The sequence below is a fragment of the Pseudomonas benzopyrenica genome (assembly GCF_036884265.1).
GTDB lineage: Bacteria > Pseudomonadota > Gammaproteobacteria > Pseudomonadales > Pseudomonadaceae > Chryseomonas > Chryseomonas benzopyrenica.
The window spans coordinates 4,519,384-4,575,666 of the sequence record NZ_CP145723.1; the positions used below are offsets into that span (position 1 = coordinate 4,519,384).

Annotated in this window: 53 protein-coding genes and 1 riboswitch (2 of these 54 cut by a window edge); of the genes, 30 read left to right on the forward strand and 23 right to left on the reverse strand. The window is 67.3% G+C overall.

From position 1 onward, the window contains the following. Positions 1–103: the start of a flagellar motor stator protein MotA gene (gene motA, locus V6W80_RS21370; RefSeq protein WP_017642892.1), read on the reverse strand. It extends 749 nt beyond the left edge of the window; only the first 103 of its 852 coding nucleotides appear in the window; the start codon lies at positions 101–103; its stop codon lies off the left edge, out of view. Positions 104–220: 117 nt separating this feature from the next. Between motA and V6W80_RS21375 the strand changes: the two genes are divergently transcribed. The 5 genes from V6W80_RS21375 to V6W80_RS21395 are packed head-to-tail and all read left to right on the forward strand — an operon-like array spanning position 221 to position 7,474. Further along, positions 221–1,738 carry an HDOD domain-containing protein gene (locus V6W80_RS21375; protein WP_160921949.1) on the forward strand — a complete coding sequence of 506 codons (1,518 nt, stop codon included), beginning with the start codon at positions 221–223 and terminating at the stop codon, positions 1,736–1,738. A gap of 57 nt (positions 1,739–1,795) precedes the next feature. After that, entirely contained in the window at positions 1,796–2,605 is an 810-nt protein-coding gene (locus V6W80_RS21380) for a rhodanese-like domain-containing protein (RefSeq protein ID WP_184290008.1), read from the forward strand. Positions 2,606–2,621: 16 nt separating this feature from the next. Further along, complete coding sequence (gene asd / locus V6W80_RS21385; RefSeq protein ID WP_160921951.1) at positions 2,622–3,530, forward strand: archaetidylserine decarboxylase; 909 nt, start codon at positions 2,622–2,624, stop codon at positions 3,528–3,530. 43 nt (positions 3,531–3,573) lie between these two features. Next, positions 3,574–5,358, forward strand: a complete 1,785-nt coding sequence (locus V6W80_RS21390) for a molecular chaperone (protein WP_419866264.1) — start codon at positions 3,574–3,576, stop codon at positions 5,356–5,358. A 40-nt stretch (positions 5,359–5,398) separates the two neighbouring features. Further along, the gene (locus V6W80_RS21395) at positions 5,399–7,474 is read left to right on the forward strand and encodes an EAL domain-containing protein (protein WP_338545344.1); all 2,076 of its coding nucleotides are present in this window, start codon (positions 5,399–5,401) and stop codon (positions 7,472–7,474) included. Positions 7,475–7,629: 155 nt separating this feature from the next. Here the strand turns inward: V6W80_RS21395 and serB are convergent, their stop codons facing one another. Beyond that, on the reverse strand, positions 7,630–8,784 hold the full coding sequence (gene serB, locus V6W80_RS21400; protein WP_338545345.1) for a phosphoserine phosphatase SerB: 1,155 nt from the start codon (positions 8,782–8,784) through the stop codon (positions 7,630–7,632). A 189-nt stretch (positions 8,785–8,973) separates the two neighbouring features. On the opposite strand from serB, the gene V6W80_RS21405 reads away from it, so the two are divergent. The 3 genes from V6W80_RS21405 (at position 8,974) to V6W80_RS21415 (ending at position 12,760) form a co-directional block, all read left to right on the forward strand. Beyond that, positions 8,974–10,470: an AhpA/YtjB family protein gene (locus V6W80_RS21405; RefSeq protein WP_160921954.1), complete on the forward strand. Its 1,497-nt coding sequence runs from the start codon at positions 8,974–8,976 to the stop codon at positions 10,468–10,470. 21 nt (positions 10,471–10,491) lie between these two features. Continuing rightward, positions 10,492–12,030: a C13 family peptidase gene (locus tag V6W80_RS21410; protein ID WP_017642884.1), complete on the forward strand. Its 1,539-nt coding sequence runs from the start codon at positions 10,492–10,494 to the stop codon at positions 12,028–12,030. An 88-nt stretch (positions 12,031–12,118) separates the two neighbouring features. Continuing rightward, on the forward strand, positions 12,119–12,760 hold the full coding sequence (locus V6W80_RS21415; protein ID WP_184290004.1) for an oxidoreductase: 642 nt from the start codon (positions 12,119–12,121) through the stop codon (positions 12,758–12,760). 223 nt (positions 12,761–12,983) lie between these two features. Here V6W80_RS21415 and V6W80_RS21420 read toward each other — a convergent pair whose 3' ends face one another. Further along, positions 12,984–13,919, reverse strand: coding sequence for a LysR substrate-binding domain-containing protein (locus tag V6W80_RS21420; RefSeq protein WP_017642882.1), 936 nt, complete (start codon positions 13,917–13,919; stop codon positions 12,984–12,986). A gap of 126 nt (positions 13,920–14,045) precedes the next feature. Between V6W80_RS21420 and V6W80_RS21425 the strand changes: the two genes are divergently transcribed. After that, positions 14,046–15,422: an L-serine ammonia-lyase gene (locus V6W80_RS21425; RefSeq protein ID WP_257705101.1), complete on the forward strand. Its 1,377-nt coding sequence runs from the start codon at positions 14,046–14,048 to the stop codon at positions 15,420–15,422. A gap of 63 nt (positions 15,423–15,485) precedes the next feature. Further along, the gene (locus tag V6W80_RS21430) at positions 15,486–15,962 is read left to right on the forward strand and encodes a YbaK/EbsC family protein (protein WP_017642880.1); all 477 of its coding nucleotides are present in this window, start codon (positions 15,486–15,488) and stop codon (positions 15,960–15,962) included. Here the strand turns inward: V6W80_RS21430 and V6W80_RS21435 are convergent. Further along, the gene (locus tag V6W80_RS21435) at positions 15,950–16,078 is read right to left on the reverse strand and encodes a hypothetical protein (protein WP_017642879.1); all 129 of its coding nucleotides are present in this window, start codon (positions 16,076–16,078) and stop codon (positions 15,950–15,952) included. The two genes, V6W80_RS21430 and V6W80_RS21435, sit on opposite strands and share 13 nt — an antisense overlap. 145 nt (positions 16,079–16,223) lie before the next feature. On the opposite strand from V6W80_RS21435, the gene V6W80_RS21440 reads away from it, so the two are divergent. After that, entirely contained in the window at positions 16,224–17,627 is a 1,404-nt protein-coding gene (locus tag V6W80_RS21440; RefSeq protein ID WP_338545346.1) for a PLP-dependent aminotransferase family protein, read from the forward strand. On the opposite strand, the gene V6W80_RS21445 is transcribed toward V6W80_RS21440, so the two are convergent. The 3 genes from V6W80_RS21445 to mpl are packed head-to-tail and all read right to left on the reverse strand — an operon-like array spanning position 17,624 to position 19,900. Further along, entirely contained in the window at positions 17,624–17,920 is a 297-nt protein-coding gene (locus tag V6W80_RS21445) for a YceK/YidQ family lipoprotein (RefSeq protein ID WP_338545347.1), read from the reverse strand. The two genes, V6W80_RS21440 and V6W80_RS21445, sit on opposite strands and share 4 nt — an antisense overlap. Beyond that, the gene (ubiX, locus tag V6W80_RS21450; RefSeq protein ID WP_026084064.1) at positions 17,913–18,545 is read right to left on the reverse strand and encodes a flavin prenyltransferase UbiX; all 633 of its coding nucleotides are present in this window, start codon (positions 18,543–18,545) and stop codon (positions 17,913–17,915) included. The genes V6W80_RS21445 and ubiX overlap by 8 nt, the downstream gene beginning before the upstream one ends. Next, positions 18,545–19,900 carry a UDP-N-acetylmuramate:L-alanyl-gamma-D-glutamyl-meso-diaminopimelate ligase gene (mpl, locus tag V6W80_RS21455; protein WP_338545348.1) on the reverse strand — a complete coding sequence of 452 codons (1,356 nt, stop codon included), beginning with the start codon at positions 19,898–19,900 and terminating at the stop codon, positions 18,545–18,547. The genes ubiX and mpl overlap by 1 nt, the downstream gene beginning before the upstream one ends. A gap of 287 nt (positions 19,901–20,187) precedes the next feature. Here mpl and V6W80_RS21460 point away from each other — a divergent pair, with 287 nt between their 5' ends. Beyond that, positions 20,188–21,354 carry a C4-dicarboxylate ABC transporter gene (locus tag V6W80_RS21460; protein WP_338545349.1) on the forward strand — a complete coding sequence of 389 codons (1,167 nt, stop codon included), beginning with the start codon at positions 20,188–20,190 and terminating at the stop codon, positions 21,352–21,354. Here V6W80_RS21460 and V6W80_RS21465 read toward each other — a convergent pair. Continuing rightward, the gene (locus tag V6W80_RS21465) at positions 21,351–23,243 is read right to left on the reverse strand and encodes a sigma-54-dependent Fis family transcriptional regulator (RefSeq protein WP_338545350.1); all 1,893 of its coding nucleotides are present in this window, start codon (positions 23,241–23,243) and stop codon (positions 21,351–21,353) included. The two genes, V6W80_RS21460 and V6W80_RS21465, sit on opposite strands and share 4 nt — an antisense overlap. 247 nt (positions 23,244–23,490) lie before the next feature. On the opposite strand from V6W80_RS21465, the gene exaC reads away from it, so the two are divergent. From exaC to V6W80_RS21500, 7 genes are all read left to right on the forward strand, one after another. After that, complete coding sequence (exaC, locus tag V6W80_RS21470) at positions 23,491–25,011, forward strand: acetaldehyde dehydrogenase ExaC (RefSeq protein WP_338545351.1); 1,521 nt, start codon at positions 23,491–23,493, stop codon at positions 25,009–25,011. A gap of 322 nt (positions 25,012–25,333) precedes the next feature. Beyond that, positions 25,334–26,365 (forward strand): alcohol dehydrogenase AdhP, encoded by a 1,032-nt coding sequence (adhP, locus tag V6W80_RS21475; RefSeq protein ID WP_026084062.1) that lies wholly within the window; start codon positions 25,334–25,336, stop codon positions 26,363–26,365. A gap of 175 nt (positions 26,366–26,540) precedes the next feature. Beyond that, entirely contained in the window at positions 26,541–27,188 is a 648-nt protein-coding gene (locus V6W80_RS21480) for a DedA family protein (protein ID WP_017642870.1), read from the forward strand. A gap of 4 nt (positions 27,189–27,192) precedes the next feature. Next, complete coding sequence (locus V6W80_RS21485) at positions 27,193–28,029, forward strand: zinc-dependent peptidase (protein ID WP_338545352.1); 837 nt, start codon at positions 27,193–27,195, stop codon at positions 28,027–28,029. A 51-nt stretch (positions 28,030–28,080) separates the two neighbouring features. After that, entirely contained in the window at positions 28,081–28,608 is a 528-nt protein-coding gene (ppa, locus tag V6W80_RS21490) for an inorganic diphosphatase (RefSeq protein WP_007161198.1), read from the forward strand. 244 nt (positions 28,609–28,852) lie between these two features. Beyond that, positions 28,853–31,042 carry a TonB-dependent receptor gene (locus V6W80_RS21495; protein ID WP_338545353.1) on the forward strand — a complete coding sequence of 730 codons (2,190 nt, stop codon included), beginning with the start codon at positions 28,853–28,855 and terminating at the stop codon, positions 31,040–31,042. Positions 31,043–31,376: 334 nt separating this feature from the next. Next, positions 31,377–32,438, forward strand: coding sequence for a DUF748 domain-containing protein (locus V6W80_RS21500; RefSeq protein WP_338545354.1), 1,062 nt, complete (start codon positions 31,377–31,379; stop codon positions 32,436–32,438). 287 nt (positions 32,439–32,725) lie between these two features. Here V6W80_RS21500 and ilvA read toward each other — a convergent pair whose 3' ends face one another. Beyond that, positions 32,726–34,267 carry a threonine ammonia-lyase, biosynthetic gene (ilvA, locus tag V6W80_RS21505; protein ID WP_338545355.1) on the reverse strand — a complete coding sequence of 514 codons (1,542 nt, stop codon included), beginning with the start codon at positions 34,265–34,267 and terminating at the stop codon, positions 32,726–32,728. A 263-nt stretch (positions 34,268–34,530) separates the two neighbouring features. Between ilvA and V6W80_RS21510 the strand changes: the two genes are divergently transcribed. The 3 genes from V6W80_RS21510 (at position 34,531) to dxs (ending at position 37,730) form a co-directional block, all read left to right on the forward strand. Further along, positions 34,531–34,773: an exodeoxyribonuclease VII small subunit gene (locus V6W80_RS21510; RefSeq protein ID WP_017639518.1), complete on the forward strand. Its 243-nt coding sequence runs from the start codon at positions 34,531–34,533 to the stop codon at positions 34,771–34,773. Continuing rightward, on the forward strand, positions 34,770–35,648 hold the full coding sequence (locus V6W80_RS21515; RefSeq protein ID WP_064308489.1) for a polyprenyl synthetase family protein: 879 nt from the start codon (positions 34,770–34,772) through the stop codon (positions 35,646–35,648). The genes V6W80_RS21510 and V6W80_RS21515 overlap by 4 nt, the downstream gene beginning before the upstream one ends. Before the next feature lie 150 nt (positions 35,649–35,798). Continuing rightward, complete coding sequence (gene dxs / locus V6W80_RS21520) at positions 35,799–37,730, forward strand: 1-deoxy-D-xylulose-5-phosphate synthase (RefSeq protein WP_093257709.1); 1,932 nt, start codon at positions 35,799–35,801, stop codon at positions 37,728–37,730. Positions 37,731–37,763: 33 nt separating this feature from the next. On the opposite strand, the gene ribA is transcribed toward dxs, so the two are convergent. The 10 genes from ribA to nrdR form a co-directional block, all read right to left on the reverse strand. Beyond that, the gene (ribA, locus tag V6W80_RS21525; protein ID WP_017639515.1) at positions 37,764–38,387 is read right to left on the reverse strand and encodes a GTP cyclohydrolase II; all 624 of its coding nucleotides are present in this window, start codon (positions 38,385–38,387) and stop codon (positions 37,764–37,766) included. A gap of 238 nt (positions 38,388–38,625) precedes the next feature. Further along, positions 38,626–39,258 carry a retropepsin-like aspartic protease family protein gene (locus tag V6W80_RS21530; RefSeq protein ID WP_017639514.1) on the reverse strand — a complete coding sequence of 211 codons (633 nt, stop codon included), beginning with the start codon at positions 39,256–39,258 and terminating at the stop codon, positions 38,626–38,628. A 27-nt stretch (positions 39,259–39,285) separates the two neighbouring features. Continuing rightward, positions 39,286–39,795, reverse strand: coding sequence for a phosphatidylglycerophosphatase A family protein (locus tag V6W80_RS21535; RefSeq protein ID WP_017639513.1), 510 nt, complete (start codon positions 39,793–39,795; stop codon positions 39,286–39,288). Positions 39,796–39,818: 23 nt separating this feature from the next. Beyond that, a complete protein-coding gene (thiL, locus tag V6W80_RS21540; protein ID WP_173147267.1) occupies positions 39,819–40,775 on the reverse strand; it encodes a thiamine-phosphate kinase in 957 nt (318 codons plus the stop codon). 14 nt (positions 40,776–40,789) lie between these two features. After that, positions 40,790–41,269: a transcription antitermination factor NusB gene (gene nusB, locus V6W80_RS21545; RefSeq protein ID WP_026083666.1), complete on the reverse strand. Its 480-nt coding sequence runs from the start codon at positions 41,267–41,269 to the stop codon at positions 40,790–40,792. Between the two features lie 8 nt (positions 41,270–41,277). Continuing rightward, a complete protein-coding gene (gene ribH, locus V6W80_RS21550; RefSeq protein WP_007161209.1) occupies positions 41,278–41,754 on the reverse strand; it encodes a 6,7-dimethyl-8-ribityllumazine synthase in 477 nt (158 codons plus the stop codon). 109 nt (positions 41,755–41,863) lie between these two features. Then, the gene (ribBA, locus tag V6W80_RS21555) at positions 41,864–42,901 is read right to left on the reverse strand and encodes a bifunctional 3,4-dihydroxy-2-butanone-4-phosphate synthase/GTP cyclohydrolase II (RefSeq protein ID WP_430707825.1); all 1,038 of its coding nucleotides are present in this window, start codon (positions 42,899–42,901) and stop codon (positions 41,864–41,866) included. 61 nt (positions 42,902–42,962) lie between these two features. Then, positions 42,963–43,625, reverse strand: coding sequence for a riboflavin synthase (locus V6W80_RS21560; RefSeq protein ID WP_338545356.1), 663 nt, complete (start codon positions 43,623–43,625; stop codon positions 42,963–42,965). A 142-nt stretch (positions 43,626–43,767) separates the two neighbouring features. After that, positions 43,768–43,926: riboswitch (FMN riboswitch) on the reverse strand. Between the two features lie 56 nt (positions 43,927–43,982). Further along, positions 43,983–45,107: a bifunctional diaminohydroxyphosphoribosylaminopyrimidine deaminase/5-amino-6-(5-phosphoribosylamino)uracil reductase RibD gene (ribD, locus tag V6W80_RS21565; RefSeq protein WP_338545357.1), complete on the reverse strand. Its 1,125-nt coding sequence runs from the start codon at positions 45,105–45,107 to the stop codon at positions 43,983–43,985. Continuing rightward, entirely contained in the window at positions 45,104–45,574 is a 471-nt protein-coding gene (gene nrdR / locus V6W80_RS21570) for a transcriptional regulator NrdR (RefSeq protein WP_007161213.1), read from the reverse strand. The genes ribD and nrdR overlap by 4 nt, the downstream gene beginning before the upstream one ends. Positions 45,575–45,755: 181 nt before the next feature. Here nrdR and V6W80_RS21575 point away from each other — a divergent pair, with 181 nt between their 5' ends. The 3 genes from V6W80_RS21575 to trxA all read left to right on the forward strand — a co-directional run bounded on the left by V6W80_RS21575 (position 45,756) and on the right by trxA (position 47,802). Then, entirely contained in the window at positions 45,756–46,220 is a 465-nt protein-coding gene (locus V6W80_RS21575; RefSeq protein WP_017639507.1) for a YbaY family lipoprotein, read from the forward strand. Then, positions 46,217–46,864 carry a class I SAM-dependent methyltransferase gene (locus V6W80_RS21580; RefSeq protein WP_338545358.1) on the forward strand — a complete coding sequence of 216 codons (648 nt, stop codon included), beginning with the start codon at positions 46,217–46,219 and terminating at the stop codon, positions 46,862–46,864. The genes V6W80_RS21575 and V6W80_RS21580 overlap by 4 nt, the downstream gene beginning before the upstream one ends. Positions 46,865–46,932: 68 nt before the next feature. After that, positions 46,933–47,802 carry a thioredoxin gene (gene trxA / locus V6W80_RS21585; protein ID WP_064308495.1) on the forward strand — a complete coding sequence of 290 codons (870 nt, stop codon included), beginning with the start codon at positions 46,933–46,935 and terminating at the stop codon, positions 47,800–47,802. Between the two features lie 125 nt (positions 47,803–47,927). Here trxA and V6W80_RS21590 read toward each other — a convergent pair whose 3' ends face one another. Continuing rightward, positions 47,928–48,284 (reverse strand): hypothetical protein, encoded by a 357-nt coding sequence (locus V6W80_RS21590; RefSeq protein WP_017642608.1) that lies wholly within the window; start codon positions 48,282–48,284, stop codon positions 47,928–47,930. Between the two features lie 122 nt (positions 48,285–48,406). On the opposite strand from V6W80_RS21590, the gene V6W80_RS21595 reads away from it, so the two are divergent. The 5 genes from V6W80_RS21595 to V6W80_RS21615 all read left to right on the forward strand — a co-directional run bounded on the left by V6W80_RS21595 (position 48,407) and on the right by V6W80_RS21615 (position 52,368). Then, entirely contained in the window at positions 48,407–48,958 is a 552-nt protein-coding gene (locus V6W80_RS21595) for a ZrgA family zinc uptake protein (protein ID WP_338545359.1), read from the forward strand. A 7-nt stretch (positions 48,959–48,965) separates the two neighbouring features. After that, positions 48,966–49,673, forward strand: coding sequence for an ABC transporter ATP-binding protein (locus V6W80_RS21600; protein WP_338545360.1), 708 nt, complete (start codon positions 48,966–48,968; stop codon positions 49,671–49,673). Between the two features lies 1 nt (position 49,674). Continuing rightward, complete coding sequence (locus tag V6W80_RS21605) at positions 49,675–50,928, forward strand: ABC transporter permease (protein WP_338545361.1); 1,254 nt, start codon at positions 49,675–49,677, stop codon at positions 50,926–50,928. Positions 50,929–50,944: 16 nt separating this feature from the next. Next, positions 50,945–51,439 carry a DUF3299 domain-containing protein gene (locus V6W80_RS21610; RefSeq protein ID WP_338545362.1) on the forward strand — a complete coding sequence of 165 codons (495 nt, stop codon included), beginning with the start codon at positions 50,945–50,947 and terminating at the stop codon, positions 51,437–51,439. 239 nt (positions 51,440–51,678) lie between these two features. Next, on the forward strand, positions 51,679–52,368 hold the full coding sequence (locus V6W80_RS21615; RefSeq protein ID WP_017640295.1) for an OmpW/AlkL family protein: 690 nt from the start codon (positions 51,679–51,681) through the stop codon (positions 52,366–52,368). A 91-nt stretch (positions 52,369–52,459) separates the two neighbouring features. Here V6W80_RS21615 and V6W80_RS21620 read toward each other — a convergent pair whose 3' ends face one another. From V6W80_RS21620 to yccS, 3 genes are all read right to left on the reverse strand, one after another. Further along, positions 52,460–53,389, reverse strand: a complete 930-nt coding sequence (locus V6W80_RS21620; RefSeq protein WP_017640294.1) for an NAD-dependent epimerase/dehydratase family protein — start codon at positions 53,387–53,389, stop codon at positions 52,460–52,462. Further along, positions 53,382–54,281, reverse strand: coding sequence for a sugar nucleotide-binding protein (locus V6W80_RS21625; protein ID WP_202401709.1), 900 nt, complete (start codon positions 54,279–54,281; stop codon positions 53,382–53,384). Before V6W80_RS21625 ends, V6W80_RS21620 begins: the two co-directional genes overlap by 8 nt. Positions 54,282–54,368: 87 nt before the next feature. Then, on the reverse strand, positions 54,369–56,283 hold the 3' portion of the coding sequence (gene yccS / locus V6W80_RS21630) for a YccS family putative transporter (protein WP_026083756.1). It continues 290 nt past the right edge of the window; only the last 1,915 of its 2,205 coding nucleotides appear in the window; its start codon lies beyond the right edge, outside the window; it ends in the stop codon at positions 54,369–54,371.

Sequence of the window (56,283 nt, forward strand, 5' to 3'; positions counted from 1 at the left end):
GGACCTCGAGCGGCTGGATGATCGCAGCGATCTTGCCATGCGCGAGAATGTAGCCGCCGAGGACAGCCGCGAATATCACGATGATGCCGATGATTTTTGCCATGGTTGGGAATACTGTGTGCTAAGGAAAATTGAGCCGGGGATCTGCCCTCACGTCCCCTTTATCGGACCCGGCGCCCCGGACTGAAGGCCTTTCATCAAATTTCAAGGCGACCGTCGTATGTCCAGCCGCCCAAACACCGTCGAAGACTGGGTCAAACACCTGGAAGGCGTACGCCTGCCGGTGGCCACCGCCACCGCGGAGCGTCTGCGCCGCGCCCTGGCCGATGGCCGTCTGGCGTTGCATGAGATCGCCGAACGGCTCTGCGAGTCACCACCCCTGGCGCTGGCCCTGCTACGCGAGGCCAATCGCGGCCATGCCAGCCTTGGCGATCCGGCCGCCAGTCTGGAGGCCGTGCTCGGCCGCGTCGGTCTCGGGCCGGCGGAGTACCTGATCGCCCGCCAGCCGACCCTGCCCGAGGAGCGCCTGCCGCGTCCGCTGCGGCAGCTATGCCTGGTCAGCCAGCACGCCATGACCCTGGGGCTGGGCCTGTTCGGTGTGCCCCTGGCGCGGCTGTGGCCGGACATTCGCCTGGCCGCCCTGCTCTTTCTGGCGCCGCTCTGGCCGCTGGCGACCCGTTATCCGGAACTCTTCGAGGAATGGGAACGGCGGGTGCTGGGCGAAGGCGAACCGGCGCTCAAGGTCGAGCGCGAGCTGCTCGGCGTGCCGGCGATCCGCCTGTGCCAGGCGCTGGCCCGTCACTGGCAGTTGCCCGAGTGGATCGTGGAAGGCTATCGCCTGCTGGACCAGGATCGCCGGCAACTGGTCAGGGCGCTGCACATCGCCCATGGCGACGATCCCCTCGAACAGCAGCAGCGCCTCGACGACGACCCCAATCTGCGCCGCTGGCTGACCCATCCCGGCAACACCATCCTGCTGGCCAACGGTCTGGCCCTGGCCAGCCACCATGCCTGGGATGGTTCTCATACCCTGCGCTGGCAGCGTTTCAGCGCCCTCTATCTGCAACTGCCGCTGGCACGGGTGCAGAGTCGCAGCCATGAACTGGCGGTGCAGGATGCCCAGCGCCATGCCCGACCCGGCCTCTGGCATCCGGCCGAGGGCCTGGTCTGGCCACCGGGCGAACGGCGCCTCAAGCCGGTGCCCCGGGTACAGGTCGCCAGCGAGAGTCAGGCACAGCGCTGGCGCGGGCTCTGCGAGCAGCTGCTGCACACGCCCAGCGCCTTCGCCACCCTGCCCCAGCTGTTCGATTGCGCCCGCCAGGCGCTGGTGGCCTGCGGCCTGCCGCGGCTGCTGTTGCTGACCCCGGATCGCAACGGCCAGAAGGGCAATGTCCAGCTGCACCACGGCCTGGACGACGCCCCCGGCCTGCAACTGGATATCGCCAGCCACCCGCTGCTGGCCAAGCTGTTCGGCAGCCCCGGCCAGTTGCGCATCGATGACGGCAACCGAGCGCGCTTCGCGCCGCACCTGCCCGCCGATCTGCGCCGGCTGTTCAGCAACGAGCGGCTCTGGCTGCGCAGTCTGGGCTTCGGCGAACGGGTGGTGCTGCTGGCGATCCTGGACAGCGAACTACAGCCAGCGGATCCCCGCCGGACCGCGGCGCTGGACAAGACCTTCACCTGCATCGAGCGCGCCATCGGCACCTTCGCCAATCGTCCGCGGGCACGACCGGCCTGACGCTGGCCGGTCAACCTCGGTACACTTCACCTTCTACGGACCGACGGGAAATCCGCGATGCCCTTTTCCGCCTTGCCCCTGGTGATCGAACCGGCCGATCTCGCGGCGCGCCTGGATGCGCCCGAACTCATCCTGGTGGATCTCTGCAGCGCTGCCCACTATGCCGAAGGGCATCTGCCCGGCGCGCGCCATGTCACGCCCGCCCGCACCCAGCTGGGCAGCAAGCCGGCGCCCGGCCTGCTGCCGGCCCAGGCGGACCTGGAACGGCTGTTCGGTGAACTGGGCCAGCGCGACGAGGCCGTCTACGTGGTCTATGACGACGAAGGCGGCGGCTGGGCCGGACGCTTCATCTGGCTGCTCGATGTCATCGGGCACGGCCACTATCACTATCTCAACGGCGGGCGCCAGGGCTGGATCGCCGCCGGCCTGCCGCTGAGCACCGAGGTACCCGCTGCGGCGGGCGCACCGGTCGCTTTGACTCTGCACGAGGAGCCCACCGCCAGCCGGGCCTATCTGCAGAGCCGGCTGGGCGCCGAAGACCTGGCCATCTGGGACGCCCGTGGCGCCGATGAATACCGCGGCGAGAAGGTGCTGACCGCCCGCGGCGGCCACATCCCCGGCGCGATCAACTTCGAGTGGACCGCTGGCATGGATCGTGAGCGCCAGTTGCGCATCCGCGAAGACCTGGCCGCCGAACTGGAGCGCCTGGGCATCACCCGCGACAAGGAAATCATCACCCACTGCCAGACCCATCACCGATCCGGCTTCACCTACCTCGCGGCCAAGGCCCTGGGCTATCCGCGCGTCAAAGCCTATGCCGGCTCCTGGGGCGAATGGGGCAACCACCCCGACACCCCCATCGAATGACTGCCAAGGACCTCTCATGAAACTGCAAGACCGACTGTTCATCCTTGCCCAGCACCTGCTGCCGCACCATCTGCTGTCGCGGGTGATCGGTGGCTTCGCCGAGTGCCGGGCGCCCTGGTTCAAGAATCTGCTGACCCGCTGGTTCGTCCGTCACTATGACGTCGACATGCGCCAGGCCCAGGTGGAAGACCCCACCGCCTACGAGAACTTCAACGCCTTCTTCACCCGCGCCCTCAAGCCCGGTGCCCGCCCGCTGCCAGCCGAGCCCGGCGTGGTGGTCAGCCCCAGCGATGGCGCCATCAGCCAGCTCGGCCGCATCGAGCATGGCCGCATCTTCCAGGCCAAGGGCCACAGCTACAGCCTGCTGGAGCTGCTGGGTGGCGACGGCCTGCGCGCCGCGCCCTTCATGGGCGGCCATTTCGCCACCATCTACCTGTCGCCCAAGGACTACCACCGGGTGCACATGCCGCTCACCGGTACCCTGAAGGAGATGGTCTATGTGCCCGGGCGCATCTTCTCGGTCAACCAGCTCACCGCCGAGAACGTGCCCGAGCTGTTCGCCCGCAACGAGCGGGTGGTCTGCATCTTCGATACCGCCGTGGGCCCCATGGCGGTCATCCTGGTCGGTGCCATGATCGTCGCCAGCATCGAGACGGTCTGGGCCGGCCTGGTCACGCCACCCAAGCGCGAACTCAAGCGTTTCGCCTACGACGAGGCCGCGCGTGCGCCCATCACCCTGCGCACCGGCGACGAGCTGGGTCGCTTCAAGCTGGGCTCCACCGCCATCGTGCTGTTCGGTCCGGACGCGGTGAACTGGTCCGCTGAACTCGGCGCCCTGTCCACCGTCAACATGGGGCAACTGCTGGGGGTTCCGACCACGCCGGCCCCCTTGACCACCGTTTCCGAGCCAGGGTCTCTCGCCTAGATGCGCGGTTCATTGCCCATCGAAACAGGAGTGCGCGCGGCGAATGGATAGCAAAAGGCCACAGCTCATGTTGCGGGTACCGACGCCCGATCAGCGCAGCCTGACGTTTTGTGACGCCACACCAGCCGGCCTCAAGCGCTGGCTGGAGCAGTTGCCGCGGGCCAAGCTGGGTGAATTCGCCCGACTGCTCTATCAGGGGCTGCTGGAGCTCAATCGGCTGATCCTGACGCCGGAAGCGCGCCTGCGCCTGCTCGAATCCCTGCGTCCGGACGTGCAGCGAGTCTGCCAGTTGCTCGAACGCCATGTGCTCAATCAAGCCATCGTGCTCGACGAGCGCTCGCGCAAGGTCGCCAATCTCTGCCAGGCCCTGCAGAACCTGCTGGCCGCCGGCTACAAGCTGATCGTGGTCGAGGAAAGCGAGCGCGGCGAACGCAGCACGCTGCTCGCCACGGCCATCCAGCGCGCCCTGCGCGCCCTGCTCGGGCCGCTGATCCGCGCCGCCCAGCTCTATACACCGGTGCACGACAACCTCTGGCTGGAGCTGCATCAACTCTATCGGCTGGCGGTGACCACTGGTCTGCACAACCAGAAGATTCGCGATGAGCTGCTGCCCGGCGACGGCAGCCAGACCATCACCCAGGCCTATGGCGCCGCCTTGCTGTTTGGCGCCGCCCGCTGCAACCAGTTGCGCCAGAGCCACATCGCCCAGCTGACCCTGCACCTGGACGACTGGGCCGGCCTGATCCGCCTGCAAGGCCCCGAGCAGAACGGCACCCTGATGGTGGTGGCGCCGCAGATCGACGCCCCGCCGCGCTATCGCTCGTTGCTGCGCGAAGCCAACCTCAGTGGCCTCCTGGGGCTCGCCCCGCAGCAACTGGTGCAGGCCATCGAGGACTATCTGGCCCTGGCACCGGAACAGCGACCGCGCGCGCGCCTGCCGGTGCACGGCGATCTGTCTTTGGATCTGCTGCAACACCTGGTCGGGGCCTGGGGGCAGGAGGCGGATCGTGCCTTCCAGCGCATGCCCGGTCAGGGCCAGGTACAGGTCTGCATCGGCATGAGTGCCCTGCACTACCAACTCGCGGGTGGCCAGGTGTTCGCCGACACCCTGCGGCTGTCGGCCGCGGCGGCCCCGGAAACCTTTGCCCCCAAACCCAAGGAAGACGTCTGGTCGCTGGCCTTCGATGCCGACACCCGGGCGTCCGATGCCCTGGACTGGAGCACCGAGGCCTTGGAGGAAATCCACTACGACGTGTTGCCCGGCGACGGCGAGGCAGCCAGTCCGGCCTTTCCGATCCATGCGGTACAGGTGGTCAACCACAGTCCCGGTGGCTATTGCCTGAGCTGGAGCGGCGAAGTGCCCGAACAGTTACAGGCCGGTGAACTGCTCGGCGTGCGCCTGCCCGAGGATCACAACTGGGGCCCGGCGGTGGTGCGCTGGGTACGCCAGGTGCCCGGCAGTGGCACCCAGATGGGCGTCGAACTGCTGGCGCCCACCGCGCGGCCCTGCGGTCTGCAGCTGCTGCGCAAGGCCGAGCAGAACAGCCAGTACCTGCGTGCTCTGCTGCTGCCGGAGATCAAGGCCATCGATCAGGCGCCGACGCTGATCGCGCCACGCCTGCCCTTCCAGGAAGGCAGCAAGGTGCAGATCAATCAACAGGGTAACGAACAGCGTGGCATGCTCGACCGGCGCCGCAGCATGACGGTCAGCTTCAGCGTCTTCGAATATCATCTGCTGGAACAGACCGGAGCTCAGCCTAACGGAGGGCCTTCGAGTGGTAGTGCGCGGCTGGAGGAAGACTTTGACTCGCTGTGGAAGTCTCTGTAGCTTCGAGGGATTGTCGTTATCGCCAGGGTGCGAGTAGACCATGGCTGCCGAACACAGTGCGATCCGCCTGTTGCTGCTCGAAGCATCGCAGAACGAGGCGGAACGTCTGGTCAGCCTGTTCCGTAATGCCGGACGGGCAACGCGGGCCCACCGTCTGGCCGACCCCGCGGATCTCGACGAACTCCTGTCCCAATCCTGGGACCTCGCCATCCTCGCCCCACCTTCTCCTGAGCTCGACAGCCTGGCCGCCCTGCGTCTCTTGCGCCGTCGGGCGCCTCAGCTCGCCGTCATCCAGCGGGTGGCACCCGAGGAGCCCACGGCGGTGCTCGAAGCCCTGCGCCTGGGCGCCCGCGACGGTATCGCCAGCGACAACGACGAGCACCTGCTGCTGGCCAGCCTGCGCGAACTGGGCAATCTGGCCGAGCGCCACGAACGCCGGCGCCTGGAACAGGCCCTGGCCGAAGCCGAGCAGCGCTGCCAGCTGCTGTTGGCCAATGCCGTGGATGCGGTGGCCTATGTCCACGACGGCCTGCATATCCACGTCAACTCGGCCTATGTGGAGCTGCTGGGTTATCCCTCCGCGGAAGACCTGGAAATCACGCCGCTGATGGACCTCATCGCCGCCGCCGACCAACCGGCGCTACGCGAGGCCTTCCGTCAGTTGCGCGACACTCCCAGCCCCCTCGAACTGGATTGCCGGTGCGTCCGCCAGGACGGCAGCACCCTCGGCGTGCACCTGCGCCTGACGCCAGCCATCTATCTCGACGAACCCTGCGTGCAGTTGCACCTGCGCGAGGAGCGCGCGGCCCCGGCCGCCGAGGCCCTCGAGGAACAGCTGCGCGAGGTGCGCTTCCAGGACACCCTGACCGGGCTGCTCAATCGCAGCCGCATGCTCGAATTGCTCGAAGACGCCCTGGAGCGCGCCCGGCTCGGCGCGCCGGCCAGCTTCGCCTACCTGAGCATCGATCGCTATCCGACCCTGCTGGCCGAGCTGGGCATAGGCGCCATGGACGAGTTGCTGGTGGCCCTGGCCGAGCGCCTGAGCGAGCACTTCGGCACCCTGGTGACCCTGTCGCGCTTCGCCGACGATGCCTTTACCGTTCTCCTGCCCCAGGCGGCCGACGCCAGCCTGGACAGCGCCTTCGAGCGCCTGCTCGGCCGTCAGGAGCGCCAGCCGCTGGCCCTGGCCGGACGTAATCTGGCCATCAGCTATTCCATCGGTGTGGTCAGCCTGGACAGCCATACCAAGAGCGCCGGCGACCTGGTGGACCGGGCGCACCGTTCCGCGCGCCAGGTCGCCCAACGGGGCGGCAACGCCTGCAAACGCTACGACCCCCAGGAAGAGCTGGCCGCCGCCGCCAATCGCGGCAACCTGGTGGCCATGGTCAAGCAGGCCTTGCAGCAGAACGGCTTTCGCCTGCTGTTCCAGCCGGTGATCGGCTTGCGCGGCGGCAGTCACGAGTACTACGAAGCCCTGCTGCGGCTGATCAACCCCCAGGGTGAGGAGGTCTCACCGGCCGAATTCGCCCGCACCGCCCGTGACAGCGGCCTGAGCGGCCAGATCGATCGCTGGGTGATCCACCAGGCGGTGCGCCAGCTGGGCGAACACCGCGCGCGCGGCCACGGCACGCGCATCTTCGTGCACCTCTCGGGCGCGACCCTGGGCGATCTGGAATTGTTGCCCTGGCTGAGGGAAACCCTGCAGGCGCAACAGCTGGACGCCGAGGCGGTGATCTTTCAGCTTAGCGAGGAAGACCTGCTGGCCCAACCGGAGCAGGCCCTGGCCATGGCGCAACGGCTGCGCCGCCAGGGTCATCCGGTCACCCTGAGCGGCTTCGCTGCCGGTGACCCGCCGCTGGCGGCGCTGCGCCTGCTGGTGCCGGATTACGTCAAGCTGTCGGGCAAGCTGATCAAGGACCTGGCGCAACCGGACCACCAGGAGCGCCTCAAGGCCCTGGTCGCCGAGCTCAGCGCCCAGAACGTCCAGACCATCGCCCCCTTCGTCGAGAGCGCCAGCGTGCTGGCTCAGCTCTGGCAGGTCGGGGTGCACTTCATCCAGGGCTACTACCTGCAGGAGCCCAGTCAGGCGATGGACTACGAGTTCCATGCCGAGTAGCAGCGACCCAGCCTGGGACAGGTTCATCGCGGCCATGGGCTGCCGCAGCGGCGGCTGAACCTACGGCATGATCGCGGCCATGGGCCGCTCCTACGGGTGTTTGATGTAGGCGTAGGAGCGGCCGCAGCGGCGGACCGCGATGGCCGCTGGGAGGCTCAGCCCTGGGTAAGCCGATCTTCCACGCCCAGCAGATAGAGCACGCCATCCAGGCCCAGCACGCTCACCGACTGGCGGGCGGACTGGCGCACCAGTGGCTTGGCGCGAAAGGCCACGCCCAGACCGGCCAGGGCCAGCATCGGCAGGTCGTTGGCGCCATCGCCCACGGCGATGGTCTGCTCCAGCGTCAGGCCCTCACGGCTGGCCAGTTCCTGCAGCAGATCGGCCTTGCGCTGGGCATCGACGATGGGCTCGACGGCGCGGCCGGTCAGCTTGCCGTCGACGATCTCCAGTTCGTTGGCATAGACGTAGTCGATGCCCAGCCGCGCCTGCACCTGGCGGGCGAAGTAGGTGAAGCCGCCGGAGAGGATGGCGGTTTTGTAGCCCAGCCGCTTCAGCTCGGCGAACAGCCGCTCGGCGCCCTCGGTCAGACGCAGCCCGGCACCGATGTCTTCCAGCACCTCCTCGGACAGGCCCTGCAGCAGCGCCATGCGCTCCGTGAAGCTGGCGCGGAAGTCGATCTCGCCGCGCATGGCCCGCTCGGTGATGGCCGCCACCCGCTCGCCGATACCGGCGGCCTTGGCCAGTTCGTCGATGACCTCGGCCTGGATCAGGGTGCTGTCCATGTCGAACACCGCCAGCCGGCGATGCTGCCGCTGCAGGTCGTCGGGCTGCCAGCCGATGTCGGCCTGGCCTTCCTGGGCCAGCGCCAGCAGGCCCGCGCGCAGCGCCTGGGGTTCGTGCGGCTCGCCGGTGACGCGCAGCTCCAGGGCGGCCCGTTCGTTCGCGCCCGGCTCGCTCAGGGCGCGGATGGCGTGGATGTTCAGGCCCTGCTCGCGGCATAGCGCGGCCAGCCGGGTCAGCGGCAGATCGGCCAGACTGCGGCCCATCAGCGTCAGGACATGGGCTTCGCCGCTGTCCGGTGCCGGCTGCGCCAGGGGCGCCACCTGCAGCCCCAGGGCCTGCAGTGCCTGCCCCAGCGCGGCGCCGGCACTGGCCGGGCTGACCAGCAGGGTCACCGCGGCACTGTTGTCCAGACCCTGCTGCTGCAGCGATTCCAGCCGGGCACCGGCCGCGGCCAGGGCGCCGGTGAGCGCAGCCAACCAGTCGGCGGGCAGGATGCCTACGGCCTGGAGTCCGATAACGTCTTGCATGGCGATCCCCTCGCGGAAAAGCGCGCAGTCTACCCTTTCGCCCCGGCGGTGCCGAGCCATGGGCACCGGCTGGCGGCGGGAGTCCACCGCCGGCCTCTTTTGCGGGCGAAGCCCTGCATTCGCCGTTTTCGCGCCCCTGGCCCGCTGGTTATACTGGCCGCACATTTTTTGTCCAAAGAAACGATTTCTGTGACCCGCCCCGCGACCGTCAAGCCCGATAATTTCTTCCTGCTGATCTACCGAGCCCTGCGCCAGCGTCGTGTGCCGGTGGCCTTGCGCATCGTTTCCCACAGCCTGCTGCTGGTGGCGGCCGCTCTGGTGATCTATGCCGGCATCATGAGCATGCAGTTCCGCCATGCCATGCAGCAGCAGGCCGACGCCGTCGGTCAGAGCCTGGTGACCCAGACGGCCAACTCCGCCGCCGAACTGCTGGTGGCCAACGACAACCTCAGCCTCAATGTGCTGCTCAGCAACCTGGCGCGCAATCCGCTGGTGGCCCATGCCGCGGTCTACAGCCCGGACAACCGGGTGCTGGCCGAGTCCGGCACCCGCCCGAGCCAGGGCTTGCTGACCGCCACCGAGGGCATCTACAGCACGCCGATCCGCTTCCAGGACGTTACCGCCGGCCAGGTGCGCCTGGCGCTGGACATGGACCAGTTCCAGCAGCCGATGATGATCAGCCTGCAGAACATGGGTCTCTTGGGGCTGATCCTGCTGGGCCTGACCCTGATCCTCAGCCTGCGGCTCGGGCGCCAGCTGTCGATTCCGCTGCTGGAACTGCGCGTCTGGCTGCGCGATCCCGACGATCCCGCACCGGGCGCCGGCCGCCTCGACGAACTGGGCGACCTGGCGCGCCAACTGCAGAGCCGCCTGGTCCCGCCCAAGCCGCCCAAGGCGGAAGTGGCCGAGGACGACGATCCCTTCGCCGACGAACAGGGTGGCCTGAGCGTCAAGCCGCCACCCGCACGCAAGGCCCCCACTGCCAAACCGGCTGCCCGCAAGGCGCCTGCGGCGGATGCCGACAACGAACTGGACGCCGATGCCTTCGCCGATCTGGTGCCGGACTCCTTCACCGAGCCGCCGCCCACGCCGGCTCCGGTAGTGCCCACCGAGCCCGACATCGTCACCTCCGCGGTGCTGGCCATCCAGCTCGGCGCCCAGGACCAGCTCAGCCGGTTGCCGCGCAGCCGCCTCGAACAGCTGCTGGAGCGCTATCGCGACTGCCTGCAGCAGGCCACCGAGCTCTATGACGGCGAACTCCACACCCTCAAGGACGGCGGCAGCCTGATCCTCTTCCACGAGCGCAGCGACGACGATGACTACCTGACCCGCGCGCTCTGCTGCGGCGAGATCATGCGCGCCCTCGGTCACGCGCTGCAGGTGGAAGTGGTCGGCAGCGGTGCAACCCTGCAGCTGCAGCTGGGTCTGACGCAGGGCGAACGCCTCGCCGGCCTGGAGCTCGCCCAATTGCTGGAAAACACCACCGTACGCAATGCCCAGGCGCTGAGTCGCCACAGTCGCAACCTGTTGCTGGTCGAGCAGAGCATCGCCGAGGACGAGCTGCTGCGTAAACGCGCCCGTATCCGCACCATCGCCAGCCCCGCCGGGGCCAGTTGCGTGGAGCGTCTCCTGGAACCCTACTCCGCGACGCTGGAGCGTCACCTGGTCCGGCTCGAGGCGCGTTGACGCGCCCGCCCGACCCCACCTATGAGCGCCCTCCTGCCCCGTCTCGCCCTCGCCGCGCTGTTGCTGGCGGCCTGCGCTGTCCAGGCGGCGCCCAACGCGAGCAGCGTGAGGCTGCCCGATGGCGGGGTCTATACCGGCGAGATCGTCAGCGGCTTGCTCAACGGCAGCGGCCGCATCGAGTGGCCCAACGGCAACTGGCTCAAGGGTCGCTTCAAGGATGGCCTGGCCGAAGGCCCCGGCGAACAGCAATTCGCCGACGGTACCTACTACCAGGGCACCTTTCGCCGCGGTCTCTACCATGGCCAGGGCAATCTGATCAGCAGCAGCGGCTGGGAGTACCACGGCAGCTTCGTCAACGGTCGCATGCAGGGCCAGGGCTCCAAGCTCGACAGCGACGGCACCCAGACCATCGGCACCTTCAACGACGGCCACCTCAATGGCGTCGGCCAGTGGCAGGAGCCGGGTGGCGATCGCTATGACGGCGAATTCGTCGACGACCAGTTCGAAGGAGCCGGCGTCTATCGCAGCGCTGGTGGCGATCTCTGGCGCGGCCGCTTCAGCGGTGGCGAGTTGACCGGCAACGGCGAATTCGTCGGCAGCGACAGCAGCCAGTATCGCGGCGCCTTCCGCAACTGGAAGTTCGACGGCCAGGGCGTGCTCACCAACAGCGACGGCAGCGTCTATCGCGGCAACTTCGCCGATGGCGTCTATGCCGGCATGGGCGTCCTGACCGGCGCCGACGGCCAGGTCGAACGCGGTCTCTGGGAGGGCGGCAAGCGCATCCGCGACGACCAGGGCCAATACATCGCCGATCCCCTGGAGCGCGCCCTGCTCGACCAGGGCAAGGTGCTCGACCAGGAGCTGCAGCAGATCCCGGCCTCCACCTCCGCCACCGAACTCTATGGCCTGGTGCTGGCCGGTGACGGCGGTCAGGGCGTATTCCAGCGCGAAGCCAACTACGTGGCCAACTTCCTGACCACCACCTGGGGCGCCCGCGATGTCGTCCACCTGATCAACGCCAAGGACATCCGCAGCGACCATCCGCTGGCCACCCGCGAGAATCTCTACCAGAGTCTGCAGGCCCTGGCCCAGCGCACCGGTCCCGAAGACCTGATCCTCATCTACCTGACCAGCCACGGCTCGGCCGACCATCAGCTGGTGCTCTCCCAACCGGGCCTGGACCTCTCCAGCCTGCCGGCCGCGGAGCTGGGCCGCCTGCTCGCGCCCCTGCGCGGCCGCGACAAGCTGATCATCGTCTCCAGCTGCTACAGCGGCGGCTTCATCCCGCAATTGCAGGACGACCATACCCTGGTGATGACCGCCTCCAAGGCCGATCGCACCTCTTTCGGCTGCACCGACGAAGCCGACTTCACCTACTTCGGCCGTGCCCTGTTCGCCGAGGCCTTCCAGCACACCGACGATCCCGAGCAGGCCTTCCAGCGCGCTCGCGACACCGTGTCGGTGCGCGAGAAGACCGAAGGCTTCGATCCGTCCGAGCCCCAACTCTGGGCGCCGCCTGCCGTGCTGCAGAAGTGGCGCGCCTGGCGTGCGAGCCGCTGAGTGCGGCTTTCGCCCAGGGCCTTGACGAACAACCGGAACGCCTGAGGTCCAACCTGACATCAGCGGTCGCCGCTACAAGGAGAGCCCCGTGTACCTGACGCCTCAGCATGCCCTCATCGCCGGCGCCACTGGCCTGACCGGCGAACACCTGCTCGATCGCCTCCTCAACGAGCCGACGGTACCCCGGGTACTGGCACCGACGCGCCGTCCGCTGGCGGAACACGCCCGGCTGGATAATCCGGTAGGTGACCTCAACAGTCTGCTGCCGACCCTGGAGGGCCCGCTGGACGTGGCCTTCTGCTGCCTGGGCACCACCATGAAGCAGGCCGGTTCCGAAGCCGCCTTTCGCGCCGTGGACTACGGTCTGCCCCTGGCGGTGGGTCAGCGCGCCCTGGAACTGGGCGCCCGCCACTACATCGTGGTCAGCGCCATTGGCGCCGATCCGCAGTCCTCGATCTTCTACAACAAGGTCAAGGGCGAGCTGGAAGAAGCCCTGCGCGCCCAGGGCTGGACGCAACTGACCCTGGCACGGCCGTCACTGCTGATCGGCCAGCGCCAGGAAGAACGCCTGGGCGAGCGCCTGGCCGCCCCGCTGTCGCAGTGGCTGCCGGGCAAGTGGCACGGCATCGAAGCCGCCGTCCTGGCCCGGTCGCTGTGGCGCCTGGCCCTGGAAGAAGGCAAGGGCGTGCGAGTGGTTGAATCGGACGAGTTGCGCAAACTGGGGCGCTGAAGGCTTGGCCGCTATCGACCGTAGGTTGGGCTGAGAAGGCTCCATCGTCGAAGCCCAACATGCCGGTGCCGAGGCAAACACTGTTGGGCTTCGCTGCGCTCAACCCAACCTACGATAGCCTGTAGGAGCGGCCCATGGCCGCGATCCCCTCACTCATTCAGGCTTGTGTCGTTAGCCCTCGCTACCAGGCCTGGGTGCATCCCATCGCGGTCGTGGACCGCTCCTACGCCGGCTGCGCCAGCACCATCTGATCCACCTCCTGCACCAGCCAGTCGTGTAGGGCGCGCAGGCGCGGGTCAGCCAGGGCACCCTGGGCATAGAGCAGCATGTACCTCTTGTGCGCCGGCACGGAACGACCGAAGGGCGGCACCACCAGCACACCACGAGCCAGTTCGTCGGTGATCAGGGCGCGGCGGGCGATGGCCACGCCCATGCCGGCGATGGCCGCTTCGATGGTCAGGTGGTTGCGGTTGAAGGTATGGCCCCGCCGCACGTCCAGCGCCGGGGCGCCGATGCTGGCCAGATAGAACTCCCATTCGGCGTATTCGTAGCTGCCGCGCCAGGCGGTGATGTCATGCAGCAGCGGATAGAACTCCAGGTCCTCCGGTCGCTCCAGTGGCGGGCGTCCCGCCAGCAGACTGGGGGCGCAGACTGGAAAGATCTCCTCCTCCATCAGCGGCGTCGAGGCCAGGCCCGGATAGCTGCCGTCGTTCAGGTCGATGGCCAGGTCGAATTCGCCCTCGCGCAGCGACCAGCTGCTGTCCTCGGCCACCAGGCGCAATTGCAGATCGGGAAAGCGGGCCTGTAGGCGCGGCAGCCGCGGGGTCAGCCATTTGCCCAGGAACGAGGGAATCGACCGGAGCCGCACCACGCCGCCGAACTGACCGGCGTTGAGACGGCGCAATTCGGCATCGATCAGCCCGTAGGCCTGATTCAGGGTGGTCGCCAGGCGCTGGCCCTCGGCGGTCAGCTCCAGGCCACGCGCGACGCGATGGAACAGCTTGAAACCCAGCCGCTCTTCCAGCTGGCGCATCTGCTGGCTGATGGCGCCGGGCGTCACGTGCAGCTCTTCGGCACAGCGCGTGAAGGACAGATGCCGAGCGGCGCAGGCGAAGACCTGTAACCAGGCCTGGGTTTGGGCATTGAGGATCCGGCTCATCGATGAGTTCCGCTAAAGGATCGCTTAGAAGCTTTCGTTTGTGCGAGCTGAGGGCTTATCACCACTATGAGCCATCCGCCGGCACCTTGTCTGGCGACCATTCAAGCTCAATCAGGGATTACCGACATGGCCATCAGCGTCTTCGACCTGTTCAAAATCGGCGTGGGTCCGTCCAGTTCCCATACCGTGGGCCCGATGCGGGCCGGCGCCCTCTTCGCCCAGCGGCTGGTCGACGAAGGCCTGCTGGAACAGGTCAAGCGGGTCGAGGTGCGCCTCTATGGCTCGCTGTCGGCCACCGGTGTCGGCCATGGTACCGACCGCGCCACCCTGATCGGCCTGATGGGCGAGTGGCCGGATCGCGTCGATCCTGCCGCCGTGGAGCCACGCATCGAAGCGCTGCGCAATGAACGTCAGCTGCTGCTGGCCGGTCGCCAGGCGATCCACTTCGATTGGCAGGAAGACATGCTGCTGCTGGAAGAGAGTCTGCCCTATCACCCCAATGCCATGACCCTGACCGCCTTTGGCGCCACCGGCGAGGTGGCCGAGGCGACCTACTACTCCATCGGCGGCGGCTTCGTGGTCGACGCCGCCCAGGCCGCCAGCGGGGTGCTGGACAACGACACCACCGAACTCCCCTATGACTTCTCCAGCGGCGCCGAGCTGCTGCACCTGTGCCGCAGCCACGGCCTGGGCGTGGCCGAGCTGATGCTGGCCAACGAAAAGCGCTGGCGCTCCGAGGAAGAGATCCGCAGCGGCCTGCTGCGCATCTGGGACGTGATGCGCGAATGCGTCCAGAACGGCCTCGCCAACGAAGGCATCCTGCCCGGCGGCCTCAAGGTGCGTCGCCGCGCCGCCCGTCTGCACCAGAGCCTGCAGGCCATCGGCAAGCCCAACGTCATCGGCTCGACCCTCTCCGCCATGGAGTGGGTCAACCTCTTCGCCCTGGCGGTGAACGAGGAGAACGCCGCCGGCGGACGCATGGTCACCGCGCCCACCAACGGTGCGGCCGGGATCATCCCAGCGGTGCTGATGTACTACATGAAATTCAACCCCGACGCCTGCGACGACGACGTGGTGCGCTTCATGCTCGCCGCCGCCGCGGTCGGCATCCTGTGCAAGAAGAACGCCTCCATCTCCGGCGCCGAGGTCGGTTGCCAGGGCGAGGTGGGTTCGGCCTGCGCCATGGCCGCCGCGGGCCTGGCCGAGGTGCTGGGCGCCAGCCCCGCGCAACTGGAGAACGCCGCCGAGATCGGTCTGGAGCACAACCTCGGGCTGACCTGCGACCCGGTAGGAGGCCTGGTGCAGGTACCCTGCATCGAGCGCAACGCCATCGCCGCGGTCAAGGCGATCAACGCCGCCCAGATGGCCCTGCGCGGTGACGGCGAGCACTTCATCTCCCTCGACCAGGTGATCCGCACCATGAAGGAAACCGGCGCGGACATGCACAGCAAGTACAAGGAAACCTCCCGCGGCGGCCTGGCCGTGACCTTCGTGGAGTGCTGAGTCAGCCTTGACGCAGGCGCGGTGGATTGTCGAGAGTCGGACTTTTCCCTCACTGGAACGCCCATGAGCCTCGACTCCGTCCGCCAGCACCTTGCCCGCATCGCGCCCGACCTCGAGATCCTCGAGGCCACCACCAGTACCGCAACCGTCACCCTGGCGGCAGCCGCCCATGGCGTGGAGCCCGGGCGCATCGCCAAGACCCTGGGCTTGAAAGTCGGGGATCAGCAGCTGCTGCTGGTGGCCCGCGGCGATGCGCGACTGGACAACCGCAAGCTCAAGGCCGCCTTTGGTGGCAAGGCCAAGCTGCTCGATGCCGCTACCGTGGAAGGCCTCACCGGACATCCAGTAGGTGGCGTCTGCCCGTTCGGACTGACCACCCCGCTGCCGGTCTACTGCGACGAATCGCTCAAGGCCTTCGACGAGGTACTACCCGCCGCGGGCGCCATCCACAGCGCCGTGCGCCTCACGCCCGAGCGGTTGGCCGCCCTCAGCGAGGCGCGCTGGGTGGATGTCTGCGAGGTGGGCGATCAGCGCAGCTGATCGTGCTTTTCGACGTCGCGCCGATCCTTGTTCAAGACGACGCAGGCGTAGTAGCCGCCACCAAGCAGGATGAGTGCGAGCAGGCTGAAAAGAATCATGAAGATACCATCGTCCATGGCTGCCTCCGAGAGATGCCAGAAAGGGATGGATAAAGCTTAGGCCCCCGGACGCCAGCGTTACAGCAGCAGGTAGACATATGAAAAACCGGATCAGATGGCCGGTGCCTCGCTATAGTGACGGTCTCCCCTGCCCTGGCCTCGCATGAAGCGCTACGAACGATTCGCCGACCAGCTCGCCACCCTGATGAACAGCGGCGTCCTCGCCCCCGGCGAGCGCCTGCCGTCGGTGCGCAACGCCAGTCAGACCCACGGCATCAGCCCCTCCACGGTGTTCCAGGCCTATTACCTGCTGGAGAGTCGCGGCCTGATCGAGGCGCGCGAGCGATCCGGCTACTTCGTCCGCGAACCGGCTCGGGCGCGGGACGCGGCGCCCTTGCTGACCCCTCTGGAAGGCACCGAGGTGGCGGTGAGCGATCTGGTCTATTCGGTGCTGCAGTCACTGCAGGACCCGGACATCGTGCCCTTCGGCTCGGCCTTTCCCAGTCCCGATCTGTTTCCCCTGGCGCGGCTGGCCCGCAGCATGGCCCACGGCCTGCGCGACTTGCCCGCCCAGGACCTCACCGCCTACGTCACCCCCGGTCATCCCGAATTGCGTCGGCAGATCGCCCGGCGCTACGGCCTGGCCGGCATGCCCGAGGTCGGCGAAGAGCTGGTGATCACCCACGGTGCCCTGGAGGCCCTCAACCTGGGCCTGCAGAGCCTGACCCGTCCCGGCGATTTGGTGGCGGTGGAAAGCCCGGCCTTCTACGCCAGCCTGCAGGTATTGGAGCGGCTACAGCTCAAGGCGGTGGAGATTCCCGTCGACCCCGAGCGCGGCCTCAATCTGGATGCCCTGGAAGAGGCCCTGAGCCGCCTGCCGATCAAGGCCTGCTGGTTCATGAGCGGCCTGCAGAATCCCACCGGGGTCAGTCTCGACGACCGCGCCCAGCAGCGACTCTATGGCCTGCTGCAACGCCATCAGGTGCCGCTGCTGGAAGACGACGTCTATGCCGAGCTCTACAGCGGCAGCGAACCGCACCGCCCGGTCAAGCGCTTCGACCGTGACGGCCTGGTGCTGCACTGCGGCTCCTTTTCCAAGTGCCTGGCGCCCGGCTATCGCATCGGCTGGATCGCCGCCGGCCGTCAGGCCGGTGCCGTCGCCCGGCTGCGGCTGATGACCACCATCACCCCCTCGATGCCGGCCCAGGCCGCCCTGGCGGACTACCTGCAGCACGGCGGCTACGACCGCCATCTACGCCGCTTGCGACTGAGTCTCGATCGGCAGCGCCAGGCCATGCTGACCGCGGCGCGGCGCTACTTTCCCGCCGACACCCACGTCAGCTGGCCCCAGGGCGGTTACTTTCTCTGGTTCGAACTCCCCGAGCGGGTGGACAGTCTGGCGCTCTATCGCCAGGCCCTGGCCGAGGGCATCAGCCTGGCGCCGGGACCGATCTTTTCCGCGCAGCAGGGTTTTCGAAACTGCATCAGGCTCAATTGCGGTCATCCCTGGGACGCGCGCAGCGAGGCAGCCATGGCCAGGCTCGGGGAGTTGCTGAAGGCGCTCTAGAGGCCGCCGCGCACACTACCCCGCCCACCGATGGCGGCCGGCAGGGACAGCGGCAGCAGCAGGGTGTCGAGCAAGGCGCTGCCGGGCAGGTCCAGCACCGGCCAGGCTGGTGCCTCGGCGCCAAAGCGCTCCTGGGCGCAGCAGCCGCCCTGCAGCGCATAGAGATCCAGCCGGGTACCGGCATAGACCACCGGCGCGCCGGGCTTGGCGGCGTCCAGGGTACGCACCGTAGCGCAGCCGCCAAGGGCCAGGACGGCCGTCAGTAGCAGGCCGAGACGCACGATTCTAGTCATCGTTGCCGGACAGGTGATGTTCGCCCCAGCGCGGCAGCATGTCCTGGGGGATGCCCAGGGTGTTGAGGATGCGTGCCACCACGAAGTCCACCAGGTCGTCGAGGGTCTGCGGCTGGTGGTAGAAGCCCGGCGAGGCCGGCAGGATGGTCACCCCCAGGTTGGACAGCTTGAGCATGTTCTCCAGGTGGATGCTGGAGAACGGCGACTCACGCGGCACCAGCACCAGCTGACGGCGTTCCTTGAGGGCCACGTCGGCGGCGCGTTCGATGAGGTTGTTGCTGGCGCCGGTGGCGATGGCCGAGAGGGTGCCGGTGGAACAGGGGCAGACCACCATGGCCGCCGGGGCGCTGGAGCCGGACGCCGGCGGCGCCATCCAGTCGCTTTGGCCGAACACCCGCACCTGGCCAGGGGCCGCGCCGGTGTATTCGGTGAGAAAGGCCTGCATGGCCTGGGGCTTGGGTGGCAGCACCACATCGGTCTCGGTGGCCATCACCAGTTGCGCGGCCTTGGAGATGAGGAAGTGCACCTCGCGTTCCTCCTGCACCAGGCAGTCCAGCAGGCGCAGGCCGTACTGGGAGCCGGAGGCGCCGGTCAGCGCCAGGGTGATGCGTTCCGGGCCGGCCATCATGCCTGCTCCAGGGCCGCGGCCAGCTTGCCGTGCAGTCCGCCGAAACCGCCGTTGCTCATGATCACCACGTGGGTGGGTCCGTCCAGTTCCGCCTTGACGCGCTCGATGATGGCCTCCAGGGAGTCGCAGACCACGGCCGGCACGGCGCAGGCCTCGGCCGTTCCGGCCAGGTCCCAGCCCAGATTCGGCGGGGCGTACCAGATGACGCTGTCGGCGCCGGTGACGCTGTCCGGCAGGCCGTCACGGTGGGCACCCAGTTTCATGGAATTGGAGCGCGGCTCGATGACGGCGATGATCCGCTCGCTGCCAACCCGGGCGCGCAGCCCCTGCAGGGTGGTGGCGATGGCGGTGGGATGGTGGGCGAAGTCGTCGTAGACGGTCACCCCACGCACCTCGGCGACCTTCTCCATGCGCCGCTTCACGCTACGGAACTCGCTCAGGGCGGCGACTCCCATAGCGGGCACCACCCCGACATGACGAGCCGCCGCCAGGGTGGCCAGGGCATTGGCCACGTTGTGCTGGCCGGTCAGTTCCCAGTTCACCGTGCCCTGCACCTCGCCGTCGAACAGCACCTCGAAGCGCGAGCCGTCCTCGGCCAGCAGGCGAGCCTGCCATTGACCACCTGCGCCGGTGGTCTGCACCGGGGTCCAGCAGCCCATCTCCAGCACCCGCACCAGGGCCGTTTCGGCGGTGGGATGGATGACCAGGCCACTGCTGGGAATGGTCCGCACCAGATGATGGAACTGCCGCTCAATGGCTGCCAGATCCGGGAAGATGTCCGCGTGATCGTATTCCAGGTTGTTGAGGATGGTGGTCCGCGGCCGGTAGTGGACGAACTTGGATCTCTTGTCGAAGAAGGCGCTGTCATATTCATCGGCTTCCACCACGAAGAAGGGCGTGCCGCCCAGGCGCGCCGAGATGCCGAAATTCTGTGGCACCCCGCCGATGAGAAAGCCCGGGCTCATGCCGGCATGCTCCAGCACCCAGGCCAGCATGCTGGTGGTGGTGGTCTTGCCATGGGTCCCGGCGACCGCCAGCACCCAGCGGCCCTGCAAGACGTGCTCGGCCAACCACTGGGGACCGGAGACATAGGGCAGGCCCTTATCCAGCACGTATTCCACCGCCGGATTGCCGCGCGACAGAGCGTTGCCGATCACCACCAGGTCCGGGGCCGGATCGAGTTGCGCCGGATCGTAGCCCTGGGTCAGTTCGATGCCCTGGGCCTCCAGCTGGGTGCTCATGGGCGGATAGACGTTGGCGTCGGAGCCGGTCACGCGATGGCCGGCTTCCTTGGCCAGCACCGCGAGCGACCCCATGAAGGTGCCGCAGATACCGAGGATGTGGATGTGCATGACAGGCTGGCTCCGCTGCAGATTGAACGGCGGCAAGGTTAGCACGGGGGGCCGCGCGGCCGGAGCGATGGCCGTCGCGGATGCCTGGTTCAAGGACAGCAAACCGGCGACACCAGGGGCGCGCGCGTCAACCAGATCGGGCACGTCGCCACGCCCTGACGGTGAGACGACGTATCGCCCGAGAACAGCGTCTTATCTACCTTTTGGATTAATTGTTCAAATTACTTCGCTTTCAATGATAAGACTGCCTGCCTAGGCTAGGGTCATTCCGTTTCAGGAGTCCTGCCATGTCTCTTGCCGATGCCCTGGCCCTGCGCCAGGGGTGCAAACCCTTCCGCCACCTCGACCGCCCACTGGAGATCATCCGCCAGTTCACGCCCCACTGGTTCGCCGTGACCATGGGCACGGGCATCCTGGCGCTCGCGCTGGCAGCCTTCCCCCTGCCGCTTCCCGGCCTGCACGCCCTCGCCGAAGGCCTCTGGCTGCTCGATGTCCTGCTGTTCAGCCTGTTCACCGGGCTCTATGCCGCCCGCTGGCTGCTGTTCTACCAGGAAGCCCGCGAGATCTTCGCCCACGCCACCGTCTCGATGTTCATCGGCACCATTCCCATGGGCCTGGCGACCCTGATCAACGGCCTGCTGCTGTTCGGCCTGCCACGCTGGGGCGAGGCGGTGCTGCCCCTGGCGCTCGGCCTCTGGTGGCTGGATGCGGCCATGGCCCTGGTCTGTGGGGTGCTGATTCCCTATCTGATGTTTACCCGCCAGGCGCACCGCATCGACCAGATGACCGCCGTCTGGCTGCTGCCCGTGGTGGCCGCCGAGGTGGCAGCCGCCAGTGGCGGCCTGCTGGTGCCGCACCTGGCGACCAGCGAGCAATTCACGGTGCTCGTCGCCAGCTATGTGCTCTGGGCCTATTCGGTGCCGGTCGCCTTGAGCCTGCTGGTGATCCTGCTGTTGCGCCTGGCGCTGCACAAGCTGCCGCCGGCCAGCATGGCCGCGTCGAGCTGGCTGGCGTTGGGACCGATCGCCACCGGCGCCCTGGGCCTGCTGATACTGGGCGCCGATGCACCGACAGTGTTTGCCGCCCATGGCCTGGCCGGAATCGGCGAGATCGCCCAAGGCCTGGGCCTGTTGGGCGCGGTGCTGCTCTGGGGACTAGGGCTCTGGTGGCTGGCGCTGGCCGTACTGGTGACCCAGCGCCAGGCCCGTGAAGGCATGCCCTTCAACCTGGGCTGGTGGAGCTTCACCTTTCCCCTGGGTGTCTATGCCCTGACCACCCTGCGCCTGGGGGAAGCCCTGGCGGCGCCCTTCTTTACCGGCCTGGGCACCGTGCTGGTAGTGCTTCTTGCACTGCTATGGACCCTGGTCGCCAGCCGCACCCTGGCAGGCGCCTACCAGGGCAGCCTGTTCGTCTCGCCTTGCATCGCTCATCTTTGCCAGAAGGCGGCGCGTTAGTCCTGCGGACGTTGCAGACCGTGTTGATGCAGCCAACGATAGAGGGTGTTGCGACTCACTCCCAGGCGCTTGGCGGCGCGAGTCATCTGCCAGTGGCAGTCGTCCAGCACCGCACGCAGTTCCTCGCGGGCGCTGTCGACCGGCGCCGCGCTGGACGGCAGCGGCAGCCGGGCGCCACGGCAGTCGGCGGGTAGCTCGTCCAGACCGATCTGGCCGTCTTCGCTCAGGGCCACCAGGGTGCGCAGCACGGTGCGTAACTGGCGGACGTTGCCAGGCCAGGGCTGGGCGAGCAGACAGGCACGGGCTGCCGGATCGAGACGGATCGCCTCGCCGCGGGCCTCCTCGGCCAGCAGCAGATCGAGCAGTTCGCCACGGTCACTGCGCTCACGCAGGGCTGGCAGGGTCACCACCAGGCCGCGCAGGCGATAGTAGAGGTCTTCGCGAAAACTGCCGGCGGCCACCAGGGCTTCCAGATCACGGTGACTGGCGCTGACCAGGCGCAGGTCCAGGGCGCGAGGTGCGCCGCCGCCAAGGGGCACCACCTGGCGCTCTTCCAGCACCCTGAGCAAACGCGTCTGCAGCGCCAGGGGCATGTCGCCGATCTCATCGAGAAAGAGGATGCCGCCATCGGCCTGCTGCAGCTTGCCGGCCATGCCTTCCTTGCGCGCCCCGGTGAAGCTGCCGCCACGATAGCCAAACAGCTCGCTTTCGATCAGCGTCTCCGGAATGGCCGCGCAATTGAGCGCGACGAAGGCCTGACCGGCGCGGCTGCTGGCGCGGTGCAGGGCGCTGGCGAAGGCTTCCTTGCCGGTGCCGGTCTCGCCATGCAACAGTACCGGCACATCGCGTTCGAGGACCTTGAGCGCCCGGGTGAAGTCCCGCGCCAGGGCCGGATCGGCCAGGCAGATACCACTGGGCGCGGGCGTCTTGGGCACCGCCACCGGGGTGACCGGGCGCACCTGAGGGCCGCGCACCAGGCCGTGGAAGCCCTGCCCCTGGCGTCCGCGCAACGCCCAGCAGGCGCTGGGGTGCGGGCGGGCGCGCTCCAACAGGTCGTCCAGCCGTAGCTCGAACAGGGCCTCCATCCGCTGCCCCAACACCGCACTACGCGCCAGGCCGAGCAGCATCAGCGCGGTTTCGTTGGCGGCCTGGACGCGGCCCTCGTCGTCGAAGGCCAGCAGCCCTTCGCTGAGCAGGCCGACATAGGCCGCCTGGGCATGGAAGCGCAGCAGGTAGCCAGCGGCGTAACGGTCGAGGAAATAGCAGCTCTCGATCAGCTTGGCCGAGAGATTGACCAGCGCCATGGTATGGAATTGGCCCTGGCGCGAGGCTTCCTGGCGGGCGCTGGAGACGTCCAGCACCGCCAGCAGCTCGCCGGCCGGATCGAAGACCGGACTGGCCGAGCAGGTCAGCTGGGTATGGCGACTGCGAAAGTGTTCGTCGCGATGGATGGTCAGCGCCTGGCGCTCCACCACGCAGGTGCCGATGCCGTTGGTGCCCTCGCAGGCCTCGCTCCAGTCGGCGCCCAGCCACAGGCCGGCCTGCTGGAAGGTCTCGCGCTCGGCGTCGGCGGTGACGCAATCGAGGATCAGCCCGCGGGCATCGGTGAGCAGCACGGCATGGCCGGCGCCGCCTAGTTGCTGGTGCAGGGAATTCATCTGCCCACGGGCGATCTGAAGCACTCGCTGCTGGCGCTGGCGGTGCTCGTCGAAGCGGGCGCGCTCCAGCACCCAGGGCGCCACACGCGCGGCCGGGTCCAGCTGGTGTTCGTCGAGACAGCGCCGCCAGGAGCGGGCGATGGCCGGATCGCTGGCCGGGCCGTCAGGGACGGCGCCGCGGGCGAGTTCGAGCACCTGGCTGGCATGACGATCGGACGGGGTGGCGGCCATTGTCGTTGTCCTCCGCGGGGGCGTCTGCGCGGCCTCCAGCATAGGCCAAATCGGTCGGACTGCGCACGCTGTCACCCCCAGGTGACAGGCTGTCACGCCAAGGGGTGACACCTCTGTCACAGTGACAGGTGACGGCACTCCCTGGAAAAGCCCGCAAGGCCGCATCCATGCGGGTTCGCCTGACTTGGCCCGTGCCTTGCTCAGGATCGGAGCGCCGCTTCATACAAGAACAAACAGGAGACCCACCATGCGCTACGCAGCTCCCGGCACCCAAGACGCCCTGCTGACCCTGCAGGCCCGCTACGGCAACTACATCGGCGGCGAATTCGTCGCCCCGATGAAAGGCCAGTACTTCACCAACACCTCCCCGGTGAACGGCTCGGTGATCGGTGAATTCCCCCGTTCCGACGCCGCCGACATCGAGCGCGCCCTGGACGCCGCCCACGCCGCCGCCGATGCCTGGGGCCGCACCTCGGTGCAGGACCGCTCGCTGATCCTGCTCAAGATCGCCGACCGCATCGAACAGAATCTGGAAAAACTGGCCGTCGCCGAGACCTGGGACAACGGCAAGGCGGTGCGCGAGACGCTCAACGCCGACGTGCCCCTGGCCGCCGATCACTTCCGCTACTTCGCCGGCTGCATCCGCGCCCAGGAAGGCAGCGCCGCCGAGATCAACGACAACACCGCCAGCTATCACTTCCACGAGCCACTGGGCGTGGTCGGCCAGATCATCCCCTGGAACTTCCCGCTGCTGATGGCGGCCTGGAAGCTGGCCCCGGCGCTGGCCGCCGGCAACTGCGTGGTGCTCAAGCCCGCCGAGCAGACGCCGCTGTCCATCACCCTGTTCGCCGAGATCGTCGGCGACCTGCTGCCGCCCGGTGTGCTCAACGTGGTGCAGGGCTATGGCAAGGAGGCCGGCGAGGCCCTGGCCACCAGCACCCGCATCGCCAAGATCGCCTTTACCGGCTCCACCCCGGTGGGTTCGCACATCCTCTCCTGCGCGGCCAAGAACATCATTCCCAGCACCGTGGAGCTGGGCGGCAAGTCGCCCAACATCTACTTCGAAGACATCATGCAGGCCGAGCCGAGCTTCATCGAGAAGGCCGCGGAAGGTCTGGTGCTGGGCTTCTTCAACCAGGGCGAGGTCTGCACCTGCCCGTCCCGCGCCCTGGTGCAGGAATCCATCTACGCCCCCTTCATGGAAGCGGTGATGAAGAAGATCGCCCAGATCAAGCGTGGCGATCCGCTGGACACCGACACCATGGTCGGCGCCCAGGCCTCCCAGCAGCAGTTCGAGAAGATCGTCTCCTACCTGGAGATCGCCCGCGAGGAAGGCGCCGAATTCCTCACCGGCGGTAACGTCGAGAAGCTGCAGGGCGACCTGGCCAGCGGCTATTACATCCAGCCGACCCTGCTCAAGGGCCACAACAAGATGCGCGTCTTCCAGGAGGAAATCTTCGGCCCGGTGATCGGGGTGACCACCTTCAAGGACGAAGCCGAGGCCCTGGCCATCGCCAACGACACCGAGTTCGGACTTGGCGCCGGCGTCTGGACCCGCGACATCAATCGCGCCTACCGCATGGGCCGCGGCATCAAGGCCGGTCGCGTCTGGACCAACTGCTACCACCTCTACCCCGCCCACGCTGCCTTCGGCGGCTACAAGAAATCCGGCGTCGGCCGTGAAACCCACAAGATGATGCTCGACCACTACCAGCAGACCAAGAATCTGCTGGTCAGCTACGACATCAATCCGCTGGGCTTCTTTTAGGTGCCGAATCACGGGCTGGTGCGCTAGAGCCAAACAAGGCGGAAATAGCCAAGGAAGCGCAGTTTACTCAGCGTAAATGAGCATTCCGAGGCTATTTCCAACGCAGTTTGGCCGAAGCGCGGCAGTTCGTGATCGGTGCCGACGCCTGGATGGCGCGCCTCAGCAGGAAGTAGGGACGCGCCTCCCACCTGACCTGGATCAACACCCGCTCCCCGTGGGTGGCCGACGCTAGAGGCAACGGCCGCCCGCGGTGGACAGGTGCGTCCCGGCGCAGGCCCCGTCTGGCTTCATCCACGCATCATGCATCCATGAGGGACTCGTCATGCCTAAAACAATGAAAGCCGCTGTCGTCACCGCCTTTGGCAAACCCCTGGAATTCCGCGAAGTCGAGGTGCCTACCCCGGGCGCCGGCCAGGTACTGGTCAAGATCGCCGCCAGTGGCGTCTGCCACACCGATCTGCATGCCGCCCAGGGCGACTGGCCGGTCAAGCCCAATCCGCCCTTCATCCCCGGTCACGAAGGCGTCGGTCATGTAGTGGCGGTGGGCGCCGGGGTCACCCACGTCAAGGAGGGCGACCGGGTCGGGGTGCCCTGGCTGTATTCCACCTGCGGCCATTGCGAACATTGCCTGGGCGGTTGGGAAACCCTCTGCGAGTCCCAGCAGAACACCGGCTACTCGGTGAACGGCGGCTTCGCCGAATACACCCTGGCCGATGCCGGCTACGTCGGCCGGCTGCCGGACAACGTCGGCTTCGTCGAGATCGCGCCCATCCTCTGCGCCGGGGTCACCGTCTACAAGGGCCTGAAGATGACCGACACCAAGCCGGGCAACTGGGTGGTGATCTCCGGCATCGGCGGGCTGGGCCACATGGCGGTGCAGTACGCCCGGGCCATGGGCCTGAACGTGGCGGCGGTGGATGTGGACGACCGGAAGCTCGACCTCGCCCGCCGGCTGGGCGCCGAGGTCACGGTCAACGCCCGCGAGCAGGATCCGGCGGCCTACCTGAAGCAGGAGATCGGCGGTGCCCACGGCGCTCTGGTCACGGCGGTTTCGCCCAAGGCCTTCGAACAGGCCATCGGCATGACCCGTCGCGGTGGCACCATCGCCCTCAACGGCCTGCCGCCGGGTGACTTCCCGCTGTCGATCTTCGATATGGTGCTCAACGGCACCACGGTACGAGGCTCCATCGTCGGCACCCGCCTGGACCTGCAGGAGGCGCTGGACTTCGCCGGCGAAGGCAAGGTCAAGGCCACGGTGAGCGCCGAGCCGCTGGAGAACATCAACGACATCTTCGCCCGCATGCATGAAGGCGGCATCGAGGGCCGAGTGGTGATCGACATGGCGCTGGGCTGAGAACCAGCACCCCACTCCCGTGGCTGCCACGCCACGGGAGTGAACCTTTGCCCTACCGTGACCTCTGAGCGGCTGGCGTTTTTTCCCGGCGCCGATCTCGACCAGGCCACAAAACCCGGTCCCGGCTGCCTTTATAATCGCCGTCGGACCCTCGCAACCACGGTAGGCACGCTCCATGGAATTCAACCCGATCGATCTGATCCTGCACCTCGACGTCTATCTCAGCGGGTTGGTAGCCCAGTACGGTACCTGGATCTACGTCATCCTCTTCGCCGTGATCTTTTGCGAGACAGGTCTGGTGGTCATGCCCTTCCTGCCTGGCGACTCCCTGTTGTTCATCGCCGGCGCTTTATCCGCTCTGGGCGACATGGACCCCTATCTGCTGGCCGGCCTGCTGATGTTCGCTGCGGTGACGGGCGACAGCACCAATTACCTGATCGGCCGCTTCGCCGGCGACAAGCTGTTCAGCAATCCCCACTCCAAGGTGTTCCGCCGCGACTATCTGCTGCGCACCCAGGCCTTCTACGAGCACCACGGCGGCAAGACCATCACCCTGGCGCGCTTCCTGCCCATCATCCGTACCTTCGCCCCCTTCGTCGCCGGGGTCGGGCGCATGCACTACCCCTACTTTCTCGGCTACAGCGTGCTCGGCTCGCTGCTCTGGGTCGGCGGCCTGGTGAGTCTGGGCTACTTCTTCGGCAACGTGCCCTTCATCAAGCAGAACCTCACCCTGATGGTGCTGGCCATCATCGGCATCTCCCTGCTGCCGATGATCCTCGGCCTGATCAAGAGCCGGCGCGCCGCAGTCCAGAGCGGAGTCTGAGCCCTTGGGCTTCTGGCGCGCCTGGCGCGAGCGGCGCCTGCTGGAGCGGGTCGCCATCGCAGATGAACTCTGGGCGCGCCTGCGTCAGCGCCTGCCGATCCTCGATGGCCTGAGTGCCGCCGAGGACACCTGGCTACGCGAGCACTGCGTGCTGTTTCTCGCCGAGAAGCGCCTCACCCTGCTCCAGGGCCTGGAACTGGACGACGGCGACCGCCTGCTGCTGGCCGCCCAGGCCCTGCTGCCGCTGCTGCACCTGCCGGAAGCGGCGCTCTATCCCAATGTCCGCGAGATCGTCGTCTATCCCGACGCCTTCGTCAGCCCGCAACGTCACCGCGACGAGGGCGGCCTGGAACACGAGTGGGACGAGGAACGCGACGGCGAGGCCTGGGACCGCGGCCAGGTGGTGCTGGCCTGGCCCGGCATCCAGGCCAGTGGCGGCTGGGAGGCCTACAACCTGGTCATCCACGAATTCGCCCACCTCATCGACCTGCTCGCCGGTGGCCTGTGCAATGGCCAGCCGCCGCTGCACGAGGACATGCCCCAGGCTGCCTGGACCAGCGCCCTGCAAGGCGCCTATGACGACCTCAATCGCCAGCTCGACGCCGATCCGAATGCGCAGACTGTCCTCGACCCCTATGCGGCGGAAAGCCCCGAGGAATTCTTCGCCGTCGCCTGCGAGTATTTCTTCAGTGCGCCCGACCTGCTCAGCGAACACTATCCGGCCGTCTACGGACAGCTGCAGCAGCTGTTCCGCCAGGACCCGCGCAGCCGTCTCGCCGCCAGCCTGGCGAGCGTGCAACAGCCGACCCCCCCGGGGTCCGAGGCTCGAACCCCGATCTGAAAGCGCCTATACTCCCGGCCACTTTTCCCAACCGACCAGAGGGACCCGTTCATGAGCTACAGCAAGATTCCCGCCGGCAAAGACCTGCCGAACGACATCTACGTCGCCATCGAGATTCCGGCCAACCACGCGCCGATCAAATACGAGATCGACAAGGACAGCGACGCCCTCTTCGTCGACCGTTTCATGGCCACCCCCATGTTCTACCCAGCCAACTACGGCTACATCCCCAACACCCTGGCCGACGATGGCGATCCCCTGGACGTACTGGTCGTGACTCCCTACCCGGTCGCTCCCGGCGCCGTGATCCGCGCCCGTCCGGTCGGCGTGCTGCACATGACCGACGAAGCCGGCGGTGACGCCAAGCTGATCGCCGTCCCCCACGACAAGCTGAGCGTCCTGTACAAGGACGTGAAGGAATACACCGACCTGCCGGCCCTGCTGCTGGAGCAGATCAAGCACTTCTTTGAGAACTATAAGGATCTGGAGAAGGGCAAGTGGGTCAAGGTCGAAGGCTGGGGCGACGCCGACGCCGCCCGCGCCGAGATCACCAAGGCCGTGGCCGCCTACAAGGGCTGATCCACGCCGCTGTTGAAAAGCCCGGTTCGCCGGGCTTTTTTGTGCCCGCTCGCCACGTGGCCGACGGCATCCATCGCCGCTGCAGAAAAGGTTATCGCGCTAGCGTTGGTCGGCGCAAAGATGACGCTCATCCGAATTAACGATAACAGTTATCATAAACGAATAGGATCGCTTCCCACTCGTGCTCCTGTCGTCCTGGCAGCGACTTCGAGCCCCCGGCCCGTCAATACAGGATTCGCTCGTCATGGCTCGCTCGTGCTTTGCCTTCCCGTTCTCGCCCCTCGCCCTGGCCATCGCCGCCCTGAGCGCCGTCACCGGCGCGCCCGCCCTGGCGCAAACCAACGGCGATACCGTGCAACTGGACTCCACCACGGTGACTGCCACCGAGGCGCCCAAGGACGCTCCGCCGCCCGCCTACACCGGTGGCCAGGTGGCGACCGGGGGCAAGCTGGGCGTGCTGGGAAATCAGGACAACATGAGCGTGCCCTTCAGCGTCACCAGCTACACCGCCAAGCTGATCCAGGACCAGCAGGCCCAGACCATCGGCGAGGTGCTGAGCAACGACGCCTCGGTGCGCCAGTACAGCGGCTATGCCAACCAGTCGCAGAACTTCGTTATTCGTGGCTACAAGCTGACCGGCGATGACATCTCCTTCAACAACCTCTATGGCGTCATGCCGCGGCAGATCATCGCCACCGAGGCCCTGGAGCGGGTCGAGGTATTCAAGGGCCCCAACGCCTTCATCAATGGCGTGACACCTACCGGCTCCGGCATCGGCGGTGCGGTCAACCTGCAGCCCAAGCGCGCCCAGGACACCCCGACCCGCAGCTATACCGTCGACTACACCAGCGACGACCGCCTCGGCCAGCATCTCGACCTCGGCCAGCGCTTCGGTGCCGACAACCGCTTCGGCGCCCGGATCAATCTGATGCAGCGCGAGGGCGATACCGCCATCGATGACGAGAGCCAGAGATCCAAGCTGTTCGTCGCCGGACTGGATTACCGGGGCGACCGCTTTCGCCTCTCCACCGACTTCGGCTACCAGAAGCAGGTGGTCAACGGCGGACGCGACAGCCTGCTGCTCGGCAGCCGCCTGACCCGCCTGCCCCATGCCCCCTCGTCCGATACCAACTACAACGCGCCCTGGACCCGTACCCAGCTGGAAGACACCTTCGGCATGGTGCGCGGCGAGTACGACCTGAGTGACCGCTGGACCGCCTACCTCGCCATGGGCGGCAAGCACACCCGGGAGAACGGGACCTACGGCAGCGCCACCCTGAATGATGAGGCGGGCAATCTCACCATCGGCGGGTCGAAGATCCCCCACGATGACGACTCCCGCACCGTCATGACCGGCCTGAATGGCAGCCTGCAGACCGGCCCCGTCAGCCACCAGATCGCCCTGGGCGCGTCCAGTATCTGGACGGAGCAGAAGAACGCCTACGACTTCGCCTTCCCTGCGGGCGCGAGCAATCTGGACCACCCAGTAGCTGTTGCCTATCCGCGATTCGGTCAATTCATAGGGGGGGATCTGCACGATCCGAGCACCACCGGCAAGACCACCAACCAGAGCCTCGCGCTGTCCGACACTTTGGGCTTCTTCGATGATCGCCTGTTGACCACGTTGGGCGTTCGTCGCCAATCCTTACTGGTCGAAGGCTATGCCTATGGCGACGGCCCCCGTAACTCCAAGTACGACCAATCCATCACCACCCCGATCTATGGCGTCGTCTACAAGCTGACTGACGAGGTCTCGCTGTACGCCAATCGCATCGAGGGCCTGGCGCAAGGGCCGACCGCGCCTACCCGGAATGGCAGCACCCCGCTGCTGAACGCCGGCCAGGTGTTTTCGCCGGCGCGCTCCAAGCAGACCGAGGCCGGTATCAAGTACGACCAGGGTACCTTCGGAGCAACCCTGGGTGTTTACCGCATCGAACAACCAGCGGACGGCTACTCCCAAGGCAATCGCTACATTCGCGACGGTGAACAGGAAAACCGTGGCCTCGAGCTGAACGTCTTCGGCGAACCCCTGCTGGGACTGCGTCTGCTGGCGGGCGCCACCTTCATGGACACCGAGCTCAAGGGCACCCAGAACGGCAGCAACGACGGCAATCGTGCCATCGGCGTACCGCGCTTCCAGTACAACCTCGGCGCCGACTGGGATGTACCAGGCCTTGCAGGGGTGGCGCTCAACGGCCGCCTGCTGCGCACCGGCGGCCAATACGCCGATGCGGCCAACAACCTGAGCATTCCGGCCTGGACCCGCGTCGACCTTGGTGCGCGTTATCGCTTCAAAGTCGAGCAAAAAGACGTTACCCTGCGCGCCAACGTCGAGAACGTGGCCAACAAGGCCTATTGGGAATCCGCCTTTGGCGGTTACCTGACCCAGGGCGATCCGCGCACCCTCAAGGTGTCCGCCACCCTGGACTTCTGATCGACAGGCGTTCTGGCCCACCGCCAGCCGCCACGCGCCGCCTCAGCAGCGCATCCTTCATCTGCCCGGCAAGGGCAACCCGGGCGGGCCGGGCTCACCAAAAATCAGCTCAACCCGCCCTCGAAAGCCGGCCACAAGCCGGCTTTTTTGCGTCTGCCGTTCGAGTAGCTCATAACCAGGCGCAGCGGAGCGACGACCGGTACGGATGCAAGCCGCCCAGGCAGAGCCTTTCGCCCATGTCTGCGTCCTGAGTCAGCCCGCCAGGCAAACTCACGAGAAACTCAGGCCCGTTACTCAGGGTCGACCGAGGAAGAGTCCGCCCCGAGTCGCCATCATGTCCCGCCGTCTGCGTCTGCCTCTTTACTTCCTCATCGGCTTGGTCGTCCTGCTGCTGTGCCTGCACCTCGCCGCGCCGCTGTTGATCCGCCATTACCTCAACGACAAGCTGGCGGACATGGGCGACTATCGTGGCCAGATCACCGACGTGGACCTGGCCTGGTGGCGCGGCGCCTATCGCATCGAAGGGCTGGAGATCGTCAAGGTCAACGGCAAGGTGCCGGTGCCCTTTCTCAAGGCACCGGCCATCGACATCGCGGTGAGTTGGCGCTCGCTGTGGCAGGACCATGCCATCGTCGGGCGCATCGTCTTCGATCGCCCCGAACTCAACTTCGTCGACGGTGGTGCGCGCAAGGAGCAGTCGCAGACCGGTGAAGGCACCGACTGGCAGGACCAGGTGGACAAGCTGATCTCCATCACCCTCGACGAGGTGCGGGTGGTGAACGGGCGGGTGACCTTCCGCAACTTCAATTCCAAGCCCCAGGTGAATCTGGCAGCCACCGATGTCAACGCCAGCCTCTACAACCTGACCAACGCTGCCGACGCTCAGGGCGAACGCATCGCCCACTTCGAAGGCAAGGCCGCCGTCCTCGGCAGCGCGCCCCTGGAAGCCAGCGCCCGCTTCGATCCCTTCAAGGACTTCACCGACTTCGATTTCCGCCTGAGAGTCACCGACATCGACCTGCCCAAACTCAACGACTTCGCCCGCGCCTACGGCAAGTTCGATTTCCGCGCCGGCAGCGGCGACGTGGTGGTGGAGGCCAAGGCGGTGGACGGCCAGCTCAGTGGCTACGTCAAGCCGCTGATGAAGAACGTCGACATCTTCGACTGGCAGCAGGACGTCGAGAACCGCAACAAGAACGCCCTGGAGAGCGCCTGGGAAGCCGTGGTCGGCACCGCCCAGACCCTGCTCAAGAACCAGCCCCACGACCAGTTCGCCACCCGGGTGGATCTCTCAGGCAGCGTGAAGAACCAGGACATCAGTCCCCTACAGGCCTTCTTCAACATCCTGCGCAACGCCTTCGTCCAGGCCTTCAGTGCCCGGTATGACGCGGATTGACGCTCTCGTAGGTTGGCGCTGAGCACAGCGAAGCCCAACAGCTTAATTTCTGGCGTCTGGTCACCCCACCCCAGCCCTCTCTCGGAGGGAGAGGGGGATGCCTAGACTCCGTAGCGTGGAAAACCGCGCAGCGTTTTCCACGGACAGGCTCCAGTGCCCGTTACAGACAATCGCGGCCATGGGCCGCTCCTACAGGCATGGATGAACACGTAGGAGCGGCCCATGGCCGCGATCAATGCAGAGCGGCCGCATCGACGGACTGCCATGCTGCGATCCTGAAGACCCAATCACCCAATAAACAACCGATACGCCGGATTCTCGGTCTCGTCCCAATAGCGATAGCCGATGGCATCCAGGGTCGCCAACAGCTCGCCCTGCTCGGCATGACTGGCCTCCAGCGCCGCGAATACCCGCCCGTCCGCCGCGCCGTGGTTGCGGTAGTGGAACATGCTGATGTTCCAGCGGCCGCCTAGCTTTTCAAGGAAATCGAACAGCGCCCCGGGTCGCTCGGGGAATTCGAAGCGAAACACCTGCTCCTGGTCGACCCGCATGGCATGGCCACCCACGGTGTGGCGGATGTGCAGCTTGGCCAGTTCGTTGTCGGTCAGGTCCAGCACCGGAAAACCCTGGTCGCGTAGTCCCTGCAGCAAGGCCTCACGCGGATCGCGCTGGGGATGGGTCTGAACGCCGACGAAGATATGGGCTTCCTGGCCGGTGTGGTAGCGATAGTTGAATTCGGTGATCTGCCGCCGGCCCAGGGCTTCGCAGAAGGCCCGAAAGCTGCCCGGCCGCTCGGGGATGGTCACGGCGATGATGGCTTCGCGCTGCTCGCCCAGTTCGGCGCGTTCGGCCACGTGTCTCAGGCGGTCGAAGTTGATGTTGGCGCCGGAATCGATGGCCACCAGCACCTGGCCGCTACCGCCTTCGCGCTCGGCGTATTTCTTGATCCCGGCCACGCCCAGGGCGCCAGCCGGTTCGGTGATGGAGCGGGTGTCGTCGTAGATGTCCTTGATCGCCGCGCAGATCTCGTCCGAGCTGACGGTGATCACCTCGTCCACATAACGGCGGCAGACCTCGAAGGTATGGTGGCCGATCTGGGCCACGGCCACGCCATCGGCGAACAGCCCCACCCGCGGCAAGACCACCCGCTCGCCAGCGGCCATGGCCTGCTGCAGGCAGTTGGAGTCATCGGGCTCGACGCCTATGACCCGGATCTCCGGACGCAGGTATTTCACATAGGCGGCGATACCGGCGATCAGGCCACCGCCGCCCACGGGGACGAAGATGGCGTCCAGCCGGCCCGGATGCTGGCGCAGGATCTCCATGGCCACGGTGCCCTGGCCGGCGATGACGTCGGGATCGTCATAGGGCGGGACGAAGGTGTAGCCCTGCTCCTCGGCCAGGCGCAAGGCCTCGGCCAGGGCCTCGGGAAAGGCGTCGCCGTGCAGCACCACCTCGCCACCACGGGACTGCACGCCGATGACCTTGAGCTCGGGGGTGGTGCGCGGCATCACGATGATCGCCCGCACGCCCAGTTCGCGGGCCGCCAGGGCCAGGCCCTGGGCGTGGTTGCCGGCGCTGGCGGCGATCACCCCACGGGCCTTCTCTTCGGTCGAGAGACTGGCCAGCTTGGTGTAGGCGCCGCGGATCTTGAAGGAGAACACCGGTTGCAGGTCTTCGCGCTTGAGCAGCACCTGGCAGCCCAGTCGCTCGGACAGCGCCCGCGCCGGTTGCAGGGGCGTCTCGATCGCCACGTCGTAGACGGGGGCTTCGAGGATCTTGCGGGCATAGCGCTGCAAGAGATCGGTGGCGGGTTCCTGGACGGTCATGGCGGGCTCCTGGGGTGTTTCGTCGGGGCCCAGGAGTCAGAAAGTACAAACCCGCCTCTTGGGCGGGTCTGGTTGCGCAGCTAACGCTGTCCCGCCATCAGGTAATGGCGGTAATAATGCTGGGGCGTTGAGGGCTGCGCGTTTTCATGACCGCTACCCTAGGGCTTGGCCGGGCACGGCGTCAAGCGGCGCCGATGGCTGTGGCACAATGGCTGACCTGTTGCCCACTTCCCGCGACCCGATCGCCTCTGCCGAGAATCCCGATGGCCCGCAAGAAAGCTCCCGACTTCGAACAATCCCTGGCCGAATTGCAGACCCTGGTGGAACGCCTGGAAAGTGGCGAGCTGTCCCTGGAGGACTCCCTCGGCGCCTTCGAACAGGGCATCCGCCTGACCCGCGAATGCCAGGGTGCCCTGGCCCAGGCCGAGCAGAAGGTGCAGATCCTGCTGGAAAAGGATGGCGAACTCAGCGCCGCCCCCTTCGCCCCGGCCGGGGACGACGCATGATCGAGGCCTACCAGCAACGCTGCCAGACCCGCGTCGACACCGCTCTCGCCCCGCTCTTCAGCGCGCCCCGCGCCGAACTCGCCCGGCTCTATGCCGCCATGGCCTACAGCGTCATGGGTGGCGGCAAGCGGGTACGGCCGCTGCTGGTCTATGCCGCCTGCGAAGCCCTGGGTGGCGATCCAGCGCGCGCCGACCAGGCCGCCTGCGCGGTGGAGCTGATCCACGCCTATTCCCTGGTCCACGACGACCTGCCGGCCATGGACGACGACGACCTGCGCCGCGGCCGACCCACCACCCACAAGGCCTATGACGAGGCCTGCGCCATCCTCGCCGGCGACGGCCTGCAGACCCTGGCCTTCGAGACCCTGCTGGCGGCGCCCCAGGACGCCGCGGTGCGGCTGGAGATGGTCGCGGTGCTGGCCCGCGCCAGCGGTCCGGCGGGCATGGTCGGCGGTCAGGCCATCGATCTGGAATCGGTCGGCCGGCGCATCGACCAGCCGGCGCTGGAGACCATGCATTTGCACAAGACCGGCGCCCTGATCGCCGCCAGCGTGCAGCTCGGCGCCCTGGCCAGCGAAGCCGCCGGTGCCGCCGAGCGCGACGCCCTGGCCCGCTATGCCGAGGCCATCGGCCTGGCCTTCCAGGTCTGGGACGACGTGCTCGACATCGAGAGCGATACCCAGACCCTGGGCAAACGCCAGGGTGCCGACCTCGCCCGTGACAAACCGACCTACCCGGCGCTGCTCGGGCTGGACGCGGCCAAGGCCTATGCCCTGGAACTGCGCGACACCGCCCTGGCGGCCATCGAGCCCCTGGGTGAGCCGGCTGAACCCCTACGCGCCCTGGCCCGCTATATCGTGGAACGACGTAGCTAGACGCGCTTCAGCGGAAAAACTCGTAACCCGGGCCGCATTTGCCCCCGGGTCCGTTGTCACAGGGGCATAACAAGACGCCCTGCCCGCTGTTGGGATGCCACGCGGGCATCGGGTAAACTGCCTAATTCTCTGCGCAAAGTGATCAGCCAGATGCCCAAGACGTTTCACGAGATTCCCCGCCAGCGTCCCGCGACGCCCCTGCTCGACCGCATCGACTCGCCGGTGCAACTGCGCCAGCTCGGTGACGCCGAGTTGGACGCCGTCGCCGACGAACTGCGCGCCTTTCTCCTGTGGACCGTGGGCCAGACCGGCGGTCATTTCGGCGCCGGCCTGGGCGTCATCGAACTGACCGTGGCCCTGCACTACGTCTTCAACACCCCGGAAGACCGCCTGGTGTGGGACGTCGGCCACCAGGCCTATCCGCACAAGATCCTCACCGGCCGCCGCGAAGGCATGGCCAGCCTGCGCCAGAAGGACGGCCTGGCCGCCTTTCCACGGCGCAGCGAAAGCGAGTACGACACCTTTGGCGTCGGCCACTCCAGCACCTCCATCGGCGCCGCCCTGGGCATGGCCATCGCCGCCCAGTTGCAGGGCATCGAGCGCAAGTCGGTCGCGGTGATCGGCGACGGCGCCCTGACCGCGGGCATGGCCTTCGAGGCGCTCAACCATGCCTCGGACACCGGCGCCAACATGCTGGTGGTGCTCAACGACAACGACATGTCCATCTCGCGCAACGTCGGTGGCCTGTCCAACTACCTGGCGCGGCTGCTTTCCAGCCGTACCTACCAGCACCTGCGCGAAAACGGCAAGAAGGCCCTCTCCAAGCTGCCCGGTGCCTGGGAAATCGCCCGCCGTACCGAAGAGGCCGCCAAGGGCATGCTGGTGCCCGGCACCCTGTTCGAGGAGCTGGGCTGGAACTACATCGGCCCCATCGACGGCCATGACCTGCCGACCCTGGTCACCACCCTGCGCAACCTGCGCGATGCCAAGGGTCCGCAATTCCTCCATGTGATCACTCGCAAGGGCAAGGGCCTGTCCATCGCCGAGGCCGATCCCATCAGCTACCACGCCATCACCAAGCTGGAGCCGCTGGACGCCAAGCCCAAGCGCCCGGGTGCGCCCAAGTACTCCAACATCTTTGGCGACTGGCTGTGCGACATGGCCGCCGTCGATGCCAAACTGGTGGGCATCACCCCGGCGATGAAGGAAGGCTCCGACCTGATCCGCTTCGCCGAACGCTATCCCGAACGCTACTTCGACGTGGCCATCGCCGAGCAGCACGCGGTGACCCTGGCCGCCGGCCTGGCCTGCGACGGCATGAAGCCGGTGGTGGCCATCTACTCCACCTTCCTGCAACGCGGCTACGACCAGCTGATCCACGACGTGGCGGTGCAGAATCTGGATGTGCTCTTCGCCATCGACCGCGCTGGCCTGGTGGGCGAAGACGGCCCGACCCACGCGGGCAGCTTCGACCTCTCCTACCTACGCTGCATCCCTGGCATGGTGATCATGGCGCCCAGCGACGAAAACGAGCTGCGCCGCCTGCTCACCACCGGCTATCGCCACCAGGGCCCGGCCGCGGTGCGCTACCCGCGCGGCAGCGGCCCCAACGCCGCCCTCGACCCTGGCCTGGAGCCCCTGCCTATCGGTAAAGGCGTGGTGCGTCGTCAGACCAGCCTGAAGAGCGGCCCCAAGGTCGGCTTCCTGGTGTTTGGCGTGCAACTGGCCGAAGCCCTGCAGGTCGCCGAGCGCCTGGACGCCAGCGTGGCCGACATGAGATTCGTCAAGCCGCTGGACGAGGCCCTGATCCGCCAGTTCGCCGCCGACCACGACCTGCTGGTCACGGTCGAGGAAAACAGCGTCATGGGCGGCGCCGGCAGTGCGGTCAACGAATTCCTGCAGGCCAATGCCCTGGTCCAGCCCGTGCTCAACCTGGGCCTGCCGGACAGCTACATCGAACACGCCAAGCCGGCCGACATGCTGGCCGAGTGCGGCCTCGATGAAGCCGGCATCGAGCGTGCGGTACGGGCGCGCCTGGCGCTGGCGGATCTGACCCCGGCCGGTCTGCGCAAGGAAGCCTGAGCGCAACCAGCCACTGGCCAGTAAAAAGGCGCCCTAGGGCGCCTTTTCCATGTCTTCGTTCTGATGCAGATTGCCGAGCATGTGGCCGAGCTTACCGGCCTTGGTCAGCAGATAGCGGCGGTTGTGCGGATTGAGGCCTTCCTGCAGGGGCACCCGCTCGGCGACCGGAATGCCCAGCACCTCGAGCGCCTTCACCTTGCGCGGATTGTTGGTCATCAGCCGCAGCGCAGTGACGCCCAGGTGTTCGAGCATCGGCTTGCACAGGGCATAGGTGCGCTGGTCGGCGCCAAAGCCCAGGCGCTCGTTGGCTTCGACGGTATCGGCCCCGGCATCCTGCAGCTCATAGGCGCGGATCTTATTGAGCAGGCCGATGCCGCGCCCTTCCTGGCGCAGATAGAGCAGCACGCCACGCCCGGCCTCGGCGATGGCGCGCAGCGCCGCTTCCAGCTGGAAACCGCAGTCGCATCTCAGGCTGAACAGCGCATCGCCGGTCAGGCATTCGGAATGCAGTCGGCCCAGCACCGGCTCGCCATCGGCCACGTCACCGAAGGTCAGGGCGACGTGCTCCTTGCCATCGGTCTCGTCGAGGAAACCGTGCATGGTGAACAGGCCGAAGGGGGTGGGCAGTTGGGAGGCGGCGACAAAGACGACGGACACCTGCGGGCTCCTGGCGGGGAAAGACGTACATTGTAACCTTTTCCCCGGGCCCGGCGTCATCGCCAGGGGTTATGACGTCGACACGTAACGATCTATCAGAGCCTGTTCAAAATCTCGCGAGCTAGAGCCAAACAAGGCGAAAAGGGCTGAGGAAGCGGAGTTTACGAGTGGTAAATGAGCATTCCGAAGCCATTTTCAACGCGGTTTGGCCAACGCGCAGCAGATTTTGAACAGGCTCTCAGCGCGCCTGGACGTAGAAGATGCCCTGGGCCTCGCGCCAGCCCACGCGATTGAGGAAACTCATGCCCAGCAGCCCCTGGCTTGGGTAGTTGCCCTCCAGCACCATGGCCTCCACCCCGACCACCTCGACATCACCCAGGCGCACCTGCTTGAGCGTGGTGCGCCAGGCGCGGGCATGACCGCTGGCGGTTTCCACCCAGCCCGGGGTGCCGTCGCGATAGCTGATGCCCAGCTGATCGGCCTGGGCGCCACTCAGGGCGACGCTGGTGGCGCCGGTGTCCACCATCAGCGACACCGGGCGGCCGTTGACGTTGGCGGTGACCTGATAGTGGCCGTTGTTGCTGCGCGGCACGCTGAATTCGCGGCGTTGCGGAGCGCTGTAGCCGTCGCTGTATTCGCGATCGAGGGCGAAGGCCTGGGTCCGGCCGTCGATGCGCAGCAGCGCCTGCTGGGCATCCGCACTGACCAGCTCGACGTCGTCCAGGCGCTGGCCGACTTTCAGCAATTTGCGCTGGCCATTGACGTTGACCACAGCCGCGCCATTGAACAACCCCACGACCCTGACCTGGGGTTGCGCCCAGGCGAGCGAACCGACGGCCAACAACAGGCCGTACGCGCCCAGTCTTTTCACTGCCCTGCTCCTTGGGCCTGCGTCTCGTCAGCCGACGAGATGACCCCAACCGATGTGTAATCCCTGGACCACCAGCCAGGCGAGAACGCCGGCCAGTACATCGTCGACCATGATGCCGACACCGCCGCGGACATTGACATCCAGCCAGCGGATTGGCCAGGGCTTGCAGATGTCTAGTACGCGGAAGGCGACGAAACCCACCAGCAGCCAGATCAACCCCGGGGGCGCCAGCCAGAAGGTGATCCAGATGCCGACCATCTCGTCCCAGACGATGCCCTCATGGTCGTGCACCCCCAGTTCCCGGGCAACCTTGCCGCACAGCCAGCAACCGAACACGGTCAGCAGCACCAGCAGCAGCGGATAGCTCCAACCACTGAGCAGCTGCCAGAGCGGCACGAAGGGCAAGGCGATCAGCGACCCCCAGGTGCCGGGCGCCTTGGGCAGGGTGCCGGAACCCAGGCCAAAGGCCAGGAAGTGCCAGGGATCGCGCCAGACCGACAGGGGGACCGGCTGGGCGGGGGCTTGGTGTTCGCTCACGAAAGGGACTCTGCTCGAAGACGCTAGAAGTGTTGGAAACCGGTCTGCGCCAAGGTCATGGGCTGACCGTCGGCGGCGAGGACAGCAACGCCGCTGCCCGCCTCGACCCGCCCGATCACCTGCGCCTGGGGCCAGGCGACGGCCAGCGCCGGGGCCTGCTCCGGTGGCAGGGTGAAGACCAGTAGATAGTCGTCGCCGGCGCCCAGCGCCAGGCGCAGCACCTCATCGGCAGGGAAGAGTTCGGCCAGGGCCGAACTCACCGGCAGCCGCGCCGTCTCCACCACCAGGCGTACCCCGGAGGCGGCGGCGATGTGGCCGCAATCGGCCACCAGGCCGTCGGAGACGTCCTGGGCCGCCGTCGCCCTGCCCCGCAGCCAGAGGCCGAGGTCGAATTGCGGTTGGGGTGCCCAGTAGCGCGCCAGCAGGTGCCGACAGGCGTCGCCCTCCGGCGCGCGCTGGCCGAGGACGAAGGGCAAGGCCCCGCCGGCTTCACCGGGGGCGCCGCCCAGGCACAGCAGATCGCCCGGGCGGGCACCGCTGCGCAGCAGGGCTTGGCCCGCCGGAACTCGGCCGAAGACCGTGAGGGTGAGGGACAGCGGCCCGCGGGTGGTATCGCCTCCGACCAGGCGCAGCTCGCATTGCTCGGCCATCTGCGCGAGGCCTGCCGCCAGGCCTTCCAGCCAGGCGGGCTCGACGGACGGCAGGGTCAACGCCAGGGTAAAACCCAGGGGCGCGGCGCCCATGGCGGCCAGGTCGCTGGCGCTCACCGCCAGGGCGCGCTGGCCGAGGCCGAAGGCATCCGGACAGGGATCGGGGAAGTGCACCCCGGCGGTCAGGGTGTCGGTGGAGACCGCCAATTGCTCACCCGGGGCGGGTGCCAGCAGCGCGCAGTCGTCACCGATCCCCAGAGCCACGCCGGGTCCGCCGCGGGCGCAGGGCGCCGCGGCGAAATAGCGACGGATGAGTTCGAATTCACCCATGCCAGCGTGGGCGATCAGCGCTTGCCGCGCAACTCGGCGCTGCGCAGCTTGGGCGCCAGCTTGTCGAGCACGCCGTTGACGAACTTGTGGCCGTCGGTGGCGCCGAAGATCTTGGCCAGCTCGATGCCTTCGTTGATCACCACGCGATAGGGCACGTCGATGCGCTTGAGCAGCTCGTAGCAGGACAGCCGCAGCACGGCCAGTTCCACCGGGTCCACCTCGTTCATGGGGCGGTCCAGACAGGGCAGGATCAAACCGTCGATCTCACCCTTGTTGGCCGGGACGCCATGCAGGACTTCATGGAAATAGGCGCCATCGACCTTGGCGAAATCGTTGTCGACGCGAAACTGCGCCTCGATCTCGTTGATCGCCTGGCCTGCCATGTGCCACTGGTACAGGGCCTGGACCGACAGGCTGCGCGCTTCGCGGCGAGCAGCCAGTTTGCCGGTGGGGGCCTTCTTGCCTGCGGGCTTGCCGGCCGCGGGCGGAGTCAGATCGCCGCTCACTTGGCCTCCAGCTGCGCCAGCAGGCTGACCATTTCCAGAGCGGACAGGGCCGCTTCGGCACCCTTGTTGCCGGCCTTGGTGCCGGAGCGCTCGATGGCCTGCTCGATGGAGTCGACGGTGAGGACGCCAAAGGACACCGGTACGCCGAATTCCATGGAGACCTGGGCCAGACCCTTGGTGCACTCGCCGGCCACGTACTCGAAGTGGGGGGTGCCGCCACGGATCACCGCGCCGAGGGCGATGATGGCGTCGAATTCGTCGCGCTGGGCGATCTTCTGCACCGCCAGCGGGATCTCGAAGGCGCCGGGGACGCGGATGATGGTCAGGTCGTCCGGCTTGATGCCGTGACGCACCAGGGCGTCGATGGCGCCCTGCAGCAGGCTTTCGACGACGAAGCTGTTGAAGCGGCCGACCACCAGGGCGAAGCGGCCCTGGGGAGCGATGAAGGTGCCTTCAAAGGTCTTGATGTTCATGTGCGGGTCCAGTTGTCAAAGAGCCGGACGGCCGGCAGAGCCAGGCCGTCCGTGGAAATCCAGGTGAAGCGCGCCATGCCACCCGGGCGGGGCGCGCCAGGCGGAAGGGTCATTCTTCAGGAGGCAGATAGTCTACTACTTCCAGGTCGAAGCCGGATATGGCATTGAACTTCATCGGCGAGCTGAGCAGGCGCATCTGACGAATGCCCAGGTCGCGGAGGATTTGCGAACCGGCGCCGACGGTGCTGTAGGTGGACAGCGCCTTGGGTACCGGCAGCGGCTCGCGCAGATGCGCCAGCAGGTCGTCGCCCTCGATCGAGTGACCGAGCAGCAGCACCACGCCGGTGCCCTCGCGGGCCACGCGCTCCATGGCGCTGCGCAGGCTCCAGCGACCCGGCTGGTGCACCTGCAGCAGGTCGCGCAGCGGATCCATGTTGTGCACCCGCACCAGCGGCAGCTCCTGGCCGGCCAGGTCGCCACGGATCAGCGCCAGGTGGACGTCGCCCTCCACCTCGTCGCGGTAGGTCACCAGCTTGAACGGCCCGAGCTCGGTCTCCAGCTGCTGCTCGTCGATGCGCTTGACGGTGTGCTCGTGGAGCAGACGGTAGTGGATCAGATCGGCGATGGTGCCGACCTTGAGGCCATGCTGCTCGGCGAAGGCTTCGAGCTCGTCGCGCCGGGCCATGGTGCCGTCGTCGTTCATCACCTCGCAGATCACGCCGCTCTCGGCGAAACCGGCCATGCGCGCCAGGTCGCAGGCCGCCTCGGTGTGGCCGGCACGGGCCAGCACACCGCCGGGCTGGGCCATTAGCGGAAACATGTGGCCGGGACTGACCACGTCGCCGGGCTTGGCGTCCTTGGCGATGGCGGCCTGCACGGTGCGGGCGCGGTCGGCCGCGGAGATGCCGGTGCTGATGCCCTCGGCAGCCTCGATGGAGACGGTGAACTTGGTGCCGAAGCCGGAGGCGTTGCGGCTGGCCATCATCGGCAGGTTGAGGCGTTCGCAGAGACCCTTGCTCATGGGCATGCAGATCAGGCCCCGGGCATGGCGGGCCATGAAGTTGATGTGTTCGGCGGTGACGCATTCGGAGGCGATGATGATGTCGCCTTCGTTCTCGCGGTCCTCGTCGTCCATGAGGATGACCATCTTGCCCGCGCGGATGTCCTGGATGATGTCTTCAATGCTGGAAAGTGCCACGGTGTCGTCCTTAGCGCTGCAGATAGCCGTGTTCGGCGAGAAAGTGTTCGGTGACGCCGCCCTTGCTGGACTCGGCGGCCTTGTCGCCTAGTAGCAGGCGCTCCAGGTAGCGGGCCAGCAGGTCCACCTCCAGGTTCACCCGGCGCCCGGGGCGGTAGTCGGCCATGATGGTCTCGCCGAGGGTGTGGGGGACGATTGTCAGCTCGAATTCGGCGCCGTCCACCGCGTTCACCGTGAGGCTGACGCCGTCCACGGTGATCGAGCCCTTGAGGGCGATGTAGCGGGCCAGTTCGGCCGGGGCACGCAGGCGAAACTGCACGGCGCGGGCGTTATCGGCGCGGGAGACCACTTCGCCGAGGCCGTCCACGTGGCCGCTGACCAGGTGGCCGCCGAGGCGACTGGTGGGCATCAGCGCCTTTTCCAGGTTGACCCGGCTGCCGGGCTTGAGGCCGCCCAGGCTGGTGAGGCTCAGGGTTTCGCGACTGACGTCGGCCCAGAAGCCATCGCCAGGCAATTCCACGGCGGTGAGGCAGACTCCGTTGACGGCGATGCTGTCGCCGAGCTTGACGTCGGCCAGGTCGAGCTTGCCGGTGGCGACATGGAGGCGCACGTCCCCGCCCTTGGGCGTGAGGGCGCGGATCTCGCCGAGGGCTTCGATGATTCCGGTAAACATCAGCTCAGGCCTCCGAGAGGTAGAGCCAGAAAGACAGTGCAGCTAGACATCGACGAACTCCTGTTTCGGTGAAAAAACAGGGCGTACGGACAGAAGGGAAATCAGACGGACGAGGGGCTCGCACCCCTGCCAGGCGAGGCTATCCCGTTCTCTCTCATCCGGACTATGACCGTCGGCCCCGGGATCCAACCGGGTCTGCTGACCTCCCCCGCCACAGAGGACCGGGAAGCGCTCGCGGGCTCGTCCCGATTGATCGGGCGTTACCGCCGGTGGGGAATTGCACCCCGCCCTGAGAACTCGCCACCCGCAGGCGGCGCAGGTTTTGTAACACAGTTCGCCGCCAGGGGGCCAGGGGCGTCAGGTGTCGCGCCGGGGTCGGGCGATCAGGTGCAGGTCCGCGCCCACCGGCGTGGCGCTGATGATCTCCAGCTGCGGCGCCTGGGCCAGGTGCTGCAGCGGCCAGTCCAACAGCGGTCGGGCGCTGGAACCCAGGAACTTGGGTGCCAGGAACAGGTGATATTCGTCGACCAGCCCGGCCTGGGCGAAGGCACCGGCCAGGCGCGGTCCGGCCTCCACCAGGACGTCATTGACCTGCTCGCCGCCCAGGCGGGTCAGCAGGGCCGTCAGGTCGACCTGGCCCTGGGTGCCGGGTAGCGCCAGATAGTCATGACCGGCCGCCGCATAGGCGGGCGCCTCGTCCGCCATACCGGCGACCCGTGCCGCGCCGGCCTGGAAGAAGGGTGCCTCCAGCGGCACCCGGCCACGGCCGTCCACCAGCAGCCGCTGCGGCGTGCGCAGGGTGGCCAGTTCCAGTTCGTCTCCGCTCAGGCCCAGTTCGCTCGGACGCACGGTCAGGCGCGCACCATCGGCCAGCACGGTATCGGCGCCGGTGATCACCACTCCGGCCTCGGCGCGCAGCCGCTGGACGCTCTGGCGCGCCGCCGGCCCGGTGATCCACTGACTTTCGCCATTGGCCATGGCGGTGCGGCCATCCAGACTCAGGGCCAACTTGACCCGCACGAAGGGCCGCCCGGTCAGCATGCGCTGGATGAAGCCGGCGTTGAGCGCTCGCGCTTCGGCCTCCATCACCCCAGCCCGGGTGGCGATGCCAGCGGCGGCGAGCCGCTCCAGGCCGTGTCCGGCCACCAGCGGATTGGGATCGGTCATGGCCGCCACCACCTCGGCCACGCCGGCCGCGACCAGGGCGTCGGCGCAGGGCGGGGTGCGGCCATGGTGGCTGCAGGGCTCCAGCGTCACATAGGCAGTGGCGCCGCGGGCGGCCTCCCCTGCCTGGCGCAGCGCATGCACCTCGGCATGGGGGCCGCCGGCCTGGCGGTGCCAGCCCTCGCCCACCACCTGGCCGTCACGGACGATCACGCAGCCCACCCGCGGATTGGGCGCCGTGCTGTAGCGGCCGAGCGCCGCCAGCGCCAGGGCGCGGGCCATCCAGAATTCGTCGTTCATCCCGTTGGCGGCGCTCATACCGGCTGCTTGCCCGGATCCTGGGCCAGCCGCTCGATTTCGTCGCGGAATTCGGCCAGGTCCTGGAATTGCCGATAGACCGAGGCGAAGCGGATATAGGCCACCTGGTCCAGCTTGCGCAACTCGTCCATCACCAGTTCGCCCACCACCCGGGAACGGATCTCCCGTTCGCCGGTGGCGCGCAGCCGGTGCTTGATCAGGGCGATGGCCTCTTCCAGGCGCTCGACGCTGACCGGTCGCTTCTCCAGGGCGCGCTGCATGCCGGCGCGCAACTTGTCCTCGTCGAAGGGTTGGCGGGTGCCGTCCTGCTTGATCAGCCGCGGCAGCACCAGTTCGGCGGTTTCGAAGGTGGTGAAGCGTTCCTGGCAGGCCAGGCACTCACGCCGTCGGCGCACCTGCTCACCGGCCGCAACCAGCCGGGAATCCGTGACCTTGGTGTCGTGGGCGCCGCAGAAGGGACAATGCATGGAGGAGTCGACCGCCGGAAGGGAAAGCCTTCATGGTACCCGATCGCCCCCTGCCGGGAACCTCCGGGTACCGGACGAATCGACAGCCAGGAGCCGCCGGGCTATAAGAGCGCCCTGTGTTCGACGACCCCTTTCCAGCCTCCCGTGCCGCCCTCGCCGGTGGCGACCTCCGGATCCTGCCATGACCCCACGCGTCCTCCTGCCCCTGCTGTTCACCGGTCTGCTCGTGGCGTGCTCCAGCCCACCCGAAACCACGCCGCCGCAGCCCACCACCCCGGCCGACGAGCCGGTTCCGGTGGCGGGCGCTCCCACCCCGGCCAATCTGCGCGAGATCTCCGGGGTGCTGCGCAATGCCCAGGGCCTGGTCCCGGCCGGCGCCCAGGTCGAGATCGCCCTGCTGGCGGTCAACGCCAAGGGCCTGCCCCAGCGCCTGCTGGCCAGCGAGACGGTGACCGGCAAGGGCGCGCCCCTGGCCTTCCGCCTGCCCTTCAATCCCGAGATCTTTCCCACCCGCCCGGATCTCAAGGTGGAATTCCACGCCCGCCTGATCCAGGCCGGGCAACTGGCCAGCTACCTGCCACCGGTCGGTGTGGGCGGGCCGACCACGCAGAATCTCGGTGAACTGGTGCTGAACCAGACCCCGTGACGCCCCCTGGAGATCTCGCCGTCGCCCTGACGGCCCTGCTGGGCGACGCCCGCCTCACCTTGCAGGCATTGCCAAATAGCGACCTATCGCTATGGCTGATCGATCCGGCCAACATGACGCGCGCCTTTTCCCCGGCGGAAACCCAGCGCCTGCTGGAGGCACCGCCCTACTGGGCCTTCTGCTGGGCCAGCGGTCTGGCCCTGGCGCGCTGGATCGTCGCCCATCCCGAGCACGTCGCCGGGCGCCAAGTGCTGGATTTCGGCAGCGGCTCGGGCATCGCCGGACTCGCCGCCGCCCGGGCCGGCGCGGCACGAGTGGTCTGCTGCGATCTCGACCCGCTGGCATTGAAAGCCTGCCGTGCCAATGCCCAGGCCAACGCCGTGCAGATCGAGACGCTGGACGATCTGCACGCCAGCACCGAGCGCTTCGATCTCATCCTGGCCGCCGATGTGCTCTACGACCGTGCCAACCTGCCGCTACTAGCGCTCCTGCAGACGCGTGCAGAACGGATCCTGCTGGCCGACTCGCGGGTGCGCGACCTGGCCCACCCCGGCTTCACCCGCATCACCGAACTCCAGGCCTGCACCCTGCCGGATCTGGCCGAGCCGGAGGAATTCCGCCGCGTGGCGCTCTACCAGGGCTGAGCCGAGCCTCCTTGTTTCCAAGCCCGGCGCCCCCACCTATAGTGCATCTTTCGTCTGCCGAGTCCGCCATGAGCCAGGTCCCCTACATTTTCGACGCTACCCTCGACACCTTCCAGCAACAGGTCATCGACGCCTCCTTCAGCACCCCGGTCCTGGTGGACTTCTGGGCCGAGTGGTGCGCGCCCTGTAAGGTACTGATGCCGCTGCTGGCCAAGATCACCGAGTCCTATGGCGGCGCCCTGCACCTGGCCAAGGTCAACTGCGACATCGAGCAGGAACTGGTGATGAGATTCGGCATCCGCAGCCTGCCCACCGTGGTGCTGTTCAAGGATGGCCAACCGGTGGATGGCTTCGCCGGCGCCCAGCCGGAGTCGGCCATTCGCACCCTGCTCGAACCCCATGTCCAGGCCCTGCCACCAGCCGAGGAAGATCCGCTGGACGCCGCCCAGGCGCTGTTCGCCGAGGGGCGTTTCGCCGAGGCCGAAGCCCTGCTCAAGGCCCTGCTGGAAGAAGACAACAGCGACGCCCTGGCGCTGATCCTCTATGCCCGCTGCCTGGCCGAGCGCGGTGAACTGGACGATGCCCAGGCGGTGCTGGACGCGGTCAAGGGTGACGAACACAAGCAGGCCCTGGCCGGCGCCCGTGCCCAGCTGACCTTCCTGCGCCAGGCCGCCAGCCTGCCCGAGGTCGCCGACCTCAAGAGCCGCCTGGCGCGCGATGCTGGCGACGACGAAGCCGCCTACCAGCTGGCCGTACAGCAACTGGCCCGCCAGCAATATGAACCGGCTCTGGATGGCCTGCTGGACCTGTTCCGCCGCAACCGCGGCTATGGCGACGACCTGCCGCGCAAGACCCTGGTGCAGGTCTTCGATCTGCTGGGCAACGACCACCCGCTGGTCGCCACCTATCGCCGCCGCCTGTACCAGGCGCTGTACTAGGCGCCTGTCGGCCCAGGCTGCATCACGCCTAATGCAGCCTTATCCACAGCCAGCGCCATCGTGATGCTGTGGACGGCCTGTAGCGTGGAAAACCGCCCAACGTTTTCCACCAACCTGCCCCAGCCTCATCCCTGCCAGATATAGAACTGCGCCTCGCCCACCCGCTCCATGCGCACCTGGGGGCTGTGCCTCAGCCGGACCAGCAGCTGCTTGGCCACGCCCAGATTGCCGGTCAGCTTTTCCAGGGCCACGAGGATGTCCGGTCCGCTGAGCCGCCCAGCCTGGCTGAGCAGTTTCACCACCTGGTCCCAGAGCATGTCGCCGCCCGACTTGGGCCCGCTGGGGGCGGCGACCACCGCCGCAGCAGGCAGGGACGCCGCCGTAGGCTGCAGGGCTGCGGCCAGGCGCTGCCAGTCGGCCTCGTCCAGTTCCACCGTGAGATCCACGGGCTGGCTGCCGATGGTTCCGCGAATGCGTACCATGGTGTTCTCCTCGTCGTGCAGAGGCCCATGCTCCCACAGCCACCGGCCGACGCCAAACCAAGGTTGCAGCGCGGAAAAGCAACAACATAACATAGCGCCTCTCCGTCCACTGGAAGCCCACCATGCGCCTGCCTCTGCTGACCCTTTGCCTTGCTGCCGCGCTCGCCCAACCGGCCTTTGCCCATGGCACCCACGACGACCATGACGAACACGCGCATGGCGCCCTGGGTGCCCATGTGCACGGTGAATCCCACCTCGACCTGGCGCAGACCGATACCGGCCTGGAATTGCAGTGGCGCAGTCCGGCGGCCGATCTGCTGGGCTTCGAACATGCAGCGCGTAATCAGCAGGAACAGGCTGCCGTCGCCGCGCTGCGACAGAGCCTGGAAAATCCCCAGGCGCTGGTGAAGCTACCCGCGGCGGCCGATTGCCGGCTCACCGAAGCCAGCGCCATCAGTCCGCTGTTCGCCAAGGACGCCAGCGCCAGCGGCCATCTCGACGTGGAGGCCAGCATGAGCTTCAGCTGCAACAAGCCGGGTGCGCTCGACAGCCTGGACCTCTCCGGCTGGTTCGCCCGCTTTCCCAACAGTCACAGTGTCGAAGTGCAGGCCATCGTCGCCAGCGGCCAGCAGGGCGCCGAGCTGACGGCTCAGCAACCGCGACTGAAGTGGTAGGACGGCCATGAGTACCGCGCCTCTGGTCGAGATCCGGGACCTTGGCTTCGCCTGGCCTGGCCAGGCGGAATGCCTGGACATCCGGCACTTCCAGCTGGCACCCGGCGAGGCGCTGTTTCTCGAAGGGCCCTCGGGCAGCGGCAAGACCACCCTGCTCGGCCTGCTGGGCGGCGTGCAGCGGCCGAGTCGCGGCCAGGTGCGCCTGCTCGGTCAGGACCTGGGAGCGCTCGCCACCGCCCGGCGCGACCGCTTTCGCGTCGACCACACCGGCTTTCTCTTCCAGCAATTCAACCTGCTGCCCTTTCTCTCGGTGCTGGACAACATCCTGCTGCCCTGCCAGTTCTCGGCACTGCGCCGCGCGCGTGCCCGTGCGCGGCATGGCGATCCTCAGGGCGCGGCCCTGACCCTGCTCCGCGCCCTGGGACTGAGCGATCCCGACCTGCCCCGACGCCCGGCCCGCGAATTGTCCATCGGCCAGCAGCAGCGGGTCGCCGCCGCCCGCGCCTTGATCGGCCAGCCGGAACTGGTGATCGCCGACGAGCCCACCTCGGCGCTGGATACCGATCACCGCGACGCCTTTCTGCAGCTGCTGTTCGCCGAATGCGCCGCCGCCGGCGCCGGCCTGCTGTTCGTCAGCCACGATCGCAGCCTGGCAGGCCATTTCGACCGCCACCTCACCCTGGCCCAGCTCAACGCCGCCCGCCCGGAGACCTAGGATGCCCCTGCTCCAACTGGCCTGGGCCAGCTTGCGCAATCGCCGCGCCACCGCCCTGCTCACCGTCTTCACCATCGCCGTCTCGGTGGCCCTGCTGCTGGGCGTCGAGCGGCTGCGCACCGAGGCCAAGGCCAGCTTCGCCAGCACCATCGCCGGCACCGACCTGGTGGTGGGCGCCCGCTCCGGTGCGGTCAACCTGCTGCTCTACTCGGTGTTTCGCATCGGTAACGCCACCAACAACATCCGCTGGGAGAGCTACGAGAAGCTCGCCGCCGATCCCCGCGTCGCCTGGACCATCCCGCTGTCCCTTGGCGACTCCCACCGCGGTTACCGGGTGCTGGGCACCGATGGCAACTACTTCACCCACTATCACTATGGGCGCAACCAGCCGCTGCGCCTGGCCCAGGGCCGCCCCTTCAAGGACGTCTTCGAGGTGGTGCTGGGCGCCGAGGTGGCCAAGGCGCTGCACTATCAGCTGGGCGATAAGCTGGTGCTGGCCCATGGCGTCGCCACCATCAGCCTGACCGAGCACAGCGACCATCCCTTCACCGTGGTCGGCATCCTCGCGCCTACCGGTACCCCGGTCGATCGCACCCTGCACATTCCGCTGAGCGGCATGACCGCCCTGCACCTGGACTGGCGCGGCGGCATGCCAGGTCCCTCGCTGAGCGACGCCGAAGTGCGCCAGCGCGATCTCACGCCCCAGGACCTCACCGCCGCCCTGGTCGGCCTCAAGAGCCGGGTGGCCACCTTTGCCGTGCAGCGTGCGGTCAACGACTACCGTGGCGAGCCGCTGCTGGCCATCCTGCCCGGGGTGGCCCTGCAGGAACTCTGGGGCCTGCTCGGCACGGCGGAACAGGCGCTGCTGGTGATGTCGCTGTGCGTGGTGCTCACCGGCCTGGTGGGCATGCTCACCGCGCTGCTCGCCAGCCTCAACGAACGGCGCCGGGAAATGGCCATCCTGCGCTCGGTGGGAGCCCAGCCGCGCCACCTGTTCGGCCTGCTGCTGGCCGAGGCCCTGGCGCTCACCCTGGCCGGCTGCCTGGGCGGGCTGGCGCTGCTCTATGGCGCCATCGCCCTGGGCCGCCCCTGGCTGCTGGCGGAATACGGTCTGGCATTGCCGCTGGACTGGCCCTCGCTCTACGATGGGCAACTGCTCGGCGGCATCCTGCTCGCCGCCCTGGTGCTCGGTTGCATCCCAGCCTGGCGCGGCTGTCGCCAGGCCCTCACGGACGGGTTGTCCGTGCGCTTGTAGACGAGGCTTCCACCCCATGCGCCTGGCGCTTTTGCTGTTGCTCTGCTGGCTGTCCTGGGTCCAGGCCGAACCCCGCCAACTCGCCTGGCGCGAACTGGTACCGGCCGATGCGCCGCGCTTCAATCCCGGCAGCATCGACCACGGCCTCGGCGAAGACGGCCCCGCCGCCAGCCAGCCCTGGCCGGATGCGCCGACGGTTGCCGCCCTGGATGGCCAGGAGGTGCGCTTGCCGGGCTATGTGGTGCCGATCATGGTCACCGACGAGGGCGAGGTCACTGAATTCCTGCTGGTTCCCTACTACGGCGCCTGCATCCATGTGCCGCCGCCTCCGGGCAACCAGATCGTCTACGTCAAGGGCAGCCACGACCTCTGGCTGTCCAAGCTGCACCTGCCCTACTGGGTGGAAGGCCGTCTGGGCGTGGGCAGCCAGCGCAGCGAGGTGGCCGTCGCCGGCTACTGGCTGCAGGCCCAGCGCATCCAGCCCTACATCCTCAAAGGCGATGGCTCCTGAGAGCCTGTTCAAAATCTGCTGCGCGTCGGCCAAACGGCGTTGAAAATGGCTTCGGAATGCTCATTTACCACTCGTAAACTCTGCTTCCTCAGCCATTTTCGCCTTGTTTGGCTCTAGCTCGCGAGATTTTGAACAGGCTCTGAGGGAATGTGACCCACCCTTGAGCGAGATCAAGAGTCCGCCGTTTCAGCTTCGCTAGGCTGCTCCCAGCCCTTTTCCATGCCTTCGGAGCCCTCGCCATGCGTCCCCTCTTCCGCCTCAGCCTGCTCGCCCTCGCCCTGGCCGCCCCTCTCGCCCAGGCCCACCAGGCCGGCGACATCATCCTGCGCGCCGGCGCCATCACCGTGGATCCCCACGAACGCAGCTCCGACGTCAAGATCGACCGCGGCGCCCTGAGCGGCGCCAATCTCGGCGGCAAGGCGAGCATGGACAGCGACACCCAGCTGGGCCTCAACTTCGCCTACATGCTCACCGACCACCTGGGCGTCGAACTGCTGGCGGCCACGCCCTTCGAGCACCAGGTCAACATCAAGGGCACCGGGCTGGACGCCGCCAACGGCAAGCTGGGCAGTCTCAAGCACCTGCCGCCGACCCTGAGCCTGGTCTACTACCCCCTGGACGCCAAGGCGACGTTCCAGCCCTATGTCGGCGCCGGCCTCAACTACACCTGGATCTATGACGAGCACGTCGGCAGTGGTGCCAGCGCGGCCGGCTTCGATAACTTCCGCGCCGACAATTCCTGGGGCTGGTCCGCCCAGGTTGGTGCCGATCTCATGCTCACCGACCGGGTGATGCTCAACGCCCAGGTCCGCTACATCGACATCGCCACCACCGCCCACGTCGATAACACCGCCCTCGGCGCTCGGGCCAAGGTCGATCTGGACGTGGATCCCTGGGTCTATATGGTCGGCCTGGGCTATCGCTTCTAGCTCACCGCCAGCCACTCGCGCCGTAGGTTGGCGCTGAGACAGCTCCATCGTCGCAGCCCAAGAGACCGGGGCTTGCCCCTGGCCTCGCCCGCTAGTCCCGTAGCAGTGCCGCCAGCCCCGTGCCCATGCCTGTGGGCTGGCTGAAATCGAAGCGCTCGCGCAGACGACGGTTGTCCGCCTTCGAATGGCGGATGTCCCCCGCCCGCGCCGCACCATGGGTCACCGGCGGTAGGCCACCCAGCACCTGGCCGATCTCCGCCAGCAGTCCGTTCAGGCTGATGGTCTCGCCGCGCCCCACGTTCACCGCCCCCGCCGCTACCGCGGGGGCTTCCAGCGCCTGCACCAGGATGCCCACCAGATCGGCCACATAGACGAAATCGCGGGTCTGCTCGCCGTCGCCGAACACCGTGATCGGCGTCTGCCGGCGAGCGCGCTCGGTAAAGATGCTGATCACCCCCGAATAGGGCGAAGAGGGATCCTGACGCGGTCCGTAGATGTTGAAGAAGCGGAAGATCGCCGGCTCCAGACCGTGCTCGCGGCGATAGAAGTCGAAGTAGTACTCGCCGGCCAGCTTGTCCGCCGCATAGGGCGTCAGCGGTGCCTTGGGAAGCTCCTCATCGATGGCTTGGCCCTGACCGTTGGCGCCATAGACCGCCGCGCTGGAGGCATAAACCACCCGCTTGATCGCGGCCTTGCGCATGGCCTCGCACAGATTCAGGGTGCCGATGAAATTGGCCCTGTGGGTGCCCACCGGGTCTTCCACCGAGGCTTGCACCGAGGCCACCGCGGCCAGGTGCACCACCGCTGCGCAACCGGTCACCGCGGCTTCCAGCGTCGCGGCATCGGCCACGTCGCCCACCCGCAGCTCGATAAGGTCGTTGTCCAGCGGCAGATTCTCGCGCTTGCCGGTGCTCAGATCGTCCAGTACCCGCACCCGCCGGCCCCGCGCCAGCAGCGCGTCGGCCAGGTGGGAGCCGATGAAACCGGCACCGCCAGTGATCAGAATGGGCGCATCACTCATCGAAACCTACCTCGTCCTGCCGAAAGCCCTGCAACAGCGCAGGCAGCTCCTGCTGCCAGCGCCGCGCCTTGATTCCAAAGGTGTTGAGCAGCTTGCGACTGATCAACACCCCCTGTTGTGGCTCTTCCGTGGCATCCGCCCGCTCCAGGTGCGTCACCTCCTGCCATTCGCAGCGCACCGGCCGGTCGAATTCCTGCCAGAGCTGGGCGACGGTCTCGGCCAGGCCCAGCTCCGACACCGCCTCCTGGGCGCCGTAGTGATAGGTCCCCCAGAGCGGCGCACCACAGTCGAGCTGCTTGACCACCGCCAGCAGCACCCGGGCGGCATCGCCCACGGTGGTCGGGTTGCCGCGCCGGTCGCCCGCCATCGGCACCACCTGCTCGGTACCCAGCTGCCGCAACAGACGCCCCAGGCGACCGTCGCAGGAGTCGTCGAGGACCCAGCCCAGGCGCAGCAGGATGTGCATCGGGCACAGCGCCCGCACCAGCTGCTCGACCCGCCAGAGCGCCTCGCCACGTGCACCCGGCGGCCGCGGAAGATCCTTTTCACTATAGCCGGCCACGCGCGAGCCATCGAAAAGCTGATAACTGGACGGTTGGATCAGCGGAATCTGATAGTGCTGGCAGAGGCCGGCCAGGCGTTGTACGGCCAGCGCCTGGCGCTGCATCAGCGCCAGATCGAAGTCCGCCGCCTGCAACCAGTCGCGGTAATAGGCGAGATTGATCACCGCCCCCGGCCGTACCTGGTCGAGCACCTGGGTCAGCCCGGCGGCGTACCAGCCCTCTGCGGGAGTCTCGGGGGCGACGAATTCGATGCCCGCTTCGGCACCGGCGGCGAGTAGCGCCTTGCCCAGGGCGCTCTCCCCGCCCACTACTAGAAGACGCATACGCATGTGTTGGAACAGCCTTCAAACCAGCATAAACAGGCGTCGAAAGATTCGACGGACATCGGTCAACATAGCGCGTCGCGCCAACCTTGCTCAAGCATCGGCGGTACCCGCTGCCGGTTGCTCGCGGCTTTGTTCGCGCAGGGTATGGTTAGCGGCGCTTTTGAGATTGGGCAGCAATCGGCAGATCAGCGCCAACTGGGTACACACCAGTCGGTAGCCATCGTCGTTGTCCTCGGCCGCGGCTTCCAGTTCGTCGGCCAGGCTGCTTTCCTCTTCGGCGGTCGGCGGCAGACTACGCCGCTCCGCCACCGCGGCGGCAATGGCTTCCATGCCCTCGGCGATCCGGGTCACGGCGCGCTCCACCAGGGCATCGTGCTCGGCCGCCTCCAACTGGCGGCGATGGGCGCCCAGGGCCGACAGATAGCCCAGCAGGGTGTTGGACAGCGCCAGATAGCGAAAGCCCGCTTCCAGGTTACGGCGGAAATGCCCGGGATCGCGCAGCATGTTGGCCAGTGCGGCCGACAGCGTCGCATCGGCATTGTGGGCGTTGCGCCGCGCCACGCGGTAGTCGAGATCGTCCCGCTTGCCGGTCCGGTACTGCTCGTGCAACCGGCGCAGATAGAGCGCATTGGTGCGCAGGGTATTGGCCATCACCTGATGCAGTCGCCGTCCCTGCCAGTCCGGCAGGACAAAGAACACCGCCAGCACCGCGATCAGGCAACCCAACAGGGTATCCAGCAACCGCGGCCAGATCAGCATGAAGCCATTGCCCACCTGGTTGAAGCAGAACAGCACCATCAGGGTGATGGCGGCGGTGGCGATGGTGTAGCGATCCGTCCGGGTGATAAAGAACACCAGGCCGGCGACCAGCGCCATCAACAGCTGGATCTCCGGCTGACCGAACAGCTCCAGCAAGGCGCTGCCCAGCAACAGGCCGATCACCGTACCGACGATCCGCTGCACCAGCCGCACCCGGGTCGCCCCGTACTGCGGCCGACAGACGAACACCGTGGTCAGCAGGATCCAGTAGCCGTTCACCGGGTGGATCAGGTGCAGCACGCCATAGCCGGCCATCAGCGCCAGCGCCAGGCGCAGGCCATGGCGGAACAGCAGCGAGGTCGGGGTCAGCTGCAGGCGGATGCGCTGGAACACCTCGCGCAGGGAGCGCGCCGCCGGATCCAGCAGGCTGGTGTCCAGATCCGCCGCCCCCGAGTCGCTGTTGCCCGCCTCGGAGAATTGCCGCTCCAGAGTCGAGAGATTGTGCCCGAGCAGGTCCAGGGAGCGCAGCAGACCGCGCCAGCGCGGATTCTGCTGCTGCTTGAGATACTCCAGCGAGGCCTGCAGATCGGTCAGCCCCTGCTGACTCTGCTGGCCGTATTCGAAGGGCTGCCCCAGACGGATCGCCTCGCCCATGTTGTGGCAGGCATTGGCCTGCAGCTTGAGCAGGCGCTGACAGCGAAACAGGATGTCGCTATGGAAGAAGGCCTCGGTCAAGGCGCTGTAGGGATAGTGCGAGGAACTGGCGCGCTCGTGGATGTCCTGCGCCATGAAATAGAGACGGAAGTAGCGCCCCGAGCGCGCGCCAGGCCGTCCCGAGCGGCCGAAGCGATTGAGGATGGTCGCCTTGGCCTGGTTCAGCGCCTGCACCACCTTGCCGTTCTGCTGCGCCAGCAGCACGCGGCGCCGATGCAGATCCACCCCGCGTACCGGTTCGAGCATCTCGGCCTTGAGCCTGAGCAGAATCTCCAGTTCGCCATAGAGGGCGGACAGATTCTGCCGCACCGGCTGATGGGCGAACAGCGCGCACCAGAGCACCGAAAGCAGGCCGTACCACAGCGCACCGGCCAGCAGGTGCGCTGGCTCGTACCACAACGGCACCTGGGCGCCGAGGCGCTGATCCACCCCGATCATGGCGTAGATCGACAGGATCACCGTGGCCTGGGCGATGGATGCATAGCGCTCGCCGATGGCGCCCAGCATCGTCAGGCTGAAGGTGGCCAGACCC

Bases quoted from the DNA above. Each gene is read 5' to 3' on its own strand.
- ribBA (WP_430707825.1), bottom strand. From the start codon at position 42,901: ATGGTCATCCTCATGGACGACGAGGACCGCGAGAACGAAGGCGACATC.
- V6W80_RS21430 (WP_017642880.1), top strand. From the start codon at position 15,486: ATGAGCCTCGACTCCGTCCGCCAGCACCTTGCCCGCATCGCGCCCGAC.
- V6W80_RS21375 (WP_160921949.1), top strand. From the start codon at position 221: ATGTCCAGCCGCCCAAACACCGTCGAAGACTGGGTCAAACACCTGGAA.
- V6W80_RS21515 (WP_064308489.1), top strand. From the start codon at position 34,770: ATGATCGAGGCCTACCAGCAACGCTGCCAGACCCGCGTCGACACCGCT.
- V6W80_RS21620 (WP_017640294.1), bottom strand. From the start codon at position 53,389: ATGAGTGATGCGCCCATTCTGATCACTGGCGGTGCCGGTTTCATCGGC.
- V6W80_RS21380 (WP_184290008.1), top strand. From the start codon at position 1,796: ATGCCCTTTTCCGCCTTGCCCCTGGTGATCGAACCGGCCGATCTCGCG.
- mpl (WP_338545348.1), bottom strand. From the start codon at position 19,900: ATGCACATCCACATCCTCGGTATCTGCGGCACCTTCATGGGGTCGCTC.
- V6W80_RS21390 (WP_419866264.1), top strand. From the start codon at position 3,574: ATGGATAGCAAAAGGCCACAGCTCATGTTGCGGGTACCGACGCCCGAT.
- V6W80_RS21435 (WP_017642879.1), bottom strand. From the start codon at position 16,078: ATGGACGATGGTATCTTCATGATTCTTTTCAGCCTGCTCGCACTCATC.
- thiL (WP_173147267.1), bottom strand. From the start codon at position 40,775: ATGGGTGAATTCGAACTCATCCGTCGCTATTTCGCCGCGGCGCCCTGC.
- exaC (WP_338545351.1), top strand. From the start codon at position 23,491: ATGCGCTACGCAGCTCCCGGCACCCAAGACGCCCTGCTGACCCTGCAG.
- serB (WP_338545345.1), bottom strand. From the start codon at position 8,784: ATGCAAGACGTTATCGGACTCCAGGCCGTAGGCATCCTGCCCGCCGAC.
- V6W80_RS21410 (WP_017642884.1), top strand. From the start codon at position 10,492: ATGAGCGCCCTCCTGCCCCGTCTCGCCCTCGCCGCGCTGTTGCTGGCG.
- adhP (WP_026084062.1), top strand. From the start codon at position 25,334: ATGCCTAAAACAATGAAAGCCGCTGTCGTCACCGCCTTTGGCAAACCC.
- trxA (WP_064308495.1), top strand. From the start codon at position 46,933: ATGAGCCAGGTCCCCTACATTTTCGACGCTACCCTCGACACCTTCCAG.
- V6W80_RS21425 (WP_257705101.1), top strand. From the start codon at position 14,046: ATGGCCATCAGCGTCTTCGACCTGTTCAAAATCGGCGTGGGTCCGTCC.
- V6W80_RS21480 (WP_017642870.1), top strand. From the start codon at position 26,541: ATGGAATTCAACCCGATCGATCTGATCCTGCACCTCGACGTCTATCTC.
- V6W80_RS21625 (WP_202401709.1), bottom strand. From the start codon at position 54,281: ATGCGTATGCGTCTTCTAGTAGTGGGCGGGGAGAGCGCCCTGGGCAAG.
- asd (WP_160921951.1), top strand. From the start codon at position 2,622: ATGAAACTGCAAGACCGACTGTTCATCCTTGCCCAGCACCTGCTGCCG.
- V6W80_RS21510 (WP_017639518.1), top strand. From the start codon at position 34,531: ATGGCCCGCAAGAAAGCTCCCGACTTCGAACAATCCCTGGCCGAATTG.
- V6W80_RS21610 (WP_338545362.1), top strand. From the start codon at position 50,945: ATGCGCCTGGCGCTTTTGCTGTTGCTCTGCTGGCTGTCCTGGGTCCAG.
- V6W80_RS21445 (WP_338545347.1), bottom strand. From the start codon at position 17,920: ATGACTAGAATCGTGCGTCTCGGCCTGCTACTGACGGCCGTCCTGGCC.
- ubiX (WP_026084064.1), bottom strand. From the start codon at position 18,545: ATGGCCGGCCCGGAACGCATCACCCTGGCGCTGACCGGCGCCTCCGGC.
- V6W80_RS21395 (WP_338545344.1), top strand. From the start codon at position 5,399: ATGGCTGCCGAACACAGTGCGATCCGCCTGTTGCTGCTCGAAGCATCG.
- nrdR (WP_007161213.1), bottom strand. From the start codon at position 45,574: ATGCATTGTCCCTTCTGCGGCGCCCACGACACCAAGGTCACGGATTCC.
- V6W80_RS21605 (WP_338545361.1), top strand. From the start codon at position 49,675: ATGCCCCTGCTCCAACTGGCCTGGGCCAGCTTGCGCAATCGCCGCGCC.
- V6W80_RS21600 (WP_338545360.1), top strand. From the start codon at position 48,966: ATGAGTACCGCGCCTCTGGTCGAGATCCGGGACCTTGGCTTCGCCTGG.
- V6W80_RS21615 (WP_017640295.1), top strand. From the start codon at position 51,679: ATGCGTCCCCTCTTCCGCCTCAGCCTGCTCGCCCTCGCCCTGGCCGCC.
- V6W80_RS21460 (WP_338545349.1), top strand. From the start codon at position 20,188: ATGTCTCTTGCCGATGCCCTGGCCCTGCGCCAGGGGTGCAAACCCTTC.
- V6W80_RS21560 (WP_338545356.1), bottom strand. From the start codon at position 43,625: ATGTTTACCGGAATCATCGAAGCCCTCGGCGAGATCCGCGCCCTCACG.
- V6W80_RS21440 (WP_338545346.1), top strand. From the start codon at position 16,224: ATGAAGCGCTACGAACGATTCGCCGACCAGCTCGCCACCCTGATGAAC.
- V6W80_RS21495 (WP_338545353.1), top strand. From the start codon at position 28,853: ATGGCTCGCTCGTGCTTTGCCTTCCCGTTCTCGCCCCTCGCCCTGGCC.
- ppa (WP_007161198.1), top strand. From the start codon at position 28,081: ATGAGCTACAGCAAGATTCCCGCCGGCAAAGACCTGCCGAACGACATC.
- V6W80_RS21420 (WP_017642882.1), bottom strand. From the start codon at position 13,919: ATGAGCCGGATCCTCAATGCCCAAACCCAGGCCTGGTTACAGGTCTTC.
- V6W80_RS21595 (WP_338545359.1), top strand. From the start codon at position 48,407: ATGCGCCTGCCTCTGCTGACCCTTTGCCTTGCTGCCGCGCTCGCCCAA.
- ribH (WP_007161209.1), bottom strand. From the start codon at position 41,754: ATGAACATCAAGACCTTTGAAGGCACCTTCATCGCTCCCCAGGGCCGC.
- ribD (WP_338545357.1), bottom strand. From the start codon at position 45,107: ATGAGCGCCGCCAACGGGATGAACGACGAATTCTGGATGGCCCGCGCC.
- V6W80_RS21465 (WP_338545350.1), bottom strand. From the start codon at position 23,243: ATGGCCGCCACCCCGTCCGATCGTCATGCCAGCCAGGTGCTCGAACTC.
- V6W80_RS21590 (WP_017642608.1), bottom strand. From the start codon at position 48,284: ATGGTACGCATTCGCGGAACCATCGGCAGCCAGCCCGTGGATCTCACG.
- dxs (WP_093257709.1), top strand. From the start codon at position 35,799: ATGCCCAAGACGTTTCACGAGATTCCCCGCCAGCGTCCCGCGACGCCC.
- ilvA (WP_338545355.1), bottom strand. From the start codon at position 34,267: ATGACCGTCCAGGAACCCGCCACCGATCTCTTGCAGCGCTATGCCCGC.
- V6W80_RS21500 (WP_338545354.1), top strand. From the start codon at position 31,377: ATGTCCCGCCGTCTGCGTCTGCCTCTTTACTTCCTCATCGGCTTGGTC.
- V6W80_RS21575 (WP_017639507.1), top strand. From the start codon at position 45,756: ATGACCCCACGCGTCCTCCTGCCCCTGCTGTTCACCGGTCTGCTCGTG.